Genomic DNA, 57671 nt, shown 5'->3' on the forward strand with positions numbered 1-57671 from the left:
CGCGGCTGCTCGGGCTCCGGCACGGGACGCTCGAACACATCCTGCACGGTGATGGTGAGGTTCTGCTCATGGGACAGGCCGCCTGCATCCGTGACTTTCACACGGACGGAATGCGATGTGGCCTGCTCATAGTCGAGCAAGGCACTGTTGGCGACCACGAGCTTTTCACCCTTTTCGCCCTGCAGGGCGAAGCGGCCATTGGCGTCGTCGAGAAGCGTGTAGGTGAAGGTGTCTCCTGTGTCGGGATCTTGCGCGCTCAGGGTCCCGACCAGGGTGTCTTTCTTCGCCATCTCGTCTACGCCGCCGCCCGAGAGGTCGATCCGTTCCGGCGCGTGGTTGATGGGAAAGGACGGGTCCACCAGCGTTACTGTGACGTAGGATTCGTAGGCCAGTTCGTTGGTGAAATAGAAGTCGATTTCGATCGGCGCGGTGATCGTGTCGGTCTTGTTCGAATAGGTGAGGGTGCGCACGAGCTTCTGCACCCGTGCAGCCGAGGCGGTGTCGGCATCGAGCTTGAACTCCAGCCACTGGTTTTGCTCGTTCGTGCGAATCTTTCCGAGCCGGACGCCGTCCACGCTGACCTCGCTGCCGTCCTCAAGGCCCTTGGACAGGGAGATGCCGCTGCCCTCCGAGATGTCGATGCCGAAGCGACCGTTTTGCGGCCCGCCCTCGCGCACGTTGACCGCCAAGAGCCACAGGCCGAGGCCTGTCTCCACAGTCGCGTTGCGGCCTGCATCGAGTGCAACGGCCTCGCCCGTGAAGGAGGCCCGGTCGCCGTCCAGAGCGCCGACATCGAGAAGGCTGGAGGACACCGTAATGTCCCCGGCGGCGTTCTTTGCCTCCACAGTTTCCAGACCGTTGCGGTGGATTAGACGTCTTTCCTCCCAGGAGAGTGTTCCGCCGGTGAAAACGAGCCTGTCGTTGGCTGTGTCACCTGCCGTAACGGCGAGGGCCATGGCCTTGTCGTCCACGGTCACGAGCGCATTGCTCACATAGATCGACTGGAAGCCCGTGATGGACTTGCCCACGAGATTGACCGTTGGGCCGTAGATGGCGATCTGGTCGTTCCCGCCGCCACCATCGATGCTGACCACATCCGCGATCTGCCCGGACGCAAGGTAGATGATGTCGTCCTCCGACGATCCTCGGATCGTCTCGATGCTCTGGAGCCGCTTGATCTGGTGAATGGAGAACTGCCCGCCCGACATGAGCTGGAGCGTATCGTCGCCCGCGCCTCCGGAGAGTTCGTCATTGCGGTCCAGATGCGCCTGGGAAGCAATGAACGTGTCGTTGCCGCCCCCACCGACCAGCGTCTCGTCATTGACGGTCAGATAGATTTCTTCGCCGATTGGGGTTGCGAGGTCGAGATCGGAGGCGGGCATGGGCGTCCCTTATTTATTTGGGACCAACAGTCTTAAACGAAACGATACAGTCATTCAAATCATTGATATCGCAGCGATATTTCGTACGGTCTTGCATTCGGTGAAATGAAATGAAAAAGCCGACCGGGAAGCCCGGCCGGCCTTGAAAAAATACGATTTAAAACAGCCTTACGAGCTTGCTTGCGCTCACACTACGAAGAAATCGCTGGCGCTCAGTTTCTCTTTGTTGGCGATCTTGATGATCTCGACCGGCTTGTAGCGGGAGCCCGCACCATCGGCGTCGTAGTAGACGATGCCTTTCTTATAGATGATGTAGTCGTTGGAGTCGGTCGCTTTTCCGGTCTTGAAGAACTTCTTGTTCAAGGGAGCAGGCGACGCCTCGGAACCTGTTTTGCCGAGCTTCTTGAAGATGTTCTTGCCGAGCCAGATCTTGTCCTCGCCCCGCGTGAAGTCGGTGATCGTATCGAAGTTTATCTTCTTGTTCTGGTTGCGGGACGTCGTGCCTTTTCCGAGCGCCGTGTTGAACACGAAAATGTCGGCGCCAGCACCGCCGGTGAGCACGTCGTTGCCTGATAGGCCGTTCAACTTGTCGGCTCCGATGCTACCCTTCAGCGTATCCTTCTTGCTCGTACCCTGCTGGCTCTCCAGAAGGTCGGTCACCTTGATGGTGATCGCCTGATTGGCAGAAAGGCCTGTGCCGTTCTGATCCTTCACCTTCACGGATAGAGTGTGGTTGTTCGCGCGCTCATAATCGAGCACAACCCCGGCTTTGACCTTGACCTGACCCGTGACGGCATCGATCTCGAAGGTGTCGTCGGTCAGGGAGTAACGGAGACCCGCCGCGCCACCGTCATCATCAGCCGACACGGTCGCGACCACGAACCCACCCGTCTTGTTTTCCTCCACGGACGCGACGGTGCCGCCGGTTGTGAGGTGAATGTTCGTTGGAGGCGTGTTCGTGCCTTCAGGTGTTCCACTAAACACCTCGGTCATGAGTGTGGAGTTCGGTGCATTCAGCCAGCTTATGACGAACGAGCCGTCGGTGAGGGCGACGACCTCGGGATTCATCTGATCGCCGGCTGCATTCGAGCCGACTAGCAATGGTGGGATTATGACCGTTCCATCTGCTGAGCAGGCAGCAACGTAAACGTCGTAATCCGATACATTGGCGACCTGGACAAGGAGGGCGAAACCTCCGTTCGCCAACTCGGTGATGCTCAGGGATCGAACGGCCCCGGGCGGGGTCGCGAAGCTCACGGCCTCTCCGACCGGATCCCGGTTCGAATCGAACACCTGCGCCTTGATCACAGAGTCGCCGCCGACCGTCGTGTTGTCTTGCCAGGCGATTACGAATTTGCCGCCGGCCAGGGCTGCCACCGCTTGATTGACCGGAGCATCCGGGCCGGACCGGACAACAAACTTATCAACTGGGTTCGAGCTCGTACGGTCCTCGATCCTTATCGAAGTCCCGTTGTTATAAAGAATGAGAAAGGCCCCTGTCGTCAGAGCTGCGAAAGCATGTCGGCCGCTGTCTTGGGCCGCCTGATAATCAATGGCGATTACGTTTTCGGTGACTGTTGCTGCTGCGACGACCTGTTCAGGGGCGCCCGGATCACTTCCTTCGCGTAGACTATGGTAGAGGACTTTGTAATTTCCTTCACCAAGATCGTAAACTTGGGGATCGGGATGAGGCCTGCCCTGCGCAAAGCCAAGATCCGCCGCAAGGCCGATCAATTGCCGACCATCCCCTAGCCGCTGAGCCATCACAGAGCCGCTTTCCACCCATGTCACGACGGTGTCGCCGTTGGAGAGGAGGGTGGCGCTGACATCTACTCGGGGTGTCTCACCCGTCGCGATCACAATCTGACCACCTCGATGCGAGCCGTCGGCATTGAAGGCCTGCCCGAAGACACTCGTGCCGTCGGTCCAGACCGTCAGATAAGAGCCATCCGCCTGCCGAACCAAGTCGCCGCTTGTGGCGGCAATGGTGAAGTTCATATTTCCAGAGGCAAAGGCCATCGGCGCCTCTCTGTTACGAAGTATTGTTACTATAATAAGGCCTCAGAGTTGATCAAGGCGCAGTAAAGAAAAATGGCCGGGACGAGCCCGGCCATTCCTGATTCTGAATTAGTGTCTGATTACGATCCGCTGAGGACCGACTTCGCCTTGGACCACCAGCCGGCCCGCTTCGGACGGTCCGGATCTTCCGGAGTCAGAACGACGGCGACGGGTTCGGGCTCGGGCTCGACCGGCGCCGGGGGCGCTTCGATTACCTTCTCTTCGACAGGCTGTGCTGTCTGAGGCAGGAAGGTTTCTCTTGCGATGGGTTCTCTCGCGACGCGCGGCTCACGCTCTCGGCGGACTGGAGCCTCTACCGGGACCTCTGCCGCGAAGGCCGCTTCCTGCTCGCCAGCCGGACGCTCGGAGACCTGCTCCGCGCCTTCCTCGCGATTGCGGCCACGTCCGCCACGGCGTCCACGACGGCGGCGACGGCCGCCTCGCTCTTCGCCCTGCTCGCCACCCTCGGCCTCGGCGGCTTCCGCGACCTCTTCGCTTTGAGCGGCGTCTTCCTCTTCACCTTCCTCGGATTCAGCGCCTTCGTCGGCTCGTGCTTCGCTGGGAGCACCGTCACGGTCACGTCCGCGACGGCGACGACGGCGGCGGCGACGACGGCCTTGGCCATCCTCTTCTTCGCCACGCTCACCTTCCGGCGCGCCTTCCACGCCTTCTGCTTCGTCCTCTGCCTCTTCGAACGTCGGCTCCTCGACCTCAGCCGGTTCATCGACGGGGATGATCGTGTCGATCTGGACGCCGGTTGCCGCTGCCTTGTGTTCAAGGCGCAGGGCCGGCTCGCCGCGATCGACCGCGAACGTGGTCGTGCCCATCAGGCTGTCATCTGCGAGGACGGTGATGGAGACGCCGAAGCGCGTTTCCAGTTCGCGCAGGTGAATGCGCTTCTGGTTCAGCATGTAGAAGGCTGCCTCCGACCGTGCACGGACGACGAGGTTGTAGCCTGCGTTCTTGATCAGCGTTTCCTCGATGGAGCGCAGCACGTTCAGAGCGACCGACGGGGTCGCGCGAACGAAGCCGGTGCCGGCGCAATGCGGGCAGGGCACCGAGGAGGATTCGAGCACGCCCGTGCGGATGCGCTGGCGTGACATTTCCAGAAGGCCGAAGGGCGAAATGCGTCCGACCTGAATGCGGGCGCGGTCGTTCTTCAGGCACTCGTTCAGCTTCTTCTCGACAGCGCGATTGTTGCGCTTCTCTTCCATGTCGATGAAGTCGATGACGACGAGGCCCGCGAGATCACGCAGACGCAGCTGCCGGGAGATTTCCTCGGCAGCTTCGAGATTGGTGCGAAGAGCCGTGTCCTCGATATTGTGCTCGCGGGTCGATCTCCCTGAGTTCACGTCGATGGAGACGAGCGCTTCCGTCGGGTTGATGACGAGATATCCGCCCGATTTCAACGTGACCGTGTTCGAGAACATGGCATCGAGCTGCGCCTCGACGCCGTGCTTTGCGAAGAGCGGCTGCGGTTCGCGGTAGGGCTGAACGATCTTCGCATGGCTCGGCATGAGCATGCGCATGAAGTCCTTGGCCTCGCGATAGCCTTCGTCTCCCGAGACGAGGATGTCGTCGATATCTTTGTTGTAGAGGTCGCGGATGGCGCGCTTGATGAGCGAGCCCTCCTCATAGACCAGCGACGGCGCGGAGGAGGTGAGGGTGAGTTCCCGCACACTTTCCCACAGGCGCATCAGGTATTCGTAGTCGCGCTTGATTTCCGGCTTGGTGCGCGAGGCGCCCGCCGTGCGCAGGATGATGCCCATTCCGTCCGGCACCTCGAGATCCTGGGCGATCTCCTTCAAGCGCTTGCGGTCGGCCGCGTTGGTGATCTTGCGCGAAATACCGCCGCCACGACCCGTGTTCGGCATGAGAACCGAATAACGCCCAGCAAGCGAGAGATAGGTGGTGAGAGCCGCGCCCTTGTTGCCGCGCTCTTCCTTTACGACCTGAACCAGCAGAACCTGCCGGCGCTTGATCACTTCCTGGATCTTGTACTGCTTGCGCGGCACGCGGGTGCGCTGCGGCATGTCTTCGAGCGCATCGTCGCCGCCGAGCTGCTCGATGACGTGGTGAGGCTCCACGTCGTCGTCTTCGTCGTCGTGATCCTCATCGCCGCTCTCGGCTTCGCCCTCGGATTGGGTGTGGTGCACCTCGGCGGCGCTGCCGCCTTCGAGAAGGACGACTTCTTCCGAGGCCTCGACCATTTCCGTCACATTGCCGGAAACCTCATCCTCGGCGGCTTCGCCTTCGACGGTCTCGCCTTCGGGCAAAGCTGCGCTGACGGTCTCGTCGGTCTCGGCCTTCTTGGGGGCGGAGCGGCGACGGCGGCGGTTGCGGCGCTCCTCCTCCTGCTCTTCCTCGGCTTGAGCCTCTGCCTCGGCTTCGAGGAGCGCCTGACGGTCGGCGACGGGGATCTGGTAGTAATCGGGGTGGATCTCGCTGAAAGCGAGGAAGCCGTGACGGTTGCCGCCATATTCGACGAAGGCCGCCTGAAGCGACGGTTCTACGCGGGTGACCTTCGCGAGGTAGATGTTACCTCGCAACTGCTTCCGGTTAGCTGATTCGAAGTCGAATTCTTCGACCTTTTGACCACGCACCACCACAACCCGGGTCTCTTCCGGGTGGGAGGTATCGATAAGCATCTTGTTTGCCATGTTGGACTCTCGACATGGCGACCGGTGGCAAGACCTTGAGCGAAAGCCGCGCTGAAAGCGGGCGGCCGCGCCGGAAAACGAATCGGCGGGCTGGAAATGCGTGGGGATTGCGAACGGTCGCCATCGTGCGCCGCGTTGGGGCGCATTCTGGGTTAAACCGGGCCGAAGCCATGCCGAAACGTGTCAGGTCGAAACGGATCAAGCATGGGCTGGCGCGAGACAAATCGCGCGCATCGAAAAGTGCATCCACGACAGTCAGGACTGACTTCGCTTGCGCAACCATTCAACGACGGCCCTTTCGAAAACGATGCGCCAGCGGGGCTGGCCATCGGCGAAAAACGGCGGAATTACGCCATATGAGCCTGTCCGTGTGCCTATTGGGCGTGACAAACGGCCGGTAGGATCGATCAACACAATCGTCTCCTCGGGCGCGCCGTCAGATTCGGCCATGCCGGACGGGATCCAGATCATTACAGATCGATTGGGGCATTTGGCAAGATGCTGGGACGATGTGACCTAGTTGCAACATGCCCCGATCAACGGCGTTTTATAGGCGGGAGCTTCATTAACCAAACCCGGACTATGGGGTAGGAGGGGCTCCCGGAGAAGCTGGCGATCAGGATGCACGATCTGTCTTTTTCATGGTTGGGCCGCGCATTCCTGCTCCTGGCGTTCATGGCGGGAGCGGGACAGGTCGTGGCCGCACCGAATGACGGCAAGGCCCCGCCCGCGGCGACGGAATCGGATCGAGGGCCGGCCATCGCCGCCGCGATCAATGTGGAGAGCGAGGCGTCCCGGACCCGTTTCAAGGTGGTTTTGTCCAAGCCAGTGACCGCAAAAGCCTTCGTCATGGAGCGGCCGGACCGTGTCATCGTCGATCTGCCTGAGGTCACCTTCCACGTGCCCGCCGAATCCGGCCGCAAGAAGGAAGGGGCCATCGCTTCCTTTCGCTACGGCCTTTTCGCGCCCGGACAGTCTCGGGTCGTGATCGATCTGGCGCAGCCTGCAATCGTCTCGTCGGTCAACGTTTCATCGCGAATGGACGACGGTTCCTACCTTCTCACTCTCGAACTGACCAAGGTCGAGCGCGAGGAGTACAAGCGTGTGGCAACGGCCAGCGCGACGGCGACGGCAGCCAAACCTCCTATGTCCGTGCCGGAGCCCACTCCAAACAAGGACAATCGCCCCCTCATCGTGCTCGATCCTGGCCACGGCGGCATCGACCCCGGCGCGGCGTCATTGACCGGCACTTTCGAGAAGGAACTGGTTCTCGGCTTCGCCCAACTTCTGAAAAAGCGCCTCGATGAGGGTGGCCGCTATCGCGTGGTCCTGACCCGGGACAGCGACGTCTTCATTTCCTTGGGCGAGCGGGTGAAATTCGCCCAGAAGCGCAAGGCTGACCTCTTCATCTCGATCCACGCGGATTCGATCTCGGGCGGCCAGCAGGATGTTCGGGGCTTGACGGTCTATACTCGCGCGGAACGGGCCTCGGACGCGGATTCAGCCCGTCTTGCCGACCGGGAAAACAAGGCCGATTCCATTGCGGGCGTCGATACCAAGGAAGAGGCGGATGACGTTTCCGACATCCTACAGGAACTCACCTTGCGCGAAACGCGGGTTTTTTCGCACGGATTTGCGACGAATCTCGTCGGCGAACTCGAATCCGTCGCCCGCCTGAACAAGAATTCCCGTCGCGAGGCGGGGTTCTGGGTTCTGCGAGCCCATGACGTGCCCTCGGTTCTGTTGGAACTCGGTTATCTGTCGAGCCGGAAGGATTATGATCTCCTGGTGTCCGACGAGTGGCGCGGCAAGGCTACGGCGGCGATGGCGACGGCCATTGATCGTTTTTTCGCAACACGGCTCGCGAAACCGGGTCCTGCCGCAGTTTTACCATAGATACAGTGTGGATATCCCATAGCGGGCACGCGATTCCTCGGATAACAGGGCAGGGCTGACAGAAGCCTCTTGCCCGGTTTTGGGGTATCATGTCTCGGATCAGTGCGAGCAAGCGCCTTCGGGCGTCGACAACGGACCTTTTCTCGGATGCGCATCGTCCTACGATTTTTCGGCTTCCTGTTTAGCGTCGGGGCGATTTTCTTCCTGATCGGAGCCGCTATTCTGGCCTATGGCTTCTGGCATTTCTCGAAGGATCTGCCGGACCATGCGCAGCTCGCCAATTACGAGCCGCCGGTGATGACCCGCGTCCACGCCACGGACGGAAGTCTGATTGCCGAATATGCCCGCGAGCGCCGGCTCTATCTGCCGATCCAGGCCGTGCCGAAGCTCGTCGTTTCCGCTTTCCTGTCCGCGGAGGACAAGAATTTCTACAAACATGCCGGTATCGACCCGGAGGGTATCGTTCGCGCCATCGTCGCGAATGTCGGCTCCGGCGGCAAGCGCGAGCAGGGCGCTTCGACCATCACCCAGCAGGTGGCCAAGAACTTCCTTCTCACCAACGAGCGCAGCTACGAGCGCAAGATCCGTGAAGCTCTGATCGCGCTGCGGATGGAATCGACCTTCTCGAAGGACAAGATTCTTGAGCTCTACCTCAATGAGATTTATCTCGGCCTCGGCAATTACGGCATTGCCGCCGCCTCGCTGAACTATTTCGGCAAGTCGGTTCACGAGCTTTCCATCTCGGAAGCGGCCTATCTGGCCGCCTTGCCGAAGGCACCGAACAATTATCACCCGTTCCGTCAGCGGCAGGCCGCTATCGGGCGTCGCAACTGGGTGATCGACCGAATGGTCGAGAACGGCTACATCTCCCGTGAGGTTGCTGACACCGCGAAAAAGGATCCGCTGAACGTCACCCCGCGCGTCATCTCCCCGAACAGCATCGCTTCCGGTTATTTCGCGGAAGGCGTGCGTCGTGAGATCGCCGAGCGTTACGGCGAACAGAAGCTCTATGAAGGCGGCCTTTCGATCCGCACGACGCTCGACCCGCGCATGCAGGCCATGGCTCGCAAGTCGCTGGTCGACGGTCTCGTCCGGTACGATGAAGCCCGCGGCTGGCGCGGAGCTCAGCAGAAGATCGAGCTTGCCGGTCGCGAATGGGGCCTGGCTCTGGCCGAGGTGACCTCGCTTGCCGACGTGCAGCCCTGGCGCATGGGTGTCGTGCTTGACGTGTCCGGCGGGCGCGCCCGCATCGGCCTTCAGCCGAAGAAGGATTCGTCGGGGCAGGTGGTCAAGGAGCGCGAACTTGGCATCGTGTCAGCTGACGGCGTGAAGTGGACCCGACGCACGGTCGACAAGGTTCTGTCCTCCGGCGACGTGGTTTATGTGGATCCGCTGGACGGCAAGTCGGACCAGTTCCGTCTGCGTCAGGTGCCGGAAATCTCCGGCGCCATCGTCGCCATGGATCCCAATACCGGCCGCGTCCATGCGATGGTCGGCGGCTTCTCGTTCGATCAGAGCGAGTTCAATCGCGCCACGCAGGCCCTGCGTCAGCCGGGTTCTGCCTTCAAGCCGCTCGTCTATGCGACGGCTCTCGACAACGGCTATACCCCCTCGACCCTGATCCTCGACGATCCGCTCACGATCAATATGGGCCCGGGCCAGGAAGCGTGGTCGCCGTCGAACTTTGAGAATGGCGGCGGTGGCGCGCACACGCTCCGTTACGGCGTGGAGCATTCCAAGAACATCATGACCGTGCGCTTGGCGCGGGACGTCGGCATGCCGGTCGTGGCCGAATATGCCCGCCGCTTCGGCGTCTATGACGACATGCTGCCGCTTCTATCCATGTCGCTCGGTGCGGGCGAGACGACTGTCATGCGCATGACGGCGGCCTATTCCATGTTCGTGAATGGTGGCCACCGCATCAAGCCGAGTCTGATCGACCGGATTCAGGATCGCAGCGGCAAGACGATCTATCGTCATGACGACCGTCAATGCGGCGGTTGCGATGCCCCACGCTTCGACGGCAACGGGCCGCCGAAACTCGCGGACAATCGGGAAGAGGTGCTCGATCAGCTCACCGCCTATCAGATCACCTCGATCCTCGAAGGCGTCGTGCAGCGCGGTACGGGTCAATCGATCAAGGCCGTCGGCAAGCCTCTCGCGGGCAAGACCGGAACGACGAACGACGCGAAGGACGTGTGGTTCGTGGGCTTCTCGCCGGATCTCGCGGTCGGGGTCTTCCTCGGCTACGACAAGCCGCGTTCGCTGGGTGCCACGGCGCAGGCCGCGCATTATGCGGCGCCCGTGTTCCGCGATTTCATGAAGATGGCGCTGAAAGACAAGCCTTCGACGCCGTTCCGTGTCCCGGCCGGCATCAAACTCGTGCGCATCAATGCGGGCAGCGGCACGCGCGCGGGTCCGGGCGATGCCGGAGGCGTGATCGTCGAGGCGTTCAAGCCCGGCACCGCTCCGCCGGATTCCTATTCGCCGCCGGTAGAGCCGGGGCCGGAGGCAGGATTGGTCTCGCCGGAGGCGCAGCGGGCAATCGGTGCCGGAACGGGCTTGTACTGACGCCACCCACCACATGGACAACGAATGGAAGCTGGATCATTCACAAGATCCAACTTCTTTACACGCTCCGGCGGTCCTCTTAAACGGGATCGCTATCCCAACGGCAGAGTTCAAAAAGCAAGACAATGCGCGCCGAAATTCAACACCTCGTAGATGAGACCAAGCAGTCAGTCGGGCTGCTGAGGAGGCATCTTTGACTGGGACAATGCCCAGAGACGCCTCGCTGAGCTGAACGCCAGCACCGAAGATCCCAACTTCTGGAACGATGCGGATGCCGCGCAGAAGATCATGCGCGAACGCACATCCATCGAAGATCAGATCAATGCGATCAAACGCCTCGAGCAGGAACTCGACGACGCGATCACCCTGATCGAACTCGGTGAGATGGAAGACGATCAAAGCACGATCACCGAAGGCGAGGAGGTGATCCGCGCCCTCCAGATCGAAGCCGCGCGCCGGCAGGTGGAAACGCTGCTCGCAGGCGAAGCCGACAGCAACGACACTTATGTGGAAGTGCATTCGGGCGCGGGCGGCACCGAGAGCCAGGACTGGACCAACATGCTTCAACGCATGTATGCGCGCTGGGCCGAGCGTCGGAAGTACAAGGTAGAACTTCTCGAAATCACCGACGGCGAAGAGGCGGGAATCAAGAGCGCGACGCTCCTGATCAAGGGTCTCAACGCCTACGGGTGGCTGAAGACCGAATCCGGCGTGCACCGTCTGGTCCGTATCTCGCCCTTCGATTCGAATGCACGCCGCCATACGAGCTTCGCGTCGGTGTGGGTCTATCCGGTGGTGGATGACCGCATCAACATCGAGGTCAAGGAATCCGATTGCCGGATCGATACGTTCCGCTCCTCGGGTGCCGGCGGCCAGCACGTGAATACGACCGATTCAGCCGTGCGTATCACCCACATCCCGACCGGCATCGTGGTGGCCTGTCAGCAGGAGCGCTCGCAGCACAAGAACCGGGCCACGGCCTGGAACATGCTCCGCGCAAGGCTCTACGAGGCCGAACTGAAGAAGCGGGAAGAGAAGGCCAGTGCGGAAGCCGCCGCGAAGACGGATATCGGCTGGGGCCACCAGATCCGCTCCTATGTGCTGCAGCCCTATCAGCTGGTGAAGGACCTGCGCACAGGCGCGCAATCCACGAGCCCGCAGGATGTGCTCGACGGTGACTTGGATCCATTCATGGAAGCCTCGCTCGCCCAGCGCGTCTATGGTGGTGGCGAAGCGGTCGATGATATCGACTAGCGTCCGGTAAATACGAGTCTGATCATGTTGATGGTGACATGGTCAGACTCTGCGAGACTGCGTCCTAGACGATGTAAAAACTGTCCCAGAAAGGAGCATCCGAATTGATCCCGAATTTGGCGAAGGCGATCTGCGCCAGGGGACCCGAGCCATCCGGATCGTAGAAGACGATCCGTCTGTCGTCGTCGTAGACGATCCGGTGATCCGCGTCGCTCGCATGAGTGTTTTTTGTAAAGGCGGCCTCGGACAGCCATCCTTTCGGAAGGGCCTTGAAGACCTTGGACGAGAGGACGATTCGGTCCAAACCGCTCGAATCGAGGCCGAACTGGAAGTCGACGATCTTGTCGATATTCTTTCGCGCATTGAGCGCGGTGGAGAATACGAAATCGTCGTTTCCATATCCGCCCGTGAGAGTGTCTTTTCCAAGACCGCCGTGCAGGACGTCGTTCCCGTCGAATCCATAGAGACGGTCGTTGCCCTTTTGACCTCTGATGACATCCTTGACGGCTGTGCCGAAGATCTTGTCCGAGTCGGATTTGCCGATCTGCGTCAGGATCTGCTTGGATGCTTGCCAACTCCACGCGGCAAGATGCGTACCGTCCTTCGACGGGGCGCCGTAGAGGGCTTGAATGGCCTCGATGTCGAGCCATCCGAGTTGGGGCGCTGAATACAGGTTTTCTCTTCCGGTATAACTCATCACCGTGTTGGTGATGTTGTCGAGTTCGGACGAGAGAAGCTGGTCGTTGTAGTCCATCTTGTGGAACGGATGCTTCAGCCCGAGCGCATGGCCGATTTCATGCAGCAGCACCAACGACTTGAAATTCCGGTCCTGCGTCAGCTCGTCCCGCGCGAGGGTGTTCAGGTAGACGTTGCCGTTGCTGAAGCTGCGATACAGATAGTCCTTGTCCGAATAGGATGAATACATCTCCGGGAATTCCGCATAGGCGGTGATGGTTTCCGAGGTTTTTTCCCATTGGAATTTCAATTCAGCGTTGTCGCCCCGCACCTCGATGAAGGAAATTCCCGACGCGTCGCCCCATTGTTTCAGCGCGGCGCGGGCCACGGCTTTGTCGGCGGCGTCGAATGCGGCCCAACCCGTCCAGGAAAAGCCGGATGTGGGGAATGAATAGGTGAGGATGACAGGGGTTCTCTGATCATTCAGAGACGGTTTGGAGTTCCAGCTGTAGCCGGAATGAAGGGCTTTGTAGTTCGGCATGGAGCAAGCTGGACCATAGAGGAGTGTGAAACCCTCTTAAACGAAATAACAAAGCAACTCAACCCTAAGTAACAACAAGACCGAAGGGCGCTAAAGCGCCCTTGCCGCCGCGAGCACCTCTTTCGCGTGGTCCGGCACTTTCACCTTCGGCCAAATGTTCGCGACCTTACCCTCGCGGTCGATGAGGACGGTGGTGCGCTCGACGCCCATGTATTTGCGGCCGTACATGCTCTTTTCGACCCAGACGCCGTAGGCTTCGAGCATGGATTTTTCCTCATCCGCCGCGAGAGGGAAGGCGAGGCCGTATTTATTGCGGAACTTGTCGTGGCTCTTGAGGCTGTCCGGTGAAATGCCGATGATTTCCGTATCGGCCGCTGTGAATTCATCCCGCAACGCTTGAAAATCCTTCGCCTCGAGGGTGCAGCCGCTGGTGTCGTCCTTGGGGTAGAAATAGAGCACGGCCTTGCGGCCCTTCAGCGCTTCGAGGCTGATTTTATCGCCGCCCGTCACCGGGAGTGCGAATTGCGGGGCTTTTTGTCCAAGGGTCAATGTCATGTTCGCCTTCCTTTCGGCGGATTGTCGGTGTTTGGGAGCCAAACAGCAATTCTGAACAAGATGATCGCCTGAACAAGATGGTCGAAAGGCGGTCAGGCGGGGTAAGTTCCCCGCGACTTGATTCCCACTCCTTGCCGACAGTTCAAGAACCGGATCGCTCAACATCGCCGGAATGAAGCAGTTTTCGATCAAACATAAGCGCCTCAAGGGCGCCGGACGGCCGAAGGCGCAGCGGAGCGTGATTGCACGCGTGCTGCGTGGGGCTCTCTATGTGAAGCTGGGTATCGTTCTGGCCGTGATCGTGTGCGCCGGATTGCTCTATGCGCGCCTGACCGCCGGCCCGCTCAGCTTCGGCCGGATGCCCGAGCGAATTGCCGAAGCCCTGGCCTCGCGCATCGGACCCGGTTGGTCGGTGACGATGCGTAATACCGCACTCGAATTGAGGTCGGGATCGCCAGCCCTGCGGGCCATCGGTCTGGACATTCGCGATCCCGACGGCGTGCTGGTCGTTCGGGCTCCTTATGCGACCGTCAGTGTCGACGGCATGTCGCTGTTGACGGGAAATCTGCAGCCGCGATCGATCGAATTACGCGACCTTCAGATTCGCGCGCTTGTCGGCAAGGATGGCTCGCTTTCGTTCTCTCCGGCGCCCGGTGGCGACGGAGCAGATGTTTCGCCTGTTCCGGCCGCTCCTGTGCCGCAGCCGATAACGACGGCGCAGAGCGGCGAGCAGGTCTCTCCGGTTTCGCGTGCCGTCGGCTCCCTCTTCACGCTTGTCGTCGGACGCTTCGGCATTTTGAGTTCGCTCGACCGGGCGCAACTCACGAATGCCAGCCTCACGCTTGTCGATGCGCATCAGAAACAGCGCGGAACCTTCAAGCGCGTCGATGCTGTTTTCGACAAGAACGCCGACGGCGATCACCATTTTGAAGCGATACTCGATGGGCCGCAGGGTGTATGGCAGCTCAATGGCGATGCCAGCGGCAACGACAAGGCAGGCTATCGCGCAACCGTCATTGCAGCCGATGCTCCGCTGGAAGACGTTCTTCTCCTTGCCGGTCTCTCGGCATTGCCCGCGACGACGGATCTTAAGCTCTCGGGGCGGATCGACGCCGCCTATGGGGCAGGCCGCCTGACCGATCTCAAGGCGCGCTTCACGAGCAATGCCGGCGCACTTCAAATCGACGACAGGGATACGTCGCCACTTCAGGTCGACAGTTCCACCATTGCCATGGCCTGGGATGAAGAGCGCCACCAGCTCGATCTCCAGACTCTTGAAATCAAGGGCGGAGAGACGTCCGTGAACTTGCAGGGCAAGCTTGCCTTGCCGCTGAACGGAGAGCCATGGCATTTGTCTCTGAGCGGCAAGAACGCCCGGCTGTCGGGGGCGACCAGCGGCGATCAGCCTGTCGAGCTCAGTTCCATCGAGGCCGATCTTTCTGGTCCTGAAGGTGTCACACTTAATTCGGTGAAGCTGCGCGGGCCGGGCGTCTTTGCCGATATTTCCGGCGTGCTCGGCACGCCCGCGGATCCCCGGAGCTTGCAACTCGATGTCCGGGCGTCGAATTCCAACATGCGCTCGGCGCTTCGCATCTGGCCGGAAGCTGTCGCGCCGCCTGTGCGAAAATTTCTCGTCAAGAATTTGAAAAGCGGCACGCTCGACAGCCTCGGGCTTAAAGTCGCCATGACGGGCGAGGACATGAGCAAGGCCATATCGGGGCGACCGATTCCAGAACAGTCGCTCAACATCGATTTCGCGATTTCGCAAGGCACGTTGAAGGCTGCCGAGGGGCTTCCGCCTGTCTCGAAGATGAATGTGGCGGGCAACGTTACCGGCATGAAAGTCATGCTTCGCGCCCCGACCGGAGAAGTGCAACTGCCCGAGGCCCGCAGCCTTGCGGCCTCCGATGGGACATTCACGCTCGGCAATTACTGGGACGAAGCCGCCGTCGCGCAGATCGATTTTCGCCTGCAAGGCGGGGCCGATGCTCTGTCTGGTCTTCTGAAAGAGCCGCTGATCCGCCAGATCGCCGGTTTCGATGCCGATCCCGCGAACACGAAGGGCAAGGCAGACCTTAGGGTCGGTATCGGATTACTCGTCAACAACGTCCCGGCCTTTGCGGATCTGCCGTTGACCGTGAACGGCAAGGTCACGGACCTCGCCGTGGACAAGATGTTCGGTAAGGATCGGCTCGAAGGCGCGGCGCTCGCCATCGCTTACGATCGCGGCTCCCTTTCGATCAAGGGCGATGGAAAACTCGCCGGCAGCCCCGCGACCATCGATGTTCGGCAGACGCGGGAAGGCGGCGAGGCGAATGTCGCTTTCACGCTGGACGATGCCGCGCGCCAACGGCGCGGAATGTCGTTCGGTACGCAACTGACCGGACCACTGCCGATCCGCGCGACCATGCCTCTCGGCAAGGACGCCAAATCCGGCATTCGCATTGAGGCGGATCTGACGAAAGCTGCCGTCGATCAACTCATTCCCGGCTGGGTGAAGCCGTCCGGCCGCCCCGGAAAGCTCACGCTGACGCTGGTCGAAGGGGCGACGAGCGAAGTCCGCGATCTCCAACTCGACAGCGGCGCGACGCAATTGCGCGGAACGGCGCTTCTCGGCGGGGATGGCTCCCTCGAAAAGGCCGACCTGACCACGTTCAAGATGTCTGCCGGCGACGATATGCGCGTGCAGTTCGACCGCGTCGGTGGTGTCTACAAGGTCATTGTGCGTGGCAATGTGGGCGATGCCAGGCCGTTCACGAAGTCTCTCGGTTCGTCTGCGCCGACCTCGGTTTCGAGCATTCGCAGCACGGCCCAACGCGATTCCAGGGACATCGACCTCGATCTCGCGCTCAATATCCTGACCGGTTACAACGACGAGGCGATCACCAACGCCACGATCAAGGCCTCCACTCGTAAGGACAGCTTGCGTCAGCTGGACATGAAAGGGCGGCTCGGATCGACAAACGTGATCTCGCGCACCATTCCGCAAGGCGGCGGTGCCGGGCCTGTCATCGTTCTTCAGGCCGAGGATGGCGGCGCTCTGCTGCGCTTTACGGATGTCTATCGCCGCATGTCCGGCGGCGATCTCATCCTGCAGATGACAACAGGTGACGGCCAGCAGCCCGGAGTGATGACCTTGCGGTCGTTCACTCTTCTCAACGAGCCGGCATTGCGTCGGATCATACCGACACAGACCCAGGTGGTCGCCGGTCGAGATAGTCAGGGGCGGGCGCAGAACGTGCAGGTCGATACGAACCGCATCGATTTCGCAAAAGCGCGTGTGGATTTCACGCGTACGGCCGGGCGCATCGATTTCAGGGATGCGGCCATCTGGGGCAACCAGATCGGCTTCACCCTGAACGGTTTTATCGACTACAATCACGATAAGATGGATATCAGCGGCACGTTCGTTCCGGCTTATGGCCTGAACAATGCGTTCGCTCAGGTGCCGCTGTTCGGCCCACTTCTCGGCGGCGGTCAATACGAGGGGTTGTTCGCCGTGAATTTCAGGGCATCGGGCGCGAGCACCGCGCCGACGCTCTCGGTGAATCCGCTCTCCGCTGTCGCACCGGGATTCCTGCGTAAATTGTTCGGGGCAGGCGGTGCGCTTGAGGCGGATACCGCGCGACCGTTGCCAATCGAGCGCTGAGGCTTTCGCGACTCGTCGGCCTCTATAGCGAAAGTGAGAGTTTCTGCGCTTGAAGCGTGACGGTGTCGACGTCGATGCTCACGCAGTCGAGCATGTCCAGCTCCGAGATCGCGAACCAGGAGGCCTCCATGGCGTCGTCTCCGGCAAAAGGTGAGCCGGAGATCCATCGGCACAAGACCGCGATCATCACGAATTGCTGGCGGATTTCACCGCGTTCATCCCGGTCGAACGCGTCGAGTGCGGTAAAGGCACCCTTCGCTTCCGCGCGGATCGTGGTTTCCTCGAAAAGCTCTCTGACCGCTGCGTCTTCTATCGTCTCGCCCGGATCGATCTTGCCACCGGGGAAACCCCACTTGCCCGCATCGGGAGGATTGGCACGGCGGACCAGCAGCACCCGGTCTTCATGGATGACGACAGCCAACACGGCGGCGACCGGACGCATTGTGGGAGGATGACGCGTGTCCGAATTCCGTGCTGCCGTATCACGCGATTTCATGGCGATCTCCGCCTGACGGAACGTCTTGCCCGGTGAGGGCGTGAAGGAAAACATTTGGAGAAAAGCATCCGGGTCCGATGCGTTCGAACCCGGATGCTTTTTATCTTCAGACGGCGCGCAGCAGCACGTGGCGCTTCTTGCCGAAGGAGAGCTTGATCACACCCTCCGGTGTCATATCGGTAAGGCGCAGGACGCCGCGTTCATCGGCGACGGTCTCGTCGTTGACCTTGAGGCCGCCGCTCTTGACCTGCCGGCGCGCTTCGCCCGTGGACGGAACCAGCTTGGCGTATTCAGGGCCGAAGGCGGTGAGCACGCCGAGGCCGGCTTCGAGAACGCTCGACGCAATCTCGATCGTCGGCAGGCTCTCCGCGAGGGTGCCTTGCTCGAAGGTCTTGCGAGCGGTCTCTTCCGCCAGATCGGCGGCTTCACGGCCGTGGAGGAGGGCGGTCGCTTCCGTTGCCAGAACCTTCTTGGCCTCGTTGATGTCAGCCCCTTGCAGGGCCGCCAGCCGCGCGACTTCATCCATGGGCAGGATCGTGAAGAGCTTCAGGAAGCGCGCCACATCCGCGTCCTCGGTGTTGCGCCAGAACTGCCAGTAATCGTAGGGGCTCAGCATGTCGGCGTTGAGCCACACGGCACCGGAAGCCGTCTTGCCCATCTTGGCGCCGGAAGAGGTCGTCAGCAGCGGGCAGGTGAGGGCGTAGAGCTGCGACGTGCCGAGACGGCGTCCGAGATCGATGCCGTTGACGATGTTGCCCCACTGGTCCGAGCCGCCCATTTGCAGAACGCAGCCATAGCGCTTGTGCAATTCCACGAAATCGTAGGCCTGGAGGATCATGTAGTTGAATTCCAGGAACGACAATTCGTGCTCGCGCTCGAGGCGAAGCTTCACGCTGTCGAAGGACAGCATGCGGTTGACCGAGAAATGGCGGCCCACATCGCGCAGGAACTCGATATAGTTGAGGGTCGTGAGCCACTCGGCGTTGTCCGCCATCATCGCGTCGACCTTGCCTTCGCCGAAGGTGACGAAGCGCGAGAACACGCCCTTGATGCTGGTCTTGTTGGCCTCGATCTGCTCGACCGTTAGAAGCTTGCGGCTCTCGTCCTTGCCCGAGGGGTCGCCGACACGCGTCGTGCCGCCACCCATGAGCGTGATCGGCTTGCCCGCGCCGGTCTTCTGCAACCAGTGAAGCATCATGATCGAGAGCAGATGGCCCACGTGAAGCGACGGTCCCGTGCAATCGTAGCCCACATAAGTCGTCAGCCGACCCTCCAGGGCGGCAGTGTCCAGACCCTCGAAATCGGATGTCTGGTGAATGAAGCCCCGCTCGGTGAGGACCTTCAGGAATTCGGATCGGGGCGCGTTCATCGCGGCTCTCATGGTATGCGAAATTGGATGAGGGCCGTTTAACAGCTTCGCCGGATCATTTCACGAGAAATTGCGTAAACGTATCTTGGGCTTGCCATCGGTACCGTGAGGAACTGGCAAGACTGACTTATCAGATGAGTTGTGTGAGGCCCATATCAACAAGCCATGATTGCATAGGAATATATATATGTTATAACATTTGAACTGCGAAGGTGCAGCCCTGCCGAAACTGGGAGAAGAGTGCGATGACAATGACGCAGCTTGAGCTTGAGTATCTTTTGTCATTTGGAGGAGTATTCAACAATCCACTTCTTGGGACAGGAAGTGGAACCAGCGGACCTGGAAGTGGCGACTCCGGAAGCGGTCAAGGTTCGTCGCAAGACGGGGGTTCCACAGATACTTACCTGGGTGAGACCATAACGACCGACTCCGGTACATTCTGGGTTGGCCGTAGTGGTTTAGTTTATAGAATTCTTGATAACGGAAGCTTGGTGTTGTCCAACATCGGTCAAATGTTCGGTGATGGGGCGCCATCCTACCCAGATGGAGGTGATACTACGGGTCGTCAGTGGGAATACATTGGCAATGACCACGGTAAATTTCAAACAGATGGCATATACATTATCAAGGAACGTCCTGATGGTACCGGGCAGTTGGTCGAGCCGGGCGAAGTGGTCGATGGTCCCCCTCCAGTAGACGGCGGAGCATCCACTCCTGGCCAGAATATCGAGCGTTCAGTGGTCCTATTTGTGGTGAATGGCAACGTTCAGAGAACCCTTCTGCAGGCCGGAACGCAGAACAATGATACTATATTCGGTACCAGCAGCTCCGATATTCTCTCTGGCTACGGCGGAAATGATCTCCTGAATGGTGGCGCCGGAAATGATGTCCTGCTTGGCGCGGCCGGGGATGACACATTGAACGGCGGCGCCGGGTTTGACGAGGCGTCTTACCAATTATCCTCATCGGCAGTGATTGCTAACCTTGCTGTTGGTACGGCCATTGTTGGCCTTTACGACGGTGACACTTTGGTCGACATCGAAGCCTTATCCGGCTCGGCTTTTGGTGACATGTTGATCGGTGATGCGGGAGCGAACCGCCTTTCGGGTAACGGAGGTGACGACCTTCTGATTGGCGCGGACGGCAACGACACTTTGTGGGGCGGCGCTGGCAACGATACGCTCTACGGCGATAGCGGCAACGACTTTGTCGCGGGCGGTGACGGAAGCGACATCATTCAGGGTGGCGCAGGTGCCGACACTCTGGACGGCGGCAACGACATTGACACGCTCGTCTATGGTGGTCCGGAGAGTGTTCTCGTCGATCTGCGCACCGGCGCAACCGGTGGCCAGGCGGCAGGCGACGTGATCAGCAACTTCGAGAACGTGGTCGGCGGGTCGGGCCATGACACGCTTTACGGCAGCGCTGGTGCCAATGAGCTGAACGGGCAGGCCGGCAACGACATCCTCGCCGGAGCGGGTGGCAACGACACGCTGTGGGGCGGTGCCGGCAATGACACGCTCTATGGCGACGAGGGCAACGATGCCCTCTATGGCGATGATGGCAACGATGTCATCGTCGGCGGTGCGGGAGCTGATATCCTGAACGGCGGCGCAGGCACCGACACGGTCGTTTATGGCGGCCCGGAGGGGTTCTTGGTCGATCTGGCCACCGGCGCGACCTCCGGTCAGGCTGCGGGCGATGTTATCAGCAGTGTTGAGAACATCGTCGGCGGGTCGGGCAACGACACCGTTTATGGCAGCGCCGCTGCCAACGAGCTGAACGGGCAGGACGGCAACGACGTTCTGGCCGGTGCCGGCGGCAACGACACGCTGTGGGGCGGCAACGGCAACGACTGGCTCGAGGGCGGCAATGGCGATGACCTGATCGCGGGTGGCAGCGGCGACGACCGTCTGGTCGGCGGTGCCGGCAACGATGCGCTGCACGGCGAGCAGGGCCGTGACACGTTCGTGTTCGACACGGCGCTGAATGCGGCGAGCAATGTCGATCAGCTCGTCGGCTTCAATGCGGCGGAGGATTGGATTGCGTTGAGCCGGAGCATCTTCTTCGGGAACGGCGCGCTGTCGCTGGCGGCGGGACCTGTCGCCACGGCTGACACGGCACAGATCGTCTACGACGCTGTAACGGGTGCGCTGTCATACGATGCCGACGGAAGGGGAACTGCAGCGGCGATCAAGTTCGCGCAGCTTTCAGCTGGTCTGACGCTGGCCTCCAGCAACTTCGTGCTGATCTGATCTCGCATCTTCGTTTCCAACAAACAAAAAGGGCCGGTCGAGCGACCGGCCTTTCTGCGTTCAGGACGATGTCGGGCTGCTTCGGCGGCTTTCCGGACCGGCGCGAGCCGGGACGCTTGTGGAGCGGCTGCATTCCGAACTCTTGGATCCTACGAATGAAGCCCAGTTCGCTGAGCAATCCTGGAAATAGGTGACTGACAGAGCTGTTGAGTTGAGGAGTGCGCGCATTCGCAAGTGTTTTACCCGCCGGCGAGCATTTCATCTTGAGACAACTTCCAATTTGTAGGTCGCTGTAACTTTATAACATATGGTCTATGACACACCAGGAGATTCTATATGGCGCAGGCCCCTCAAGCTACCAATCCTCTTTACGTGGATCCCAACGCGCAGGCTCTCCTGTCAGGGGAGCGCTGGACGAGATCCGTCGTGACCTACAGCTTTCCGGATCAGGTAACTGATTATCCTTATCCTGTGAGTGGGTTTTTCCAATTAAGTCTTTATCAGCAGAGCCTTGTACGAAGTGTTCTTGAGGGATCTTTCTCCCAGGAGATTGAGGGTAGCTATAATCTTCTGAGTTCCGTTGAAGCAATTACTAATTTGGATCTTTCATATATAGGCGAGACTATTTCCGACATCGCTTTTCAAGTCGATGCTCTTAATGGCGCCTATGCGCATCTTCCTGACGGTACTCCTAGGGCAGGCGATGTAGCACTTGGGCTCAATTATAATAACCAGTCTATCTACGGACATTATGTAGCCTATCACGAGATAGGCCACGCCCTGGGCTTGGGGCACGGACAAGGTGTTATGACGCCGGACCGCGACACGAAAGAGTTCGCGATCATGACTTACACTGACTATATCGGCGATCCCGACATTAACTTCGGCGAGGGCGATGATGCCAGTGGTTACATGATGTACGATATTGCGGCCTTGCAGTATCTATACGGAGCGAACTTCAATACCAACAACACCGACAGCGTCTATTCCTTCAATCCTTCCTCGGGTGAGGTTTTCCTCAACGGTGTCCAAAAGGTCAAGCCGTTCAGGAACATGATCTTCATGACGCTCTGGGACGGCGGCGGCAACGATACCTACGATCTCAGTCCCTACTCCACCGATCTCACGGTCGATCTGGCGCCCGGCGGCTGGTCAGTATTCTCCCAGCAGCAGCTGGCGAACCTGTCCGATGACCGCCTCATCAAGGCGCGCGGCAACGTCTTCAACGCGCTGCAGTACAACGGCGATCCCCGTTCCCTGATCGAGAACGTGCAGGGCGGCTCGGGCAACGACAAGATTTACGGAAATATTGCAGGCAACACACTCAGCGGCAATTTCGGCAACGATACCTTGAGCGGCCGGGACGGTAACGACACCCTCTATGGTGGCGAGGGCGACGATACGCTCTATGGCGGAGAAGGCCATGACTCCCTTTATGGCGGAGCCGGCAACGATGCGATTTCAGGTGAAATTGGCAATGATTTCATCGACGGTGGCGATCTGAACGATGCGCTTTACGGTAACGATGGCGACGATACCATTCTTGGTGGGCGCGGTAACGACCAGGTACGCGGCGGCGCAGGCGCCGATTCCCTGGATGGAGGTGAAGGATACGATCTCCTGAGCTACATCGAGGACACGACCGGCGTGTCCGTCGATCTGAGATTCAATATGGTGAGTTTTGGAATAGCCCACGGCGATCGGATCAGCAATTTCGAAGCCGTGGAGGGAGGCTCGGGCAGAGACACGATCTTCGGCAGCCATGGCGATAACACGTTATACGGACAGGGGGGCGATGACATCCTCTATGGCGAGTATGGAGCCGACACCATTTGGGGCGATGACGGCAACGATGCCCTCCACGCTGGCAACGATTATTCGGGAGACACGGTCTACGGAGGATCCGGAAACGACACGATCTACGGTAGTCTGGGAGGCGACCTGCTGTATGGCGGGATCGACAACGACAGCATCTATGCGGGTCAGGGTGAGGACTGGCTCGCAGGGGAAGACGGCAACGACTTCCTTCAGGGAGAGAGCGGCAACGATGTCATTCTTGGCAGCGCAGGTGCCGATATCATGGATGGCGGCGATGGCATCGATACGCTCGACTACGGCGGGGATACGATTGGTGTCGAGATCGATTTGAGAGTCAACTGGGCAAGGTTTGGCCATGCTCAGGGTGATCAGATCAGCAACTTCGAGAACGTGTACGGAGGCTGGGGCAAGGATACGATCTCCGGCAGCGGCGAAGGCAATGCTCTATCCGGGCGTGAAGGCGATGACGCCATCTACGCTGGCGGAGGCAACGACACTGTCTCTGGTGGCGCCGACAACGATCTCCTTTATGGCGAGGACGGTCAGGATAGCCTCGTCGGCGGGAGCGGCAATGACTCGCTGGTTGGCGGAATAGGCGATGACACATCGTGGGGCGGCCAGGGCGATGACGTAATCCAGGACGGGTACGGCAACAACTACCTGGCCGGTGAGGACGGCAATGATTCCCTGCAAGGTGGAGACGGTGAAGACACGCTGGTTGGCGGGATAGACAATGACACGCTGTGGGGAGGGCGGGGCAATGACCTCCTCTACGGCGAGGACGGCAATGACTTCCTCGTTGGGGACTTACTCCCCACCGATGTCGGCAATGACAAGCTCTTTGGCGGCAATGGTGATGATGTCATCATTGGCGATGCCGGCGCCGACACGCTGGATGGCGGCAGCGGCATCGACACGCTCTCATATGGCGGCGACAAGTTCGGCGTTTACGTCGATGTGCGCACCAACTCGGTCTTCTATGGCCAAGCCGCGGGTGACGTGATCAGCAACTTCGAGAACGTCACCGGCGGCTCTGGCAACGACACGATCTTCGGCAGCCTCGACGCCAATGTTCTGCGGGGGCAGAAGGGCGACGACACTCTCGCCGGCGCGGACGGCAACGACACCCTGTGGGGCGGCGAGGGCAAGGACTGGATCGAGGGCGGCAACGGCGATGATCTCATCTATGGTGAGATCGGAGACGATCTCATCCAGGGCGGTGCGGGCGCGGACACGCTGGACGGTGGCGACGGCAACGACACGCTCCAGGGCGGCACTGAAGGCGACCGCATCTATGGCGGGATCGGAGACGATCTCATCCGGGGCGATGCGGGTGCGGACATAATGGACGGCGGTGACGGCATCGACACGCTTTCTTATGACGGAGATGTGGTCGGAATCTATGTCGACCTGCGCACCGGTACGGCTCCTTACGGTGATCAAATCAGCAACTTCGAGAACGTGATCGGCGGGTCGGCTCGGGACACGATCTACGGCACTCTCGGCGACAACGTGCTGTCGGGGCAGAATGGGAACGATACCATCGGCGGCAGTGATGGGCGTGACACACTCTACGGCGATGCCGGTAACGATTTGCTCGAGGGCGGTAGCGGCGATGACATCATTTATGGTGGAAACGATAACGATCTCGTCCGGGGTGGAACGGGTGCTGATACGATGGACGGCGGTGCCGGCATCGACACGCTGGATTACAGCGATGATACAGTGGGCGTTGGCGTCGATCTACAATTCAATCTTACCAGCTATGGCTCGGCCGCCGGTGATCAGATCAGCAACTTCGAGAACGTCACCGGCGGATCGGGATGGGATATGATCTTTGGCAGCTCCAGCGACAACGTGCTGCGGGGACAGTACGGCAATGACCTCCTTTTTGGCGGGATGGGCAATGACACCCTCTGGGGCGGCTTTGATGATGACAGCCTTTACGGCGGCGCTGGCAACGACACGCTGTATGGCGAGGCTGGACGCGACACCTTCGTGTTCGATACGGCGCTGAATATTTACACCAATGTCGATCAGATCGTGGGTTTCGATGTGGCCGATGATCTGATTGCCTTGAATCGGAACATTTTCAGCGCGTTTGGCACATCGGTGTCTTTGACGGTGGGACCAATCGCCACTACTGCAGGCGCGCAATTGGTTTACGACAACATAACGGGACTTTTGTTCTACGATGCGGACGGGGGAGGGGGAGGTGCCGGAGTGAGGTTCGCGCAATTGGCGGCTGGTCTAGCCCTGACGGCGGGCAATTTCGCCCTGGTCTGATCCACAAACCGATCTCTGGACCAACAAACAAAAAGGGCCGGTCGAGCGACCGGCCCTTCTGCGTTCAGGAGGACTCGGCGGCTCAGGCCGCTTCTTCGACCGAGCCCAGACGCTTGTTGAGATAGTCGTCGACCGATGTCATCAGTTCGTCGACCTTACCGTCGAAGAAGTGGTTGGCGCCCTCGACGACGGCGTGTTCGAGCTTCACGCCCTTCTGGGTTTTCACCTTCTCGATCACGCTGACCACATCCTTCACCGGGGCGACACGGTCTTCCGAGCCGTGCACGAATAGGCCGGAAGAGGGGCAGGGGGCCAGGAACGAGAAATCGTAGCGGTTCGCCATGGCGGCGATGGAGATGAAGCCCTCGATCTCCGGGCGGCGCATCAGAAGCTGCATGCCGATCCAGGCGCCGAAGGAGACACCGGCGATCCAGCAGGCGCGGGCGTCGGGATTGATGGCCTGGGCCCAGTCGAGTGCCGCCGCGGCGTCCGAAAGCTCGCCCTGGCCGTGATCGAAGGCGCCCTGGCTGCGGCCGACGCCGCGGAAGTTGAAGCGTAGAACCGAGAAGCCGCGGTTCAGGAAATTATAGTACAAGTTGTAGACGATCTGGTTGTTCATCGTGCCGCCGAATTGCGGGTGCGGATGAAGAACGATGGCGATCGGGGCCCCTTTCTGCTTCGCGGGCTGATAACGTCCCTCGATGCGACCGGCAGGGCCCGTGAAGATGACCTCAGGCATAATGCGTTGACCTCTTGGCAGCTGCCCTCCTGGGGGAGGGTGCAGATCTCAGGGCGGCCTTGACTCAAGGCCCCTGTTTTCCTTAAAATCCTTAGAATAATTCTAAGTACTGTTGCCGTTGGGCCACTGCAATGGGCAGGGCGGCCGTTCGACACGCGGTGATTGGATATGGTTGCGATGCTTTAGCACGGCAACCAGGGGCAATTGCAAGGTTTTCGTGAAGGGGTCCGTTCGCATGGCGACAAGCCGGCGCAGCTATCTGGATTACAACGCGACCGCGCCGATGAGGCCCGAGGTCGCGGGTGAGATGGCGCGCGTCTTCATGCTGTCGGGGAATGCCTCCTCTGTCCACGCGGAAGGTCGCGCCGCGCGGGCTGAAATGGAAACAGCGCGGGAGCGTGTGGCTGCGCTGGTCGGCGCTTTGCCCAAAAACGTCATTTTCACGAGTGGCGGCACCGAGGCGAACAATCTCGTCTTGTCGCCATCCCTCCGCCGCGCCGGAAAGCTGGGTGCGAGGCTTTTGCTCATCGGAGCAACGGAGCATCCGTCCGTGCTCGGCGGGCATCGCTTCGCGGCGGAGACCGTGGAGCGCATTCCGGTTGATGTGAACGGCGTCCTGGATCTGCCCTGGCTCAAGGCCCGGCTCGAAGATGCCGGTGACAGCCTAGTCTTGGTTTCCGTGCAGGCTGCCAACAACGAAACTGGCGTTTTGCAGCCGCTAGCCGCCATCGCTGCGTTGGTGCGAGAGCAGGGGGGTTATCTCCATGCCGATGCGGTGCAGGCCGCCGGCAAGATTACCCTCGATATGGCCGCGCTCGGCGTCGATGTTCTGACGCTCTCGGCTCACAAGCTCGGCGGTCCCAAGGGGATCGGCGCGGTCGTTCTGGCTTCTGATCGGATCGAGATTACGGATCGGTTGATCCGGGGCGGCGGGCAGGAGCGCGGCTATCGAGCTGGAACCGAAAACGTTGCCGCCATCGTCGGCTTCGGGGTTGCGGCTGAGATCGCGCGGGCCAATCTGAGCGAGGAAGCGGCTCGCATCCGGGCGTTGCGGGACGAAGTCGAGGCGGAGATAAGGCGGCTTGTGCCGGAGGTGACGATCTTTGCTGCAAGCGTTGATCGGTTGCCAAACACCGTATCCTTTGCCATTCCCGGCACCCGTGCCGAGACGGCTTTGATCGCTTTCGATATGGGAGGGGTCGCTCTCTCATCGGGATCGGCCTGCTCTTCGGGGAAGGTCAAGCGGTCGCATGTGCTCGATGCCATGGGCGTCGAGCCTGCGGTTGCGGAAGGCGCTTTACGCGTCAGTTTGGGGTGGATGACCACGAAAGAAGACGTAGCCCGCTTTGCGGAAACGTGCGAAAGAGTGGCCTCAACCCTATATAAGCGGAAGGCGAACGTGGCCTGATTAAAGGCCTCGCTCGTCATCCAATGTCATCAACCCGCGGTCCTTGAAACCGTGAGCGGTGGGAGAGACAGATGCCTGCTGTGCAGGAGACGATCGACCAGGTCCGGTCGATCGACGTCGATCAGTATAAGTACGGCTTCGAAACCGAAGTCGAGATGGAGAAGGCTCCCAAGGGGCTCTCCGAGGATGTGATCCGTTTCATCTCGGCCAAGAAGGGCGAGCCGGAATGGATGCTCCAGTGGCGTTTCGACGCCTACAAGCGCTGGCTCACCATGACGGAGCCGAACTGGGCGCGGGTGTCGTACGACAAGATCGACTACAACGACATTTATTACTACGCCGCGCCGAAGAACAATCCGGCGCCGAAGTCGCTCGACGAAGTCGATCCCGAGATCATCAAGACCTACGAGAAGCTCGGCATTCCGCTGCGCGAGCAGGAAATTCTGGCCGGCGTCGAGCCGAAAAACCGGGTGGCGGTCGATGCGGTGTTCGACTCGGTCTCGGTTGCTACAACCTTCAAGGAAGAGCTGAAGAAAGCCGGCGTGATCTTCATGCCGATTTCGGAAGCCATCCGCGAATACCCGGATCTGGTGCGCCAGTATCTCGGCACGGTCGTGCCCGTCACGGACAATTTCTTCGCGACGCTGAACTCGGCTGTCTTCACGGACGGCTCGTTCGTCTACATCCCGCCGGGCGTCCGCTGCCCGATGGAGCTGTCGACTTACTTTCGCATCAACGAGAAGAACACCGGCCAGTTCGAGCGCACGCTCATCATCGCCGACAAGGGTTCCTACGTCTCGTATCTCGAAGGCTGCACGGCCCCGAAGCGCGACGAGAACCAACTGCATGCGGCGGTGGTCGAGCTGATCGCGCTCGACGATGCCGAGATCAAGTATTCGACGGTGCAGAACTGGTACCCGGGCGACGCCGAAGGGCGCGGCGGTATCTACAACTTCGTGACCAAGCGCGGCGATTGTCGCGGCAAGAATTCGGTCATCACCTGGACGCAGGTGGAGACGGGTTCGGCGATCACGTGGAAGTATCCGTCCTGCATTCTGCGCGGCGATAATTCGCGCGGCGAATTCTACTCGATTGCGGTGTCGAACGGCATGCAGCAGGTCGATTCCGGCACGAAGATGATTCACCTCGGCAAGAACACGACCAGCCGCATCATCTCGAAGGGCATTGCAGCCGGCAAGTCCGAGAACACCTATCGCGGTCTCGTCTCGGCGCACCGCAAGGCGAGCGGCGCACGCAACTTCACGAACTGCGACTCGCTTCTCATCGGCAATCAATGTGGTGCTCACACGGTGCCCTACATCGAGTCGAAGAACGCAAGCGCCGTGTTCGAGCACGAAGCGACGACCTCGAAGATCTCCGAGGATCAGATGTTCTACTGCCAGCAGCGCGGCCTTTCGGCCGAGGAAGCGACGGCACTGATCGTCAACGGCTTCGTCAAGGACGTGTTGCAGAAATTGCCTATGGAGTTCGCGGTCGAAGCGCAGAAGCTCATCTCGATCTCGCTCGAAGGGTCGGTGGGTTAATCGTCATCCCGGCCAAGCGAAGCGCGAGCCGGGATCGCGAAAACCAGTTCAATTCGGATAACGATCCCGGCTCGGCTGAAGCCGTCCGGGATGACGTGAATGGAAATTCAAAATGCTCGAAATCAGGAACCTCGTCGTTCAGATTGAAGACAAGCGCATCCTCAACGGTCTCGACCTCACCGTGAATAACGGCGAGGTGGCGGCCATCATGGGGCCGAACGGCTCCGGCAAGTCGACGCTGTCCTATGTGATTGCCGGCAAGGCGGATTATGAAGTCCTCGACGGCGAGATCCTGCTCGACGGGGCGAACCTCCTGGAGATGGCGCCGGATGAGCGCGCGGTGGCGGGCGTGTTCCTCGCGTTCCAGTACCCGCTGGAAATCCCGGGCGTTGCGTCCATGACATTCCTCAAGGCGACGTTGAACGCGCAGCGCAAGGCACGCGGCGAGGCGGAGCTGACGACCCCGGATTTCATCAAGCGCGTCAACGCGGCGGCAGAAAAGCTCGAGATCCCGAAGGACATGCTCAAGCGCGCGCTGAATGTCGGCTTCTCCGGCGGCGAGAAGAAGCGCATGGAAATCCTGCAGATGGCGCTGTTGCAGCCGTCCTTCTGCATCCTCGACGAGACGGATTCCGGCCTCGACATCGACGCGCTTCGCATCGTGTCCGAGGGCGTGAATGCGCTCCGCTCGCCGGATCGTTCGTTCCTCGTCATCACGCACTATCAGCGCCTGTTGAACCACATCGTGCCGGATTCGGTGCACGTGATGTCGTCTGGCCGCATCGTGAAATCGGGCGGCAAGGAGCTGGCGCTCGAACTCGAAGCAAACGGCTATGCCGATTACAGGCAGAGCGAGGCCGCGTAACATGGCGGACGTCACCCTCATGAAGACGCCGGCGGAAACCGCGCTGGTGCAGGCGTTCGACGCCGCGAAAACCACGCTGCCGGGCAGCGCGGAATCGCGCGCGGAGGCCTTCGAGCTTTTCGCCGAGCGTGGGCTGCCTCATCGCCGGGTCGAGGAGTTCAAGTACACGGATCTCCGCTCCCTGATGCGCGAGGCCGCGCCCTTCGCGCCGACGCCGTCCGCGCAGGAGGCGAAGGCCGCGTTGCAGAACGCCAAGGCTTTGCCCGGCGTCGAGGCGCTTCAGATCCCGTTCGTGAATGGGCATCTTGTTCGCGACGCGATTGATTTTGCAGCGCTGCCGGAAGGCGTCGAAATCGTGCCCTTGGCCGATGCACTGACCGATGGGCACGATTGGCTCGCCAAGCTCAGCCCCATCGAATGGGCTCGCCAGAACCCGGTCTATCAGCTCAACTCCGCCTTCATGGCGGATGGCGTGCTGGTGCGCCTGTGGGGCGATGTGACGACGCCGGTTCATCTACGCTTCGTCACGTCAAGCGCTTTGGCGGTTGCGACGGCGACGCGGATTCTCGTCATTGTCGAGCAGGGCGCTTCCGTCACGCTCTTCGAGACGCATGAGAGCACGAACGGCGCTAACCATCAGCCGAACGACGTGGTCGAGCTGCTCGCGGGTGACAACGCGAATGTTCACCATGTCCGCGTCAACGCGGAAGGCGATCAGGCGCTTGCGCTCTCCACCTTCGCGGTGAAGCTCGGCGCGGATGTCATGTTCAACACGGTCAACGTGTCGGCAGGCTCAAATGTCTCGCGCCATCAGGTCTTCGCGGTTTTTGAGGGTGAGAACACCAAGGCGCAGATCAACGGCGCGACGATGCTGAAAAGTCGCCAGCATGGCGACACGACCCTCATTGCCGAGCATGCCGCGCCCCATTGCGAGAGCCGCGAATTGTTCAAGACGGTGGTCGATGACGAGGCCACGGGCGTGTTCCAGGGCAAGATCATCGTTCCGCATCAAGCCCAGAAGACAGACGGTCGCATGATGTCCGCCGCGCTTCTGCTTGGCGACGGCGCGTCGATGAACAACAAGCCGGAACTCGAAATCTTCGCGGACGACGTGCAGTGCGCCCACGGCGCGACCTGCGGCCAGCTCGACGAGGATCTTCTGTTCTACCTCATGGCGCGCGGTCTTCCGAAGAAGGAAGCCGAGAGCCTGCTGGTTCAGGCGTTCCTGGGCGAGGCCATCGAGACGGTCGAGAACGAGGGCGCGCGCGAGGCGCTGGTCGGCATTGTCGAGAGCTGGCTGAGGGCGCGGGGTTGACCTCACACGTCATGGCCGGGTCAAGCCCGGGCATGACGATGATAAACGAAGGTTGGACGATGAACGCACCTTTTGCGCCCTACGACGTCGAAGCGATCCGGGCTCAGTTTCCGATCCTGTCGCAGCAGGTCTACGGCAAGCCGCTCGTCTATCTCGACAACGCGGCCTCCGCGCAGAAGCCGCGCGCGGTGATCGATGCCATGGTCAACACCATGGAGACCGCTTACGCGAATGTTCATCGCGGCCTGCATTTCATGGCGAACGCGGCGACGGAAGGTTTCGAGAATGCGCGCGAGACCGTGCGCGCGTTCCTCAATGCCGAGTCCGTGGATGAGATCATCTTCACGAAATCGGCGACGGAGGCCTACAACCTCGTGGCGGATTGCTTCGGGCGCATGGGGATCGGGGAGGGGGACGAGATCATCCTCTCCATCATGGAGCACCATTCCAACATCGTGCCGTGGCACTTTCTGCGCGAGCGTAAGGGCGCAGTGATCAAGTGGGCGCCGGTGGACGACGAGGGCAATTTCCTCGTCGAGGAATTCGAGAAGCTCTTTACGCCGAAGACGAAGATCGTCGCCATCACACATATGTCGAACGTGCTCGGCACTGTGACGCCGATGAAGGAGATCATCCGCATTGCTCACGCTCATGGTGTGCCGGTGCTGGTGGACGGCGCTCAAGGCGCGGTGCATCTGAATGTGGACGTGCGCGATCTCGATGCGGATTTTTACGTGCTGACCGGCCACAAGGTCTATGGCCCGACCGGTATCGGCGTGCTCTACGGCAAGCGCGAATGGCTGGAGAAGATGCCGCCTTATCAGGGCGGCGGCGAGATGATCCGCGAGGTCACCAAGGATTTCGTGACCTACAACGACCCGCCGCACCGTTTCGAAGCCGGCACCCCGGCGATCATCGAGGCGGTGGGCTTAGGGGCGGCCTTGCGCTTCATGATGGATCTCGGGCGCGACAGGATCGCGGCTCACGAGGCGGCCTTGTCGGACTATGCCCATCAGCGCCTTGGCGCCATGAACTCGCTGCGGATCATCGGCCGCGCGAAGGGCAAGGGCGGCATCATCGCTTTCGAGATGAGGGGCGCGCACGCTCACGATGTCGCGACCATCATCGACCGGCAGGGCGTCGCCGTGCGCGCCGGAACCCATTGTGCTATGCCGTTGCTCGAACGCTTCGGCACCACCTCGACCTGCCGTGCGTCGCTGGCGCTCTACAACACGACGGCGGAAATCGATAAGCTCGTTGAAGCCTTGCAAAAGGCGGAAACCCTGTTTGCCTGAGGACGACCTGTGAACGCTCAAACACCTCCCCATGACGCAGCGCCCAACGCGCCGCAGGTCAAGCCAGGCTCGGCGATCCCGCCGGAAGAACTCGACCGCATGACCGACAGCATCGTCGCGGCCCTCAAGACCGTCTACGATCCCGAAATCCCGGTCGATATCTACGAACTCGGCCTGATCTACCGCGTCGATATAGACGACGACCGCAACGTCGCCATCGACATGACCCTGACCGCTCCGGGCTGTCCCGTGGCTGGCGAAATGCCCGGCTGGGTCGAGAACGCTGTCGGGGCCGTTGAAGGCGTGCAGAGCGTGACGGTTACCATGGTCTTCGATCCGCCATGGGACCAGAGCCGCATGTCCGACGAGGCCCGCGTCGGCCTCGATATGTGGTAGCTTCGGAACGGCATCACGCTTTCGCTTCGGCGATGGCCCGCACGAGCGCCAGCACCTGACGGCGCAGGCTGGGATGGGCGATGGCGGCGAAGGCCTGGAGCAGGGGTAGGCTCTGCGGTGTGTCCAGCACGAGGATCGGTGATCCGTCGGCCTGATCATCCGCGTCGTAGAAAGACGCGACCGGAACGCTCAGGACCCGCGCGATCTCCTGCAAGCGGCTCGCACCGATGCGGTTCGTGCCCCGCTCATATTTCTGGACCTGCTGAAAGGTGATCCCGAGCGCCTGGGCCAGTCTCTCCTGACTCAACCCGATGGCGATGCGCCTCAAGCGCACGCGCTGACCGATGCGCTGGTCGGCGGCGCTGGGCGCTTTGGCGGCGTTTGGTTGGGCAATTGGCGCTTGGGCGCGGTCTGACGACGTGCTCATGAAAAACTCCCCCGTGGCGGTGAACGACCACCAGCGGCGCTGGTGGTCGGGGAGCTAGAAGACCGCCAGTAGACGGCCGCGATGACCTTTAGGCTTGCGCCCTGGACATGCGCCATCGCCTCCCCGGCCATAGGCTGGGAAGGCATCGTTAGCGGCCGATGCCGGCCGCTACTGGAGGGGCTTCTAGACCCCAGAACCGGCTGCGGCCGGCTCCGGCTACGAGATAACACGGGAACGGGGCAAAGGGTCAATGGTGGGCCGACGGCTCTCCCGTCATTCCGGGACCGCGCACCGTTCACCCCACCTCATCCTGAGGAGGTCACGCAGTGACCGTCTCGAAGGAGGGTCCAGCGCGCTCTGGAGACGCCTCGCCCTTCGAGACGCTGCTTCGCAGCCCTCAGTGTGAGGCTGCGTACATGCTTTCGCCACTCCGAGGCCGCGCGCCGTTCACTTCGACCCTCATCCTGAGGAGCAGCCGAAGGCTGCGTCTCGAAGCCTCATCCTGAGGAGGTCACGCAGTGACCGTCTCGAAGGAGGTTCCAGAGTGCACCGGAATCGCCCTCGTCTCGGGTAGACGCGCACCTTCAGGCCGCTGCGCCCTTGCGGCTCGCGATTTCCTTGCGGATGACCGGCGCAACCTTCGTCCCGAAGAGCTCGATCGCTTTCAGCAGCTTGGCGTGAGGCACGGTGCCGATGCTGAACTGGATGAGAAAGCGATCGTGCTCGAAGAACTCGTACTGATACAAGATCTTGTCGATGATCTCCTGCGGGCTGCCGACAAGGAGCGCGCCGCGTAGATCCCGCTCCCGGTCGAATTGTTGGCGCGTGGCCGGTGGCCAGCCGCGCTCGCGCCCGAGCTTCGTCATCACCTGAAGATAGGCCGGCAGGAAGGTCTCAACGGCCTCCTGCGTGGTTTCCGCGAGAAAGCCGTGGGAGTTGATGCCGACGGGCAGCATTGCGGGATCGTGCCCGCCCCGCTGCGCGGCTTCCCGATAGAGATTGACGAGAGGCGCGAAGCGCTCGGGTTCGCCGCCAATGATGGCGATGGCGAGAGGCAGACCTAACACACCCGCGCGCGCCACGGATTGTGGCGTGCCGCCGACGGCGATCCAGATCGGAAGCTCCTTCTGCTCAGGGCGTGGGTAGACGGCGAGGCCGTCGAGCGGCGCGCGGAGGTGGCCGGACCAGGTGACGCGCTCTTCGCCGCGGATCTTGAGCAGAAGGTCGAGCTTCTCCGAAAAGAGTTCGTCGTAATCGTCGAGGCTGTAGCCGAAGAGGGGGAAGGATTCGATGAAGGAGCCGCGCCCCACCATGATTTCCGCGCGTCCGTTGGAGAGCAGGTCGAGCGTCGCGAATTGCTGAAACACGCGCACCGGATCGTCCGAACTCAGCACGGTCACCGCACTCGTCAGACGAATGTTCTTCGTCCGCGCGGCAGCGGCCGCCAGCACGACGACGGGAGCCGAGGCGGCATAGTCCGAGCGGTGATGTTCGCCGACGCCGAAAACATCGAGGCCGACCTGATCCGCAAGCTCGATCTCCTCGATCAGGTTGCGCAGGCGCTGGCCCGAGGAAATGGTTTGACCTGATTGAGGATCCGGAGTCGTTTCAGCGAAGGTGTAGATGCCTAATTCCATGGATAACTTTCTTCAGATTGAGCTCGGTCTTTCCCGATCCGGCGGGTAGGCGTGCGCCCGTCCGCGATAATCGATGATTGTGCAGGCTCCGTTGTCCGCCATCTCGACGGCATTCGTTCCAAGCGGCGCCTTGCCGTGACCTCCGGGAATGTCGAGTACGTAGGTCGGTTGGCACAGGCCTGAAATCCGCCCGCGCAGACTTGCGACAAGCGCCTGCCCTTCCGCGATGGAGAGTCGGAAATGCTCCGTGCCTGGGGCAAGATCGGGATGGTGCAGGTAGTAGGGTTTGATCCGGGCTTCGACGAAGGCGCGCATGAGGGCGGCCAAGGTGTCGGGGTCGTCGTTCACACCGCGCAGAAGCACCGATTGGCTCACCATCGCCACGCCTGAATCGACAAGACGGGCGCAGGCGGCGCGGGCTTCGTCCGTGAATTCGCGCGGGTGATTGGCGTGAAGCGCCACATAGGTCGTCTTGTCCGATGCTTTGAGCGCCGCGATGAGATCGGCATCCACGTGTTCGGGATCGACCACCGGAACGCGGGTATGGAAGCGCACGACCTTCACGTGATCGATGACCGCAAGCCGTTCCATGATCTCGGTGAGACGGCGCGGTGAGAGCACGAGCGGATCGCCGCCCGTGAGGATCACTTCCCAGATTTCGGAATGCGCCGCGATATACGCGAACGCCGTCCCCATGGCATCGGGTGACAACGTGCCGAGCCCTTGCGGCCCCACCATCTCGCGGCGGAAGCAGAAACGGCAATAGACCGGGCAGACATGGACCGCTTTCAGCAGAACCCGGTCGGGATAGCGATGGACGATGCCCTCGACCGGGCTGTGCGAGAGATCGCCGATGGGGTCGGCCCGCTCGTCGGGCGTCTGATGCAACTCGGCACTGTCAGGGACGAACTGGCGCGCAATCGGGTCGTTCGGATCCTGGCGGTCGATGAGAGCCGCGATAGTGGGGCTGATCGCGATGGCATAACGCTCAGCCACGCGGTCGATGTCCGCGAGCCGCTCCGGCGACAAAAGCTCCGCCTTCACCAAATCCCGTGCCGTTTTCAGCGTGCGCGCGCTCATCGTGCCGTCTCCGGCACGGGAGCCCAGAGCACCTGATCGATACGCGATGCGCCCGTGGCAAGCATGACTAGACGGTCGAAGCCGAGAGCGATGCCGCTGGCTTCCGGCATGATCGCGAGGGCCGCGAGGAAATCCTCGTCCAGCGGATAGTGCTCCCCGTAGACGCGCATCTTCTCGGCCATTTCCTCCTGGAAGCGGCGGCGCTGCTCGGCGGCGTCGGTCAATTCGCCGAAGGCGTTGGCGAGCTCGACGCCGCAGGCATAAAGTTCGAACCGTTCCGCGACGCGCGGATCGCGCGCTGAGGGGCGGGCAAGGGCGGCTTCCGCGACCGGGTATTCATCGAGAATCGTGGCGCGGCCATGACCCAGATGAGGCTCGACCCGTTCCACGATGACGCGGCTGAAAAGGTCCGACCAGGTGTCGTCCTCGGCCCCCCGCAGGCCCGCCGCGCGCAAGGCCGCTGCCAGACCGTCGCGGTCGGTTTCGCCGGAACTATCGATGGTGGCGAGAAGGTCGATGCCCGCGTGGCGCCGGAACGCCTCTGCGACACTCAGGCGCTCCGGCGCGAGCGATGGGTCAACTGTCTTCCCGCGAAAGGTGAGGGCGCTCACGCCCGCCACTTCGGCCGCTAAGCCGAGAAGGGTCGCACTATCCTGCATCAGGCTCTCGTAGGATTGTCCCGCCCGATACCATTCGAGCATCGTGAATTCGGGGTGGTGCAGAGGCCCGCGCTCCCTGTTGCGATAGACGTGGGCGAAGCAGAATAGGCGCGGTTCGCCCGCCGCGAGCAGTTTCTTGCAGGCGAATTCGGGCGATGTGTGGAGAAAAAGAGGAGCGCGCGACCCGTCGAGCCCGATGGCCTCGGTCGCGAACGCGTGGAGATGGGCCTCGTTGCCGGGGGAGGTCTGAAGCGTTGCCGTATCGACCTCGACGAAGTCCCGCTCCTCGAAAAACCGCCGGAAAGCGGCCTGAATCCGGTTGCGGATCATGAGAAACGGGCGTCGGTCCGCGTGAATATCGGGCGTCCACCAGGGCGAGGGGGCGGGCATGGGGTCTTTTTCGTCCTAAAAGTAATACTGGCTCACGACTGGCGATTTTCCCGCAGATGGGTTAGGTGCGGCATTGAAATGTCTCGCGCAGCTTGAGGCCGGATGGTCCGGCTCCTTCGCAGCGCGCCTACCTCTGTCATAAGGAAGCCTCCCCGTGAAGGTCATCGCCTCTTCACTTCGCAAAGGCAATGTCGTCGATATCGACAGCCGTCTTTACGTGGTCCTGACCGCCCAGAACATCCATCCGGGCAAGGGCACGCCCGTCACGCAGCTCGACATGCGCCGTATTTCGGATGGTGTGAAGATCTCCGAGCGCTACCGCACCACCGAGCAGGTCGAGCGCGCCTTCGTGGAAGATCGCGACTTCTCCTATCTCTATCAGGATGGCGAAGGCTTCCACTTCATGAATCCTGAAAGCTACGAGCAGGTTCCGGTGTCGGAAGACATCATCGGCGATCAATCCGCCTATCTGCAGGAAGGCATGGTCGTGAAGCTCAGCCTTCACAACGGCCTTCCGATCGCCATCGAACTCCCCGCCCGCATCGTGCTCGAGATCACCGAGACCGAGCCGGTCGTGAAGGGCCAGACGGCCTCGTCCTCCTACAAGCCCGCCATTCTCTCCAATGGCGTGCGCACGCTCGTCCCGCCGCATATCACCGCCGGCACCCGCGTCGTCATCATGACGGAAGACGGTTCCTACGTGGAACGCGCCAAGGACTAACGACTTAATCCAGGCACCGAACGTCAGGGCGTCTTCGCCTTGATCAGGCCGGCGCGTTTCGTGCCGGCCTTTTTCGATGGTGCCCGAGGGCAACCTGAACCTCGCGGGCAGTGAGGAGATTGCGACTATCGCCTGAAGCACAGACAACGACGTCTCTCCTCGGTGCCCTGAAAGCCTGAACAAGGAGGCAGTCACATGAATGTCGCGACCTTCCGTGAAATGTACAAAGCCGAACTTCAGGAACTGTGCAGCGCCGAGGCACAGCTCGCCGAGGCATTGCCCAAGATGGCGGAAAAGGCTCATCACCCGGAGCTCAAGCAGGCTCTCCAGGCGCATGCGGTGGAAACCCGCACGCAGCAAACGCAGCTTGACGAACTTGTGCGGCATCACGGCGCCAAGCCGCGCGAGCACGTGGACCAGTCGATGCAGGCCATGCTGCGGGAGACCGACAAGTGGGCCGGCATGATCGACGATCCGAACCTGCGGGATGTCGGGCTGCTCGCGTCGGCGCAGCGGGTCAAGCACTATGAGATCGCGGTTTACGGTTCCCTTGCCACGTGGGCGAAGCAACTCGGGCTGGATGACGATCTGAAAACCCTCCTTGGCAGCCTGGGCAAGGAGAAGCGAGCGGACGAGACTTTGACCGCCTTGGCCAAGCGCGTCGTCAATCCGGCCGTGGCGTAAAGGCTTCGAACTGTTTCCTGTGCGACTTGAGAAACGCGGTCCTTGAGGCCGCGATCCCATGCTGAAGTAGTCAGCTCTTCCCCTCTATGGTTTGGTTCAGGCATGATTCTCTTCGGAAAACCGAAGTCCGGACCATACTCTTGCGTCTGATCCTCTCCTTCAAAGGCTCCATCATGCTCGCACCGATCAATCCTCTCGTTGCCGATGTTGGAAGCCCGCCGATTCCGGAAGCCCAGGCCTGGACGGCCCGCTATGACGGCTCCTACGGCAAACTGATCAATCTTTCCCAGGCCGTGCCCGGAACGATGCCCCATCCAGCCGTGCTGGAGCGTCTCGCGGCTGCGGCGGGCTCGGCCGCCACCGCCAAATACGGCCCCATCGAAGGGGATAACGATCTGCGCGCGGCCTATGCCAACGAACTCGTGCGCGTCTATGGCGGCARCATTCACAGTGCGGATACGGCGATAACGGCTGGCTGCAACCTCGCCTTCTTCGCGACCATGATGATGCTGGCGCGCCATGGCGACGCCGTGCTCCTGCCGACACCCTGGTACTTCAATCATCAGATGAGTCTCGACATGCTCGGCATCGAACCGCGTCCGCTGCCATGTCGAGCGGAGAACGGTTTCGTGCCGCGCGTCGAAGATGCGGAACCGCTTCTCGATGAGAAGGTGAAGGCCATCGTTCTCGTCACGCCGAATAACCCGACCGGTGCGGTCTATCCGCCCCACGTGATCGAGAGTTTCGCTGCGCTTTGCCGTAAACGCGGAATTTATCTCGTGATCGACGAGACTTATCGCGACTTCCTGCCGAAAGGCGTGAACCACGCACACGCGCTGTTCGAGAGCGCCGACTGGCGCCAGACAGTGATCCAGCTCTATTCGTTCTCGAAGGCTTACGCGATTCCCGGTCACCGTACGGGCGCGATTACGGCTGACGCAGGACTGATCAATCAGGTCGCGAAGATTCTCGACTGCATCCAGATCTGCCCGCCGCGCACGGCGCAGATGGCGCTGCCCTGGGCCATCGACGGCTTACGCCAATGGCGCGAGGACAACCGTGCCGAGATCAACGAGCGCGCTGAAGTCTTCTCCCGTGCACTCGCACCGTTCCCTGAGTGGAAAATTGAATCCATCGGCGCGTATTTCGCGTATTTGCGTCATCCGTTCGAGGGCAAGACCTCCCAGGCCGTCGCGGAAAAGCTCGCGACCGAGCGCGGTGTTCTATGTCTGCCGGGAAGTTATTTCGGGCCGGGGCAGGAAAACCATCTGCGCGTTGCCATCGCCAATGTGGGCGCGGATGTGCTGCGCGAGTTGACCGCGCGTTTCCAGGACTTTCGGGTCTGACTGAGGCAGGATGTTCCTGGCTGCCCTTGGCGATGCACGACAGGGTTGTTACTGTCATGCTGCGCAGGGCCAGTTCGTGGCGCGTAAGGATTGACCCTTGACCACCAAAACGGATGCAATCGCTGAGCCTGGAGACCAACGGACGACGTCCGTCGGCGGCCCGGGCTGGGTTGGATCCTGGAATCGCGATTCGGGTCATCACCGGCGGCGGCATTACTCGGACAGCTATGCCGCGCTCGATCTCGGCACCAACAATTGCCGCCTCCTGATCGCGGAGCCTGCGCATTTCGGCTTTCGCGTCGTGGACGCGTTTTCGCGGATCGTGCGTCTCGGCGAAGGCTTGGGGCACGGCAACCATCTGAGCGGAGACGCCATCGAGCGCACGATCGAAGCCTTGCGGGTGTGCCGCGACAAGATGGAAGCGAAAGAAGTCCGCCGCGCCCGTCTTGTGGCAACGGAAGCCTGCCGTTTGGCGGAAAACGGGCGGGACTTCATCGAGCGCGTCCGCACCGATCTCGATCTCGAACTGGAAGTGGTGGATCGGCAGACGGAAGCCTATCTCGCGGTGACCGGCTGCGCTTCACTTGCGGATCCTGCGGCCGAGTCCATCGTCATCTTCGATATCGGTGGCGGTTCGACGGAAATCGCGTGGCTCGACGGAAAGGCGGGCGACGCCCATTCAGACCCTTGTCATCGCATCCAGGCTTGGGATTCGCTTCCTGTAGGCGTGGTCACGCTTGCCGAGCGTCATGGCGGCGTCAATGTGACGCGGGAGAGTTTCGAGGGCATGGTGCACGAGGTCTCGGATCTCTTGCGCGATTTTGCGGGAGCTGCCGCCAAAGCGTCCTCCGCACGCGGATTTCACTTGCTCGGCACGTCGGGAACGGTCACGACGGTGGGCGGAATCCACCTCGGGCTTCCGCGCTATGATCGTCGTCGCGTCGACGGGCTGTGGATGCGAGACCGCGAAATCACGAAGGTGGTCGACAGGCTCATCGATACGAGCCTGGAGGAACGGGCGGTCCAGCCTTGCATCGGCCGCGAGCGTGCCGATCTTGTGCTGGCGGGCTGCGCGATCTTGGAAGCGATCCGCCGATCCTTCCCCTCCGAGCGCCTGCGCATCGCGGATCGCGGGCTGCGCGAGGGAATTTTGATGAACATGATGCGCGAGGACAATGTCTGGCGTCAGGAGAGCCAAAGGTGAGTGAGAAGGCCTCGACAGGCGTCCGCAACATGAAGCAGAGGGTGAAGACCGCGAACAAGCGGTCTCTTTCCTCGCAGAAATGGCTCGAACGTCAGCTCAACGATCCTTATGTGGCGCGCGCCAAGCGCGAGGGCTATCGCTCGCGTGCGGCGTTCAAGCTGCTCGAGATCGACGAGAAATATCATTTGCTCAAGCCCGGCCAGCGCGTGGTCGATCTCGGCGCTGCGCCCGGTGGCTGGGCGCAGATCGCGGCGAATAAGGTCGGCGCGAAGGGCAAGGTTGTCGGTATCGATCTTCTGGCTATCGATCCGCTCCCCGGTGTCGAATTCATCCAGCTCGACTTTCTGGACGAGAGCGCGCCGCAGAAGCTCGTCGATCTTCTCGGCGGCCAGGCCGATATCGTCATGTCCGACATGGCAGCCAACACCACCGGCCACAAGAAGACCGATCACCTGCGCATCATGGGGCTCGCGGAAGCGGCGATCTATTTCGCGCGCGAGATTCTGGCGCCGGGCGGAGCGTTCGTCGCCAAAGTGTTTCAGGGCGGCACCGAAGGACAGCTTCTGGCCGATCTCAAGCGCGATTTCGCCGTGGTGCGGCACGTGAAGCCCGCCGCGAGCCGATCGGGTTCGGCGGAACTCTATGTGCTGGCGACGGGTTTCCGGGGCAGGGCGGAAACCATTCCCGAGGCTTGAACCTCCGTCCGAGACGGAGGGCCGGATGGCGACGCACAACATCGGCATCATCGGCTTCGGCAAGATCGCGCAGGATCAGCATCTTCCGGCAATCAAAGGTAATCCCGCCTTCGATCTTCTGGCTGTTGCGAGCAAGCGCGGTCTGAAGCCCGACGAGGCGAAGCACACCTTTCAGGATTATCGGGAGATGCTTCGAGCCTTGCCCGATCTCGAAGCGGTGAGCATCTGCACGCCGCCGCAGGTTCGGCACCAGATCGCTCGCGACGCATTGCTGGCGGGCAAGAGCGTTCTTCTCGAAAAGCCACCCGCCGCGACTTTGAGCGAGCTCGAGGATCTCAAGGCCATCGCCAAGCGGACGGGCGTCACGCTGTTCGCCACCTGGCACGCTCAATACAACCACGCCGTCGATGAGGCGCGCGCTATTCTTGCCGGACACAAGGTCAAACGCCTTGTCGTGAACTGGAAGGAGGACGTGCGCCATTGGCACCCGGGACAGCAATGGATCTGGCAGGCCGGCGGCTTCGGCATTTTCGACCCCGGCATCAACGCGCTTTCGATCCTCACCCGCATTCTGCCGGAGCCGATTTTCATCCAGCAGGCGAAGTTGCAATTCCCGTCGAACCGGGATGCGCCGATCGCCGCCGATCTGGTCTTTTCCTCGGGCGATGCCGGTGAGGATCTTCAGGCGCATTTCGACTGGCGCCAGACCGGCCCGCAGACCTGGGACATCGAGATCGAGACTGCCGACGGCAAGCATCTCGATCTGGCAGAAGGCGGCATCCGGCTCGCAATCGATGGCAAAGCCATCGTTGAAGAGCCTTCCGAGGAATACGAGGGGATTTACGCCCGGTTTGCGAGGCTTCTCGACAGCAAGCAGTCCGACGTTGAGGACACCCCATTCCGCCTCGTCGCGGACGCTTTCATGGTGGGGCAGCGTGTGACGGTGGAGCCCTTCATGGATTGAGGGGAGGCGCAGTTCTCACATCTCCGTCATTCCGGGGCGAGCGTAGCGAGAGCCCGGAATCCATAGCCGCTGCCATCGCCGAATAAGCGGACCCGCGCCGCTCTTCCCTGAGCTGTCGCGGCTATGGGTTCCAGGCTCCGCTTCGCGGCCCCGGAATGACGGGAGTACGCATTCGCAGAAACATTGGCCGCCCGTTCAAGCGATGAGCACGCCCGCAAACCTCACTTAACGTTTCGTTGACTCACCCATCAATGCGGGTTTTCCAATACTTTACACAGAACATACAACGAACAATAATGAACATTATAGGAACAACGGAGGAAGACATGCTTCGCGCTTTGATCGAAACCACTGCCGAAATCACGTCCTTGTTCATCTTCGGAAGTGCTGTCGCCATCTGGGCCATGCTGCTCTCGCCCATGGCTTGATCCCCGTTCTCCACACTTGTCCAAAGGATGTGGGGTGGGGATAGCGGGCGCCGGTTTCTGGGAGTGGGCGACTTTGTTCTAGTGAGCGGGTGCGCCCTCATGCGAAAATGTGCGCTATCGTGAGTCGGGTTTTTCATGTCGCGCATTCTCCAAGAAGTCGGTTTCGTGCATCTGCACGTCCATTCGTCCTATTCGCTCCTCGAAGGCGCGATGAAGGTCGAGTATCTGGCGAAGCTCGCGGCGGCGGATAAACAGCCCGCGCTCGCGCTGACCGACACCAACAATCTGTTCGGCGCGCTGGAATTTTCGCAGAAACTTTCCGGCATGGGTATGCAGCCCATCGCGGGTCTTCAGCTCTCGGTCAGCTTCGAGGAGCCCGATCCTGCCGCGCGTGTGCAGCCGCAGCCGGCGGACATCGTTCTGCTCGCACAGACGGATGAGGGCTACCGCAACCTCATGCGGCTTGCGAGCCGGGCCTATTTCGATGTGCCGCTCGGCGATGCGCCGCAAGTGGCTGCCGCCGCTCTCGCCAATCACTGCGAAGGCCTCATTGCGCTCACCGGCGGCTGGAGCGGGCCGCTCGATGCGGCCTTGCGCAATGGCGGTCGTCAGGATCTCGCACAGGCGCGGCTCGATATCCTCAAGCACGCCTTCGGCCATCAGCTCTATGTGGAAGTCCAACGCCATTCCTTCGACGGGCAGCGTCTGATCGAGGGCGAGCTGATCGCGCTTGCCGATCGTAACGGATTGCCTATCGTCGCCACGAACGAACCCTTCTTCAAATCGCCCGGAGATTTCGAGGCGCATGACGCGCTTCTTGCCATCGCGGCGGGCCGTCTCGTGTCGGACGAGAACCGCCGCCGCGTGACGCCGGACCACCATTTCAAAACCCGCCAGCAGATGATGGAACTGTTCCACGATCTGCCGGACGCCTTGCAATCGAGCGTCGAGATCGCGATGCGTTGCGCCACGCGCGTCAACACGCACAAGCCGATCCTGCCGAGTTTCGGAACGGGCGCCGATGCCGCGACCCTGGACGAGGGCGAGGAACTGCGCCGTCAGGCAGAGGAGGGGCTGGAACTCCGTCTTGCCGCGCACGGACCCGCGCCGGGATTGACAGAGCAGGATTACCGCGACCGTCTCGCCTTCGAGATCGGCGTCATCCAGCGCATGAAGTATCCCGGCTACTTCCTGATCGTTGCCGACTTCATCAAATGGGCGAAAGATCACAACATCCCGGTGGGGCCGGGCCGTGGTTCGGGCGCGGGTTCGCTCGTCGCCTACGCGTTGACGGTGACCGATCTCGATCCGCTCCGCTTCGGCCTTCTGTTCGAGCGCTTTCTCAATCCGGAACGCGTCTCGATGCCCGATTTCGATATCGACTTCTGCGTCGATGGGCGCGAGCGCGTCATCGAATATGTGCAGCAGCGCTATGGCCACGAGCAGGTGGCGCAGATCATCACCTTCGGTACGCTGCTTGCACGCGGCGTGATGCGAGACGTCGGCCGGGTACTCGAAATGCCCTATGGCCAGGTGGACAAACTCACCAAGCTGGTGCCGCAAAATCCGGCAAACCCGGTGACACTGGACCAAGCCATCGAGGGCGAGCCCAAGCTCCAGGCTGCTCGCGATGAAGAACCCATCGTCGCGCGTATGCTCAACGTGGCGCAAAAGCTCGAAGGGCTGCATCGCCACGCCTCGACCCACGCGGCGGGCGTCGTGATCGGCGACCGTCCGTTGCAGGAACTCGTGCCGCTCTATCGCGATCCGAAAACCGGTATGCGCGTGACCCAGTTCAACATGAAATGGGTCGAGCAGGCGGGCCTCGTGAAGTTCGACTTCCTCGGCCTGAAGACCCTTACGGTGTTGCGCACTGCGGTCGATCTCATCGCGCGGCGGAATATTACGGTCGATCTCTCGGCGCTGCCGCTCGACGACAAGAAAACATACGAAATGCTCCAGCGGGGCGAAACGGTCGGCGTGTTCCAGGTGGAAAGTGCCGGCATGCGCAAAGCCCTCGTGGAGATGGAAGCGGACCGTTTCGAGGACATCATCGCGCTCGTGGCACTCTATCGCCCAGGCCCGATGGCGAACATCCCGGTTTATTGCGCGCGTAAACTCGGCAAGGACGAGCACAACAAGAAGGATTGGTATTCGCATCCGAAGCTCGCGCCGGTTCTGGAAGAGACCTTCGGCATCATCGTCTATCAGGAGCAGGTGATGGAGGTGGCGAAGGTCCTCTCGGGCTATTCGCTCGGCGACGCCGACCTTCTGCGCCGCGCCATGGGTAAGAAGATCAAGGCCGAGATGGATGCGCAGCGCTCGCGCTTCGTTTCCGGCGCGACCGGCCCCGATCTCGACAAAGGCAAGGCGAATGAGATCTTCGATCTTCTCGCCAAGTTCGCCGATTACGGCTTCAACAAGAGCCACGCGGCGGCCTACGCGCTCGTCGCTTTCCAGACGGCTTACCTGAAGGCGAATTTCCCGGTCGAGTTCATGGCGGGGTCCATGACCTTGGATCTCGACAACACCGACAAGCTCGCGGAATTCCGGCGCGAGGCGCAGCGCCTCGGTATCAAGGTGCTGCCGCCCTCCGTCAATCGCTCGGGCGTGGTGTTCGACGTTCGCTTCGATGCTGAAGGAAACGGTTCGATCCTCTATGCGCTCGCCGCCATCAAGGGTGTCGGGCGTCAGGCTATCGAAAGTCTCATGGAAGCACGCGGCGATAAGCCGTTCAAGGATCTCGCGGATTTCGCGCGGCGCATCAACCCGCGCCAGCTCAACAAGCGCACTCTCGAAAATCTCATCGCCGCCGGCGCGCTCGACGAGTTGGAGCCGGATCGCGCCAAGGCCCATGCCTCCATCGACGCGATGATGAGCCTCGCGCAGCAGGCGGCGGAAGCCGCGAATGGCGGCATGAGCGACATGTTCGGCGGGGTCGCCTCGGACGACGTGCAATTGCGCATTCCGTCATATGAGTCCTGGCCCGCTTCCGTGAGGTTGCAGAAGGAGTACGATGCGGTCGGCTTCTTCCTCTCCGGCCACCCGCTCGATGAATACGGCGAATTGCTGAAAAAGCTGCGCGTTCAGACCTGGGCCGATTTCTCCCGCTCGGTGAAGGCGGGCAATTCGGTCGGCAAGGTCGCGGCCACCATCCTCGACCGGCAGGAGCGCCGCACCAAGAGCGGCAACAAGATGGGCATCCTCAACCTGTCCGATCAGACCGGACATTTCGAGGCGATCATTTTCTCCGAAGGGCTGATGCGCCTGCGCGAGGTTCTGGAACCTGGCAACGCCGTCGTGCTCACGCTGCAAGCCGGCGTCGAAGGCGAAGAAGTGCGCGCGCGCATCGGTATGGCCGACCCGTTGGATGAAGCCATCGCCAAACACCAGAAGGGCATGCGCATCTTCCTGCGTGACGAGCGTCCCATCGCCAGTGTGCACGAGCGTCTGAAGGCACGCGGGGAGGGCGAGGTTTCGCTGGTTCTCATTCTCGACGAGGGCGAGCGCGAGGTGGAAGTCAAACTTCCCGGCAAGTATCTCGCCTCTCCGCAGATCGCAGGCGCGCTCCGCGCCGTGCCGGGCGTGGTGGACGTGCAGATGAATTGATGATGCATTGCCGAATGCCGAAAGCGTTCCAGATCGTGTACGCCCCTCCACCCGTCATGGCCGGACCTGATCCGGCCATCCACGTCTTGGACGAGTGAGTCGTGGCACGCAAAGGCGTAGATGGCCGGGACAAGCCCAGCCATGACGATACTCCCCGTCATTCCGCTGCGAGGCCATGGAATGACGGTGGCAGGCGGTTTCACCGTTTCCGGTGGGAATGACACCGGAGGAGGTTTCTGTGCGAGCGTGTTTCGTGCTAGCAGCTCCCCATGAAACCTCTCGACAACAGACACGCTCCGCAATCCGGCGACGCGAATGGCCCGATCATTCGCGTCTCGGGTCTCGATAAGACCTACGCGTCCGGTCTTCACGCGCTCCGGCAGGTCGATCTCGAAATTCGCCGGGGGGAGATCTTCGCGCTTCTCGGGCCGAACGGAGCCGGCAAGACGACGCTGATCGGCATCATCTGCGGGATCGTCAATCCGAGTGCGGGCGTCGTTCTGGCCGATGGGCATGACATCGTGCGGGACTATCGCGCCGCTCGTTCGAAGATCGGCCTCGTTCCACAAGAGCTTTCCACCGACGCCTTCGAGAGCGTCTGGGACACCGTGAAGTTCAGCCGGGGCCTTTTCGGCAAGCCGTCCAATCCCGCCTATATCGAGAAAATCCTCAAGGATCTGTCTCTTTGGGAGAAAAAGGACAGCAAGATCATGACTTTGTCCGGCGGCATGAAGCGCCGGGTCATGATCGCCAAAGCGCTCTCTCACGAGCCGACGATCCTGTTTCTCGACGAGCCGAGTGCCGGCGTCGACGTGGAATTGCGGCGTGACATGTGGAACATGGTGCGGGCTTTAAGGGAAAACGGCGTCACCATCATTCTAACCACCCACTACATCGAGGAGGCCGAGGAGATGGCCGACCGGATTGGGGTGATCAACAAGGGTGAAATCATCCTGGTCGAAGACAAGGCCGTGCTGATGCGCAAGCTCGGCAGGAAGCAGCTCATTCTGCAACTGCAGAAGCCTCTGGAGACTCTCCCGCCGACCTTGGCCAAGTACGATCTCGAATTGTCCGAAGGCGGCCTTCAGCTCGTCTATAATTTCGATACGCAGAACGAGGAGGCTGATATCGCCGGTCTTCTGCGGGGGCTTGGGGAGCAAGGGATCGAGTTCAAGGATCTCCAGACGTCGCAAAGCTCCCTGGAGGATATTTTCGTCGATCTGGTCAGGGGGCGGGCATGAACCTTTATGCGATCAAGGCCATCTATCTTTTCGAGCTGGCGCGCACTTGGCGGACGTTGATGCAGAGCATCGCCTCGCCGGTGATCTCGACATCTCTCTATTTCATCGTCTTCGGCTCGGCCATCGGCTCGCGCATCGCCGACATCGACGGCATCAGCTACGGCGCCTTCATCGTGCCCGGGCTGATCATGCTCTCGATCCTGACGGAGAGCATCTCGAACGCGTCGTTCGGCATCTACATGCCGAAATTCTCGGGCACCATCTACGAACTCCTGTCGGCCCCGGTGTCTGCGATCGAAACCGTGATCGGCTATGTGGGCGCGGCCGCGACCAAATCGATCATTCTGGGCACCATCATTCTTGTGACCGCGCGGCTGTTCGTGGATTTCTCCATCAGCCACCCGTTCTGGATGGTGGTGTTTCTCTTCCTGACCTCCGTCACCTTCAGCCTGTTCGGCTTCATCATCGGCATCTGGGCGGACAGTTTCCAGAAGTTGCAGGTCGTGCCGCTGATGATCGTGACGCCGCTCACCTTCCTGGGAGGGAGCTTCTATTCGATCAACATGCTGCCGCCCTTCTGGCACACGGTCGCGCTGTTCAATCCCGTGGTCTACCTGGTGAGCGGGTTCCGCTGGAGCTTCTATGGCATCTCGGACGTGAATGTGGGGATCAGCCTCACCATGACCCTGATTTTCATGTTGGCCTGCCTGACGGGGGTCTGGTGGATCTTCAGGACCGGCTACCGGCTCAAGGCCTAAGCGGCGGGGAGGGTGCCGCCCCGATCGGGAGGGAAGGGCGCTTTTGACTTGCCTTCGGGCGATTCCTGGCCTATACGCGCGCCCATCCCACACGCGGAGTTGGCCTCATGTCTGAATGAGGCTTCTGGTGCCGGTCTCGAAAAAGACCGGGCATGCTCCGCGGAGGCTCAACCGGAGAATACCTATGTCGCTTCCTGAATTCTCGATGCGCTCGCTGCTCGAAGCCGGCGCTCACTTCGGCCACCAGGCCCACCGCTGGAACCCCAAGATGTCCCCGTACATCTTCGGTACCCGCAACAACATCCATATCATCGACCTCGCCCAGACGGTTCCGTTGCTGCACCGCGCCCTTCAGGCCGTGAGCGACACCGTGTCCAAGGGCGGTCGCGTGCTGTTCGTCGGCACCAAGCGTCAGGCAGCCGATGCGGTCGCCGATGCGGCCAAGCGCTCGGCACAGTATTATGTGAATGCTCGCTGGCTCGGCGGCATGCTCACCAACTGGAAGACCATTTCGGGCTCGATCTCGCGCCTGCGCAAGGTCGACGAAATCATCGCTACCGGCGGCCATGGCCTCACGAAGAAAGAGCGTCTGATGCTCACCCGTGAGAAGGACAAGCTCGAGCGCGCCCTCGGCGGCATCAAGGATATGGGCGGCACGCCCGACCTGATCTTCGTCATCGACACCAATAAGGAGCAGCTGGCGATCAAGGAGGCTCAGCGCCTCGGGATCCCGGTGGCTGCCATCGTCGACACGAACTGCGACCCGGACGGCATCACCTTCCCGGTTCCGGCCAATGACGACGCCGGCCGCGCTATCGCTCTCTATTGCGACCTGATCGCCCGCGCCGCTCTCGACGGCATCTCCCGTGGCGCCGGCGCCATGGGCATCGATGTGGGTGCGTTGGAAAACCCGACGCAGGAAGAGCTTCCGGCTGCTGCCGATCTCGGCGCTTCGGAAGGCGAGGCTTTCGAGCGTCTTGCCGCTCCGCGCGGCGCTCCGGACGATCTCACCAAGCTGACGGGCGTCGGTCCGCAGCTCGAGAAGAAGCTGAACGAGGCTGGCATCTTCCATTACTGGCAGCTCGCCGCTGCAAATGCAGGCGATGTCGCCGCTCTCGACAAGGATCTCAAGCTCAATGGCCGCCTCGAGCGCGATGGCTGGATCGGCCAGGCCCGTGCTCTGATCGACGCAGCCTAAGGCTTAGTCGGCGCCATCCTAGCGGTGGTGCCCCTTGCATGAATTGATCTAGCCCGGCGTTCCCTGAGCGCCGGGCTCCCTAATATGTGAACCCGAGAAAGGAAGAGCCATGGCGACTATTACCGCTGCGATGGTGAAAGAGCTGCGCGAGGCGACCAGCGCCGGCATGATGGATTGCAAGACCGCTCTGGCTGAGACCGACGGCAACATGGAAGCCGCGATCGACTGGCTCCGCAAGAAGGGCCTCTCGAAGGCTGCGAAGAAGGCCGGCCGTGTCGCGGCAGAGGGCCTCGTCGCGGTTGAATCGTCCGGCCACACCGCCACGATCCTCGAAGTGAACTCCGAGACCGACTTTGTCGCCCGTAACGATTCCTTCCAGGCTTTCGCTCGCGAAGCCGCGAAGATCGCTCTCAACGGCAACGGCACCATCGAGGGCCTCGAAGCCGCTCACTTCCCCGGCTCGACCACGACCGTGAAGGATCGCCTGCAGGAGCTGATCGCCACCATCGGCGAGAACATGAGCCTGCGCCGCATCTCGAAGCTTCAGGTCTCGAAGGGCGTCATCGCGTCCTACGTCCACAACGCGGTCACCGAAGGCCTCGGCAAGATCGGCGTGCTCGTCGCGCTTGAGTCGGAAGGCGACGTGACGGTTCTCGGCACGCTCGGTCGCCAGATCGCCATGCACATCGCCGCGACCAACCCGGTCGCCGTCGATTCCACCGGCGTCGATCAGGCGACGGTCGAGCGCGAGAGCGCGATTCTTCGCGAGAAGAACGCCGGCAAGCCCGACCACGTCCTTGCGAAGATCGTCGAGAGCGGCCTCAAGAGCTACTACAAGGAAGTCACGCTCATCGAGCAGGCTTTCGTGCACGATCCCTCGAAGTCCATCGCCCAGGTGCTGAAGGAAGCCGAAGGGAAGGCCGGTAAGCCGGTCACCCTCACGGGCTTCGTTCGCTACGCTCTCGGCGAGGGCATCGAGAAGGAGGAAGCTCCTGACTTCGCCGCCGAGGTCGCTGCGGCGGCCGGCGTAAAGGCCTAAATCGAACGACGACAAACGGCGGCTCTTCAGCCGCCGTTTTCATGAGAGGCCTCGCACGATCCTTTCGAAAAGCGGTTCCCGGTTTTTCAGATCGTGCGAGAGTAAACCCCCTAAAAGAAAATAAGAGAGGTCTGCAGTGGCACGATTCCGGCGCATTCTGGTGAAGCTTTCGGGAGAAGCCTTGATGGCTCCCGATGGATACTGGCTCGATCCGCAGACCCTCTCCCGTCTCGCCGAAGATCTCGCCAACGCCACCCGCGCCGGATTCGAGATCGCCCTCGTGATCGGTGGCGGTAACATCATTCGTGGCGCACGCATGAGCACGGCGGGGTGGATCGACCGCCCGACCGCCGATTCCATGGGCATGCTCGGCACGGTCATGAATTCTCTTGCCATCGAGACGGCGCTGAACGCCGCGGGCGTTTTTGCGCGCACCATGTCGGCGGTGTCCATGCCGACGATCTGCGAAACCTATGCACGCCAGCCTGCCTTGCACCATCTGGACAAAGGGCAGGTGCTGGTGCTAGCGGGCGGCACGAGCAACCCGTTCTTTACGACCGATACCGCCGCCGTCCTGCGTGCGGCCGAGCTTCGCTGCGACGCGGTGCTGAAAGCCACGCAGGTCGATGGAGTCTACAGCGCCGATCCGAAAAAGGATTCGAATGCGACCCGGTTCGACCGTCTGACCCATGACGAGGCCATTGCCAAGGATTTGAAGGTGATGGATACCGCCGCCTTCGCCCTGGCGCGGGAGAGCCGGATTCCGATCATTGTCGGCTCCGTCCACGCACCGAGCTCTGTGACGGCTATTCTTCAGGGCGATGTGCCGTCCACCGTTGTCGCCCCTTGATGCCGAAGCGCGGGCAGCGTAAGCCCGTGTCCAAAGTATGCCTTGAGGAAAATACACCATGACCACGACTTTCGACCTTGGTGACGTGAAGCGCCGCATGCAGGGCGCGATCAATGCGTTCAAGAACGACCTTGCGAGCCTGCGCACGGGGCGTGCTTCGCCCAATCTCCTCGATCCGTTGCAGATCGACGCCTACGGCTCCCTGATGCCGATTTCGCAAGTTGCGACGGTGAGCGTGCCGGAGCCGCGCCTGCTCAGCGTCCAGGTTTGGGATCGCGGCATGGTTGCAGCTGTCGAAAAGGCGATCCGTGAATCCGATCTGGGGCTCAACCCCCAGACCGAGGGCCAGATCATCCGCTTGCGCATTCCGGAAATGAACGAGCAGCGCCGCAAGGAAATGGTGAAAGTCGCCCATAAATACGCGGAAGAGGCGAAAGTCGCCGTCCGCCACGTGCGCCGCGACGGTCTCGACCTGCTCAAAAAGCTCGAAAAAGATCACGCGATCAGCGAGGATGACGGCAAGCGTCACGCGGATCAGGTCCAAAAGGCCACCGATCAGTTCGTTGCCGAGGTCGACACCCTTGCCGCGGCCAAAGAAAAGGAGATCATGCACGTCTGACCTGTTCGGGCGTGCATCGAGTTCGAGATTTCATGAGCGGAGAAGCCAAGCTTTCGGTTCCATCCTTTGCTCTCCGCGATACGGGCGGCGAGGTGCCGACGCATGTCGCCATCATCATGGATGGCAACGGCCGCTGGGCCGCGAAACGCGGGCTTCCCCGGTTCGAGGGCCATCGACGTGGCGTCGAGGCGATCCGCCGGGCCGTGCGCAGCGCCATCGATCTCGGGATCCGCTATCTCACTGTCTACAGCTTCTCATCCGAGAACTGGCGGCGTCCGGCTCAGGAAGTCTCCGACCTCATGGGGCTTCTCAAGCGGTTCGTGCGGCACGATCTCGCTGACCTTCACGCCAACAATGTGCGGGTCAAGATCATCGGCGAACGGGAAACTCTCGCTCCCGATATTCGCGCTCTGCTTGATGAGGCCGAAAGCCTGACCCGCGACAACACCGCTCTGACCCTCGTGATCGCTTTCAATTACGGCGGCCGGCAGGAAATCGCTCATGCCATGCGTGCTTTGGCTGAGAAGGTGAAAGCGGGTGAACTCGATCCCGCCTCCATCGATCTCGACGCCATCGAGGCGCATCTCGATACGCGGGGCATCCCCGATCCGGATCTCGTCATTCGAACTTCCGGCGAGCAGCGGGTGTCGAATTTCCTGACGTGGCAGACGGCTTATTCCGAATTCGTCTTCACCCCCGAGTTCTGGCCCGATTTCAACGACGAGATCTTCAGAGCGGCCCTCGACGAATATCGTCGGCGGGATCGCCGGTTCGGCGGTCTGAGCGCTCAGGCCGTCTGACCATGGCGATGGGTGAGGGTGGCGCGACAAAAGCGGGGGGCATTGGGTTGGTCTCAAGCGAGCTTGGAAAGCGCGTCGTTTCCGCAATCGTCCTGATCCCGATCGCGCTGGCCGCCGCCTATCAGGGCGGCTGGGCCTTTGCCCTGTTCTGGCTCGCCGCCGGTATCGCGACGGCCTGGGAATGGACCAATATGACGCGGGTCGAATCGCGCCGGCCCGTCCAGGCGGTGCTTGGCGTCGGCCTTGTCGTTCTCACGGTTCTTCTTTTGACGAATGCCTCGTTCATCGCCTTCGTCGGCGTTTGCGCGCTGACCCTTCTGGCTGCCGCTCTCTTGGCGACCGGGCAGGAGAGCCGGTTCTGGGCCCTGACCGGCTTTGCTTATGCGGTCGTTATCACTCTCGTGCCGCCCATCGTCAGGGAACATCCGAATCTCGGGCTTGCCGGGTTGCTGTGGATGTTCGCGGTCGTGTGGTCGACCGATATCGCAGCCTATTTCACCGGGCGGTCCCTGGGCGGGCCGAAATTGTGGCCCCGGGTCAGCCCGAAAAAGACCTGGTCTGGCTTCTGCGGTGGGCTTCTGGCGGCGGCAATCGCCGGGTTTCTGGTGGCCTGGAGTGTTCAGAAGCTGGGCTTGATGCCTCCTTTCAGCCTTAGAAATGTGGTGATGCTGTCCCTCGTCGCCTCCGTCGCGAGCCAATTGGGCGACCTTGGCGAATCCGCCCTCAAGCGCCATTTCGATGTCAAGGACTCGAGTCACCTCATTCCGGGCCATGGCGGCGTCATGGATCGGCTCGACGGGTTCTGGGCTGTCGCCCTGATCCTGAGCATCGTGCTGCTGATCATAAGGTTTGCGTCTTAAAAGCTTTCATGACCCGTTCTCTCACCATTCTCGGAGCCACAGGCTCGATCGGCCGCTCGACGGCCGATGTCGTTCTGGCTCAACCCGATCAGTTTCGCGTGGAAGCCGTTGTCGGCGGTAAGGACGCCAAGGCCCTTGCCGCCATGGCAAAGCGCCTCGGCGCGAGGTTCGCCGCTCTTGCTGATGAGGCGGGGCACCACGACTTGCGTTCCGAGCTCGCGGGTTCGGGCATCGAGAGCGGGGCAGGCGATGCCGCTCTAATCGAGGCGGTGGACCGGGAAAGTGACATCGTGCTCGCCGCCATTAGCGGCACCGCCGGGCTTCGCCCGACCCACGCGGCCCTGAAGCCTGGGCGGAGAATCGCTCTCGCCAACAAAGAAAGCCTGGTTTGCGCCGGCAAGGCCTTCATGGCTGACGCCCGCCGTATCGGCGCGCAGATCATGCCGGTCGATTCCGAACACAACGCGCTAGATCAGGCGCTGGCCGCCGGTCACGGCAAGGATGTGGAAAAGGCGATCATCACGGCGACCGGCGGCCCATTCCGCACCTGGAGCCGGGAGCGCATCGCCGCCGCGTCGCCAGCCGAGGCCGCGGCGCATCCGGTCTGGTCCATGGGGTCGAAGATCAACATCGATTCTTCGACCTTGATGAACAAAGGTCTCGAACTCATTGAGGCGCATCATCTTTTCGATATCGATGCTGATCATCTCGACGTGCTCGTCCATCCCGAAGCCATCGTGCACGGCCTCGTGCAATGGAGCGACGGCGCGCTGACGGCGGGACTCGCCTTGCCCGACATGAAGGTGCCTATCGCCAACGCCCTGCGTCATCAGCAACGCCTTGCAATGGATCTTCCCCGTCTCGATCTTGCCGCTATCGGGCGTTTGAGCTTCGAGATGGCCGACGAAGAGCGATTCCCGTGCCTTGCGGCGGCAAAGGCTGCGCTCAAGGCCGGAGGGTCGATGCCGACCGTTCTGAACGCCGCGAACGAGATCGCAGTGGCGGCTTTCATGGCCGGCAAGATCCGATTTTATGATATATATAAAATCGTTGATGGGGTTTGCTCATCTTTTGTCGCAAGGCGGCTCGATGCTCCGGCCACCGTCGCCGAAGCGCTGGCCATCGATGGCGAAGCGCGGCGCGCCGCCTCCGCCGCCCTCAATGAGACTGTGATAGCGTCGGCCTGACGGCGCGAAAGGAACGGTTATGGATCTGCTCGCAACTATTGGCGGGGCGACGAACTCCTTCCTCCTGACGATTGTCTCCTTCCTGATCGTCCTTGGAATCGTCGTCTTCATTCACGAGTTCGGCCACTTCTGGGTCGGGCGCCGCTGCGGCGTCGGCGTGACGGCCTTTTCCGTCGGCTTCGGGCCGGAGCTTTTCGGCTGGAACGACAGGCACGGCACGCGCTGGAAGATTTCGGCGATTCCCCTCGGCGGCTATGTGAAATTCGTGGGCGACTTGAACGCGGCCAGCGTGCCGGACAGCCGGGAGGTCCAGCGGATGTCGCCGGAGGAGAGGGCGGTCAGCTTCCCCTTCCAGAGCGTCACCAAGCGCGCGGCCATCGTCGCGGCGGGGCCGATTGCCAACTTCATTCTCGCCGTCGCGATCTTCTCCGGCCTCAATTACGTCTCCGGCCGACAGGTCATCGAGCCGCGCATCGAAATGATTCAGCCGAACAGCGCCGCCGAACGGGCCGGATTCAAGCCGCACGACTTTATCCTTTCCATCAACGGCAGCACCATCGAGACCTTTGCCGACATGCAGCGGTGGGTCAGCGCCAGTGCCGGGGATACCCTGCATTTCGTGGTGGATCGTGAAGGAAAGCAGGTCGCGCTGGACGCGGTTCCCGACTTGAAAGAGCAGAACACGCCGTTCGGCAAGCAGCGGATCGGGCTTCTCGGCCTTCAGGCCTCCCGCGATCCGGCTTCGATCAAGACCCTGACCTATTCGCCCCTTGGGGCCGTAAAGGCGGGGGCTCTCGAGACCTGGTATGTGGTCGACCGGACCTTCGATTACATGGGCAAACTGATTTCCGGCCGCGAATCGGCGGATCAGCTCTCCGGTCCTATCCGGATCGCCCAGGTTTCGGGCCAGGTGGCGAGCCTCGGCGGGGTCGCGGGATTGATCAGTCTTGTGGCGGTTCTGTCCGTATCGGTAGGCCTTATTAACCTATTTCCCGTTCCGCTCTTGGATGGCGGGCATCTTTTATTTTACGCTATTGAGGCGGTTCGTGGTCGGCCCCTGAGCGAAAAGGCCCAGGAAATCGGCTTCCGGATCGGTTTTGCCATCGTGGCGATGCTCATGTTGTTCGCGACTTGGAATGATATTGTTCACCTTGGTGCAACATTTGTGGCCCGCGGGACGTGACAAGGACGCCACGCTAGGCAAAAATGACACTCTGTTGGGGAAACCGCCGTTTGCAATGACGGCGAAAGTTTGTACAAGCGGGACCTTACCACTATGGCTGGAGGCAGATGCTCCCGGTCAGCTGGGGCTTCTTCGCCTTGGACAATGAGATAAAAGAGACGGGCCAGTTGATGATGTCGACGACCACGCCACGCCGGAAGAAGCCGGCTAGAACTGCGATGATCGCCATGGGGGCGCTGATCGCCGGACTTGCCGCTGCAGACGGTTCCTATGCGCAGGCTCCGGGGACCCGTGCGGCTCCCGTCGCGAGCCGGTCGGTCATCAATCGCGTTGCCATCGAGGGTAACAAGCGCGTCGAGAAGGCGGCTATCGAAGGCGAGCTTCAGGTTCGCGCTCGGACGGCTTACAATCAGGCCGTCGTGGATGCCGACGTTCAGCGCATCCTCGAAGTCTATCGCCGTCAGGGCCGTGCGCTCGCTTCCGTCACGCCTCGCATTGTCGATCTTCCAAACGGGAATATCGACGTCGTCTACACCATCGTCGAGGGCGACAAGACCGGCGTGAAGGAAATCCGATTCGTCGGTAACGATCAGGTTTCGTCGAGCCGCCTGCGCGGCGTGATGACGACGACCGAATCGAACCTCCTGAGCTTCTTCAAGAGCTCGGACGTTTACGATCCGGATCGCATCGACAACGATCTCGAATTAATCCGCCGCTATTACCTGAAGAATGGCTTCGCCGATTTCCGTATCGTTTCGAACGATGTCCAGTTCGATCAGGGCGAGGAAGGCTACATCGTCACGATCACCGTCAGCGAGGGTGAGCAGTACCGCCTCGGCAATGTGGCCGTCGATTCCCGCCTGGCGGACATCGATGCCGCCAGCCTCCAGGGCAAGGTCTCGACTTCGTCCGGTTCGGTCTACAACGCTGATGCGGTGCAGAAGTCTCTGCAGAACCTGACCACGGAAGTCGTCCGTAGCGGCCATGCCTTCGCGCAGGTCCGCCCGGTCGCGACCCGCGATCCCGCGACCCGCACCATCAATCTCGGCTACGTCGTCGAGGACG

General features: G+C 61.2%; 42 protein-coding genes (2 of these 42 only partly in view). 30 read left to right on the forward strand and 12 right to left on the reverse strand.

All coding sequences use genetic code 11. The annotated features are described in order from the left end of the window. From AB4072_RS05110 to AB4072_RS05120, 3 genes are all read right to left on the reverse strand, one after another. Positions 1 to 1382, reverse strand: partial view of a cadherin domain-containing protein gene (locus AB4072_RS05110; protein ID WP_441965940.1) — the 5' portion only. It extends 505 nt beyond the left edge of the window; 1382 of the gene's 1887 nt are visible here — the first part of the coding sequence; its start codon is at positions 1380 to 1382; its stop codon lies off the left edge, out of view. 186 nt (positions 1383 to 1568) lie between these two features. Then, entirely contained in the window at positions 1569 to 3401 is a 1833-nt protein-coding gene (locus AB4072_RS05115) for a cadherin domain-containing protein (RefSeq protein WP_441965942.1), read from the reverse strand. 119 nt (positions 3402 to 3520) lie between these two features. Next, positions 3521 to 6100 carry an Rne/Rng family ribonuclease gene (locus AB4072_RS05120; RefSeq protein ID WP_441965944.1) on the reverse strand — a complete coding sequence of 860 codons (2580 nt, stop codon included), beginning with the start codon at positions 6098 to 6100 and terminating at the stop codon, positions 3521 to 3523. Positions 6101 to 6721: 621 nt separating this feature from the next. Here AB4072_RS05120 and AB4072_RS05125 point away from each other — a divergent pair. From AB4072_RS05125 to prfB, 3 genes are all read left to right on the forward strand, one after another. Then, positions 6722 to 7996, forward strand: a complete 1275-nt coding sequence (locus tag AB4072_RS05125; RefSeq protein WP_441965946.1) for an N-acetylmuramoyl-L-alanine amidase — start codon at positions 6722 to 6724, stop codon at positions 7994 to 7996. A gap of 147 nt (positions 7997 to 8143) precedes the next feature. Next, the gene (locus AB4072_RS05130; RefSeq protein ID WP_441965948.1) at positions 8144 to 10567 is read left to right on the forward strand and encodes a penicillin-binding protein 1A; all 2424 of its coding nucleotides are present in this window, start codon (positions 8144 to 8146) and stop codon (positions 10565 to 10567) included. A 125-nt stretch (positions 10568 to 10692) separates the two neighbouring features. Beyond that, positions 10693 to 11821, forward strand: a protein-coding gene (prfB, locus tag AB4072_RS05135; protein ID WP_441965950.1) for a peptide chain release factor 2 whose coding sequence is annotated in 2 segments (ribosomal slippage) — positions 10693 to 10761 and positions 10763 to 11821 — 1128 coding nt in all. Because the reading frame shifts where the segments join, the coding sequence is not laid out codon by codon here. A 64-nt stretch (positions 11822 to 11885) separates the two neighbouring features. On the opposite strand, the gene AB4072_RS05140 is transcribed toward prfB, so the two are convergent. Both AB4072_RS05140 and AB4072_RS05145 read right to left on the reverse strand, forming a co-directional pair. Then, positions 11886 to 13037 carry a matrixin family metalloprotease gene (locus AB4072_RS05140; protein WP_441965952.1) on the reverse strand — a complete coding sequence of 384 codons (1152 nt, stop codon included), beginning with the start codon at positions 13035 to 13037 and terminating at the stop codon, positions 11886 to 11888. 90 nt (positions 13038 to 13127) lie between these two features. Then, positions 13128 to 13592, reverse strand: coding sequence for a peroxiredoxin (locus tag AB4072_RS05145; RefSeq protein ID WP_441965954.1), 465 nt, complete (start codon positions 13590 to 13592; stop codon positions 13128 to 13130). 172 nt (positions 13593 to 13764) lie between these two features. Here AB4072_RS05145 and AB4072_RS05150 point away from each other — a divergent pair, with 172 nt between their 5' ends. Continuing rightward, complete coding sequence (locus tag AB4072_RS05150) at positions 13765 to 17241, forward strand: hypothetical protein (RefSeq protein WP_441965956.1); 3477 nt, start codon at positions 13765 to 13767, stop codon at positions 17239 to 17241. Between the two features lie 22 nt (positions 17242 to 17263). Here AB4072_RS05150 and AB4072_RS05155 read toward each other — a convergent pair whose 3' ends face one another. After that, positions 17264 to 17737 carry an NUDIX hydrolase gene (locus AB4072_RS05155; protein ID WP_441965958.1) on the reverse strand — a complete coding sequence of 158 codons (474 nt, stop codon included), beginning with the start codon at positions 17735 to 17737 and terminating at the stop codon, positions 17264 to 17266. Positions 17738 to 17843: 106 nt separating this feature from the next. After that, entirely contained in the window at positions 17844 to 19118 is a 1275-nt protein-coding gene (tyrS, locus tag AB4072_RS05160; protein ID WP_441965961.1) for a tyrosine--tRNA ligase, read from the reverse strand. Between the two features lie 725 nt (positions 19119 to 19843). Between tyrS and AB4072_RS05165 the strand changes: the two genes are divergently transcribed. Continuing rightward, positions 19844 to 21361 (forward strand): calcium-binding protein, encoded by a 1518-nt coding sequence (locus AB4072_RS05165; RefSeq protein WP_441965963.1) that lies wholly within the window; start codon positions 19844 to 19846, stop codon positions 21359 to 21361. Positions 21362 to 22204: 843 nt separating this feature from the next. Then, complete coding sequence (locus AB4072_RS05170) at positions 22205 to 25465, forward strand: calcium-binding protein (protein WP_441965965.1); 3261 nt, start codon at positions 22205 to 22207, stop codon at positions 25463 to 25465. A gap of 82 nt (positions 25466 to 25547) precedes the next feature. Here the strand turns inward: AB4072_RS05170 and AB4072_RS05175 are convergent, their stop codons facing one another. Further along, on the reverse strand, positions 25548 to 26204 hold the full coding sequence (locus AB4072_RS05175; protein ID WP_441965967.1) for an alpha/beta hydrolase: 657 nt from the start codon (positions 26202 to 26204) through the stop codon (positions 25548 to 25550). A 235-nt stretch (positions 26205 to 26439) separates the two neighbouring features. Between AB4072_RS05175 and AB4072_RS05180 the strand changes: the two genes are divergently transcribed. The 6 genes from AB4072_RS05180 (at position 26440) to AB4072_RS05205 (ending at position 33027) form a co-directional block, all read left to right on the forward strand. Beyond that, a complete protein-coding gene (locus AB4072_RS05180; protein ID WP_441965969.1) occupies positions 26440 to 27612 on the forward strand; it encodes a cysteine desulfurase family protein in 1173 nt (390 codons plus the stop codon). Between the two features lie 71 nt (positions 27613 to 27683). After that, entirely contained in the window at positions 27684 to 29156 is a 1473-nt protein-coding gene (sufB, locus tag AB4072_RS05185; RefSeq protein WP_441965971.1) for a Fe-S cluster assembly protein SufB, read from the forward strand. 112 nt (positions 29157 to 29268) lie between these two features. Beyond that, positions 29269 to 30021, forward strand: coding sequence for a Fe-S cluster assembly ATPase SufC (sufC, locus tag AB4072_RS05190; RefSeq protein WP_441965973.1), 753 nt, complete (start codon positions 29269 to 29271; stop codon positions 30019 to 30021). A gap of 1 nt (position 30022) precedes the next feature. Continuing rightward, positions 30023 to 31336, forward strand: coding sequence for a Fe-S cluster assembly protein SufD (sufD, locus tag AB4072_RS05195; protein WP_441965975.1), 1314 nt, complete (start codon positions 30023 to 30025; stop codon positions 31334 to 31336). Positions 31337 to 31395: 59 nt separating this feature from the next. Continuing rightward, positions 31396 to 32631: a cysteine desulfurase gene (locus AB4072_RS05200; RefSeq protein WP_441965976.1), complete on the forward strand. Its 1236-nt coding sequence runs from the start codon at positions 31396 to 31398 to the stop codon at positions 32629 to 32631. Between the two features lie 99 nt (positions 32632 to 32730). Next, positions 32731 to 33027: an SUF system Fe-S cluster assembly protein gene (locus tag AB4072_RS05205; protein ID WP_441966540.1), complete on the forward strand. Its 297-nt coding sequence runs from the start codon at positions 32731 to 32733 to the stop codon at positions 33025 to 33027. A gap of 13 nt (positions 33028 to 33040) precedes the next feature. On the opposite strand, the gene AB4072_RS05210 is transcribed toward AB4072_RS05205, so the two are convergent. The 4 genes from AB4072_RS05210 to epmA all read right to left on the reverse strand — a co-directional run bounded on the left by AB4072_RS05210 (position 33041) and on the right by epmA (position 37220). Then, complete coding sequence (locus AB4072_RS05210; RefSeq protein WP_441965978.1) at positions 33041 to 33454, reverse strand: helix-turn-helix domain-containing protein; 414 nt, start codon at positions 33452 to 33454, stop codon at positions 33041 to 33043. Between the two features lie 584 nt (positions 33455 to 34038). After that, complete coding sequence (locus AB4072_RS05215; protein ID WP_441965980.1) at positions 34039 to 35091, reverse strand: LLM class flavin-dependent oxidoreductase; 1053 nt, start codon at positions 35089 to 35091, stop codon at positions 34039 to 34041. A gap of 12 nt (positions 35092 to 35103) precedes the next feature. Continuing rightward, entirely contained in the window at positions 35104 to 36171 is a 1068-nt protein-coding gene (locus AB4072_RS05220) for a lysine-2,3-aminomutase-like protein (RefSeq protein ID WP_441965981.1), read from the reverse strand. Continuing rightward, positions 36168 to 37220 (reverse strand): EF-P lysine aminoacylase EpmA, encoded by a 1053-nt coding sequence (gene epmA, locus AB4072_RS05225; RefSeq protein ID WP_441965983.1) that lies wholly within the window; start codon positions 37218 to 37220, stop codon positions 36168 to 36170. Before epmA ends, AB4072_RS05220 begins: the two co-directional genes overlap by 4 nt. A 154-nt stretch (positions 37221 to 37374) precedes the next feature. Between epmA and efp the strand changes: the two genes are divergently transcribed. From efp to bamA, 18 genes are all read left to right on the forward strand, one after another. Continuing rightward, complete coding sequence (gene efp, locus AB4072_RS05230) at positions 37375 to 37941, forward strand: elongation factor P (RefSeq protein ID WP_441965985.1); 567 nt, start codon at positions 37375 to 37377, stop codon at positions 37939 to 37941. Positions 37942 to 38136: 195 nt separating this feature from the next. Further along, complete coding sequence (locus AB4072_RS05235; RefSeq protein WP_441965987.1) at positions 38137 to 38625, forward strand: YciE/YciF ferroxidase family protein; 489 nt, start codon at positions 38137 to 38139, stop codon at positions 38623 to 38625. A gap of 140 nt (positions 38626 to 38765) precedes the next feature. Next, the gene (locus AB4072_RS05240) at positions 38766 to 39971 is read left to right on the forward strand and encodes an aminotransferase (RefSeq protein WP_441965989.1); all 1206 of its coding nucleotides are present in this window, start codon (positions 38766 to 38768) and stop codon (positions 39969 to 39971) included. Between the two features lie 97 nt (positions 39972 to 40068). Then, positions 40069 to 41175, forward strand: a complete 1107-nt coding sequence (locus AB4072_RS05245; protein ID WP_441965991.1) for a Ppx/GppA phosphatase family protein — start codon at positions 40069 to 40071, stop codon at positions 41173 to 41175. A gap of 29 nt (positions 41176 to 41204) precedes the next feature. After that, positions 41205 to 41870 (forward strand): RlmE family RNA methyltransferase, encoded by a 666-nt coding sequence (locus tag AB4072_RS05250; protein WP_441966542.1) that lies wholly within the window; start codon positions 41205 to 41207, stop codon positions 41868 to 41870. Positions 41871 to 41895: 25 nt separating this feature from the next. After that, the gene (locus AB4072_RS05255; protein ID WP_441965993.1) at positions 41896 to 42834 is read left to right on the forward strand and encodes a Gfo/Idh/MocA family protein; all 939 of its coding nucleotides are present in this window, start codon (positions 41896 to 41898) and stop codon (positions 42832 to 42834) included. Between the two features lie 563 nt (positions 42835 to 43397). Further along, positions 43398 to 46871: a DNA polymerase III subunit alpha gene (gene dnaE, locus AB4072_RS05260; RefSeq protein ID WP_441965995.1), complete on the forward strand. Its 3474-nt coding sequence runs from the start codon at positions 43398 to 43400 to the stop codon at positions 46869 to 46871. Between the two features lie 269 nt (positions 46872 to 47140). Then, positions 47141 to 48112 carry an ABC transporter ATP-binding protein gene (locus tag AB4072_RS05265; protein ID WP_441965996.1) on the forward strand — a complete coding sequence of 324 codons (972 nt, stop codon included), beginning with the start codon at positions 47141 to 47143 and terminating at the stop codon, positions 48110 to 48112. After that, a complete protein-coding gene (locus AB4072_RS05270) occupies positions 48109 to 48870 on the forward strand; it encodes an ABC transporter permease (RefSeq protein WP_441965998.1) in 762 nt (253 codons plus the stop codon). The genes AB4072_RS05265 and AB4072_RS05270 overlap by 4 nt, the downstream gene beginning before the upstream one ends. A gap of 184 nt (positions 48871 to 49054) precedes the next feature. Beyond that, positions 49055 to 50068, forward strand: a complete 1014-nt coding sequence (locus AB4072_RS05275; RefSeq protein WP_441966000.1) for a 30S ribosomal protein S2 — start codon at positions 49055 to 49057, stop codon at positions 50066 to 50068. 109 nt (positions 50069 to 50177) lie between these two features. Further along, positions 50178 to 51107, forward strand: coding sequence for a translation elongation factor Ts (tsf, locus tag AB4072_RS05280; protein WP_441966002.1), 930 nt, complete (start codon positions 50178 to 50180; stop codon positions 51105 to 51107). 136 nt (positions 51108 to 51243) lie between these two features. Beyond that, complete coding sequence (gene pyrH / locus AB4072_RS05285; RefSeq protein WP_441966004.1) at positions 51244 to 51957, forward strand: UMP kinase; 714 nt, start codon at positions 51244 to 51246, stop codon at positions 51955 to 51957. Between the two features lie 58 nt (positions 51958 to 52015). Continuing rightward, a complete protein-coding gene (gene frr, locus AB4072_RS05290; RefSeq protein WP_441966005.1) occupies positions 52016 to 52576 on the forward strand; it encodes a ribosome recycling factor in 561 nt (186 codons plus the stop codon). Between the two features lie 32 nt (positions 52577 to 52608). After that, entirely contained in the window at positions 52609 to 53376 is a 768-nt protein-coding gene (locus AB4072_RS05295; protein WP_441966006.1) for an isoprenyl transferase, read from the forward strand. Positions 53377 to 53378: 2 nt separating this feature from the next. Continuing rightward, positions 53379 to 54236, forward strand: coding sequence for a phosphatidate cytidylyltransferase (locus tag AB4072_RS05300; RefSeq protein WP_441966008.1), 858 nt, complete (start codon positions 53379 to 53381; stop codon positions 54234 to 54236). 8 nt (positions 54237 to 54244) lie between these two features. Further along, positions 54245 to 55423 carry a 1-deoxy-D-xylulose-5-phosphate reductoisomerase gene (gene dxr / locus AB4072_RS05305; protein ID WP_441966010.1) on the forward strand — a complete coding sequence of 393 codons (1179 nt, stop codon included), beginning with the start codon at positions 54245 to 54247 and terminating at the stop codon, positions 55421 to 55423. A gap of 19 nt (positions 55424 to 55442) precedes the next feature. Then, positions 55443 to 56606, forward strand: a complete 1164-nt coding sequence (rseP, locus tag AB4072_RS05310; RefSeq protein WP_441966012.1) for an RIP metalloprotease RseP — start codon at positions 55443 to 55445, stop codon at positions 56604 to 56606. Between the two features lie 170 nt (positions 56607 to 56776). Continuing rightward, positions 56777 to 57671, forward strand: partial view of an outer membrane protein assembly factor BamA gene (gene bamA / locus AB4072_RS05315; RefSeq protein ID WP_441966014.1) — the beginning only. 1508 nt of this gene lie beyond the right edge of the window; 895 of the gene's 2403 nt are visible here — the first part of the coding sequence; its start codon is at positions 56777 to 56779; the stop codon falls past the right edge of the window.

Origin of the sequence: Microvirga sp. 2MCAF38 (assembly GCF_052115485.1) — a bacterium.
In the GTDB taxonomy this organism is placed as follows: domain Bacteria; phylum Pseudomonadota; class Alphaproteobacteria; order Rhizobiales; family Beijerinckiaceae; genus Microvirga.

What these genes read in the sequence shown, in the direction of transcription:
- AB4072_RS05115 (WP_441965942.1), bottom strand. Translation starts at nt 3,401, where the DNA reads ATGGCCTTTGCCTCTGGAAATATGAACTTCACCATTGCCGCCACAAGC.
- AB4072_RS05120 (WP_441965944.1), bottom strand. Translation starts at nt 6,100, where the DNA reads ATGGCAAACAAGATGCTTATCGATACCTCCCACCCGGAAGAGACCCGG.
- AB4072_RS05125 (WP_441965946.1), top strand. Translation starts at nt 6,722, where the DNA reads ATGCACGATCTGTCTTTTTCATGGTTGGGCCGCGCATTCCTGCTCCTG.
- AB4072_RS05130 (WP_441965948.1), top strand. Translation starts at nt 8,144, where the DNA reads ATGCGCATCGTCCTACGATTTTTCGGCTTCCTGTTTAGCGTCGGGGCG.
- AB4072_RS05140 (WP_441965952.1), bottom strand. Translation starts at nt 13,037, where the DNA reads ATGCCGAACTACAAAGCCCTTCATTCCGGCTACAGCTGGAACTCCAAA.
- AB4072_RS05145 (WP_441965954.1), bottom strand. Translation starts at nt 13,592, where the DNA reads ATGACATTGACCCTTGGACAAAAAGCCCCGCAATTCGCACTCCCGGTG.
- AB4072_RS05150 (WP_441965956.1), top strand. Translation starts at nt 13,765, where the DNA reads ATGAAGCAGTTTTCGATCAAACATAAGCGCCTCAAGGGCGCCGGACGG.
- AB4072_RS05155 (WP_441965958.1), bottom strand. Translation starts at nt 17,737, where the DNA reads ATGAAATCGCGTGATACGGCAGCACGGAATTCGGACACGCGTCATCCT.
- tyrS (WP_441965961.1), bottom strand. Translation starts at nt 19,118, where the DNA reads ATGAGAGCCGCGATGAACGCGCCCCGATCCGAATTCCTGAAGGTCCTC.
- AB4072_RS05170 (WP_441965965.1), top strand. Translation starts at nt 22,205, where the DNA reads ATGACTTACACTGACTATATCGGCGATCCCGACATTAACTTCGGCGAG.
- AB4072_RS05175 (WP_441965967.1), bottom strand. Translation starts at nt 26,204, where the DNA reads ATGCCTGAGGTCATCTTCACGGGCCCTGCCGGTCGCATCGAGGGACGT.
- AB4072_RS05180 (WP_441965969.1), top strand. Translation starts at nt 26,440, where the DNA reads ATGGCGACAAGCCGGCGCAGCTATCTGGATTACAACGCGACCGCGCCG.
- sufB (WP_441965971.1), top strand. Translation starts at nt 27,684, where the DNA reads ATGCCTGCTGTGCAGGAGACGATCGACCAGGTCCGGTCGATCGACGTC.
- sufC (WP_441965973.1), top strand. Translation starts at nt 29,269, where the DNA reads ATGCTCGAAATCAGGAACCTCGTCGTTCAGATTGAAGACAAGCGCATC.
- sufD (WP_441965975.1), top strand. Translation starts at nt 30,023, where the DNA reads ATGGCGGACGTCACCCTCATGAAGACGCCGGCGGAAACCGCGCTGGTG.
- AB4072_RS05200 (WP_441965976.1), top strand. Translation starts at nt 31,396, where the DNA reads ATGAACGCACCTTTTGCGCCCTACGACGTCGAAGCGATCCGGGCTCAG.
- AB4072_RS05205 (WP_441966540.1), top strand. Translation starts at nt 32,731, where the DNA reads ATGACCGACAGCATCGTCGCGGCCCTCAAGACCGTCTACGATCCCGAA.
- AB4072_RS05210 (WP_441965978.1), bottom strand. Translation starts at nt 33,454, where the DNA reads ATGAGCACGTCGTCAGACCGCGCCCAAGCGCCAATTGCCCAACCAAAC.
- AB4072_RS05215 (WP_441965980.1), bottom strand. Translation starts at nt 35,091, where the DNA reads ATGGAATTAGGCATCTACACCTTCGCTGAAACGACTCCGGATCCTCAA.
- AB4072_RS05220 (WP_441965981.1), bottom strand. Translation starts at nt 36,171, where the DNA reads ATGAGCGCGCGCACGCTGAAAACGGCACGGGATTTGGTGAAGGCGGAG.
- epmA (WP_441965983.1), bottom strand. Translation starts at nt 37,220, where the DNA reads ATGCCCGCCCCCTCGCCCTGGTGGACGCCCGATATTCACGCGGACCGA.
- AB4072_RS05235 (WP_441965987.1), top strand. Translation starts at nt 38,137, where the DNA reads ATGAATGTCGCGACCTTCCGTGAAATGTACAAAGCCGAACTTCAGGAA.
- AB4072_RS05250 (WP_441966542.1), top strand. Translation starts at nt 41,205, where the DNA reads ATGAAGCAGAGGGTGAAGACCGCGAACAAGCGGTCTCTTTCCTCGCAG.
- AB4072_RS05255 (WP_441965993.1), top strand. Translation starts at nt 41,896, where the DNA reads ATGGCGACGCACAACATCGGCATCATCGGCTTCGGCAAGATCGCGCAG.
- dnaE (WP_441965995.1), top strand. Translation starts at nt 43,398, where the DNA reads ATGTCGCGCATTCTCCAAGAAGTCGGTTTCGTGCATCTGCACGTCCAT.
- AB4072_RS05265 (WP_441965996.1), top strand. Translation starts at nt 47,141, where the DNA reads ATGAAACCTCTCGACAACAGACACGCTCCGCAATCCGGCGACGCGAAT.
- AB4072_RS05270 (WP_441965998.1), top strand. Translation starts at nt 48,109, where the DNA reads ATGAACCTTTATGCGATCAAGGCCATCTATCTTTTCGAGCTGGCGCGC.
- AB4072_RS05275 (WP_441966000.1), top strand. Translation starts at nt 49,055, where the DNA reads ATGTCGCTTCCTGAATTCTCGATGCGCTCGCTGCTCGAAGCCGGCGCT.
- tsf (WP_441966002.1), top strand. Translation starts at nt 50,178, where the DNA reads ATGGCGACTATTACCGCTGCGATGGTGAAAGAGCTGCGCGAGGCGACC.
- frr (WP_441966005.1), top strand. Translation starts at nt 52,016, where the DNA reads ATGACCACGACTTTCGACCTTGGTGACGTGAAGCGCCGCATGCAGGGC.
- AB4072_RS05295 (WP_441966006.1), top strand. Translation starts at nt 52,609, where the DNA reads ATGAGCGGAGAAGCCAAGCTTTCGGTTCCATCCTTTGCTCTCCGCGAT.
- AB4072_RS05300 (WP_441966008.1), top strand. Translation starts at nt 53,379, where the DNA reads ATGGCGATGGGTGAGGGTGGCGCGACAAAAGCGGGGGGCATTGGGTTG.
- dxr (WP_441966010.1), top strand. Translation starts at nt 54,245, where the DNA reads ATGACCCGTTCTCTCACCATTCTCGGAGCCACAGGCTCGATCGGCCGC.
- rseP (WP_441966012.1), top strand. Translation starts at nt 55,443, where the DNA reads ATGGATCTGCTCGCAACTATTGGCGGGGCGACGAACTCCTTCCTCCTG.